A 56,978-nucleotide genomic window follows, 5' to 3' on the forward strand; every position below is an offset into this window, starting at 1 on the left:
AGTAAGCTCATAGCGTCGTGGGGCCATTGGGAAATCTCCTTCGCATGTCATCTTACTGAATAAGATAACACATTAGAAGTTTTCAGACACTACCTTGTTTCTCCCTTACTTATCTAATTTTCGATATTTATTTACTTGTTACCTGTTCTCAAATTTACTCTCTCCATCATTTTTGATTGGTCAAAAGGAGACACAACCTTATGTACAAACTGTTTGTAGGCGATCTACCTTTAGAATCAATTATCTAGTTGCTTGATGTATCTGGTCTATCCGTATGGTACTTTCATTGGTCGCTTCATCATGTAAATACGAGGGATGTAGAAGAGTTAATAGCTCATCCTTCGTATTTTTTTTCTATTTACAAAATAGATCGCCCTATATTCTCTATAGTTTGAAAAATCATATTTTCTCATATACAAACAAAGCCCCTGTGATAGTCCAATCTCATTTGAGACAGCTATTACAAGGGATTTACATTATTTAAAACAATTACTCTCTTTATTCGTCTGATTTTTTGGCTAATTGTTCTTTGTCAAATAGCCGACGAAATACTAAAGCCGAGACAGCGAATATAACACTAGCTACCGCTGAACCAGTAGTAATCATCTTCGACACATCGCTTACTGGAGAGTCGAATAATGGAGGGATTGAGAGGGTTAAAACGGCGCCAGATAAAGACAATCCTAAAACTGAGACCATCAAAATCTTAGCCAAAATCTTATTCATTAAATCACCTCACTCACTTCATGTTGAAACAAGCTACCGCTCCAGTGATACCCACCCCACTAATAACTGCAAATCCACCAATACACGCGGCACATACAGGGGCAGTAACTGGTGTCAGTGCTCCACACACAGTAGCACACGAAGCCACAATAAGAGTGGCCAGCGTACCACTAACACCGAGAGCTACGGTAAGACAAGCTACCAATTTTTTCATACCCATTGGTTGAATCCCAGAACCTGTCTTTTCTGCAAGCATTTGTTCATCCGTCTTATATGCAATCCCAGTGTCCGTGGAAGTAGTAGATACTCCATTCAAATACTTATTCACTTGGAAATTTCCGAGGAAATTCTTGGTTACTAACGATTCATTTGTCTGCAATACAGTATCATTCTGGAAGAATACCGTTACGTTACTAGTAAGGCTATAATCCCCATGCAAAGGAACTGTAACAAACGTAACTCCACCACCAATGTCGTACACCTTCGATTCTGCAAAAGCAAAAGCAGACAAAGGAGCTACTCTTTTAACTTCACCTTTCTCTATTGCGTTGTGTTGTATCAACCCATTGCTTAGCCTTATCCCCTGTAATCTTAACAATGCTTGGAGTACTGTTAGCTTGCGCAGTAACTCTTAGAGCTGGAGATAGAGTTAAACAAAACATAACCAAAGCTATCAATACTGGCATAAAAATTTTTTTCGCCTTCAACATAATAAATCCTCCTAGTATATATTCTGATCGTGCAAATTGATTCCCTTTTTTGAGCTATAGATGCTTGTTAATGCGTTAGAATGGATATCACCTCGGCTTCAATATATACTATATTTTTAAAATTATTTAACACATTTATAATATTACAATATATCAAATTTAACAGTCAATATAATTAACAAAACACGAAATATTTTATTTTACGAAAACTATTTATATTATTAGTAATTTTTTCTGTGGAAAAACTATTGGTTTTTCAAAAAGAGTCATGGAGCGTATCAGACCGTATGTAGTCCCTGTTTGTGTGGGAGGAAAAAATTGGAGATACGAACAATAAAATTTCTCCAATCTAATACAAAAGAAGTAGCTCTCCGATGAAGAGTCTACTTCTTTTGTATGAAGAGGATGAGTGCTAATGGATGCTTCGTTTCTTAAAGTTGCCGCCTTGGATATCATGAATATTTCCAACGGCGAGGAATGCTTGTGGATCAATATCTTCCACGATCGATTTCAGTTTTGCTTCTTCTAGACGAGTGATGATACAGAAGATCACTTTTTTATCTTCGCCTGTAAATGCCCCTTGACCGTTCAGATACGTAACGCCTCTTCCTAAGCGATTTAAGATTGCTTCGCCGAGTATTTCCGGATTATCACTAATAATCCAAATGGACTTGGTTTCATTGAAGCCTTCGATGGTGACATCAATTGCTTTAAAGGCAATAAAATAAGCCATCAATGAGTACATAGCCCGATCCCATGAGAAGACGAATCCAGCGCTTCCGAGGATAAATAGGTTGATAAACATCACGGTTTGGCCAACGGATAGGGGGATGCGTTTGTTAAATACAATCGCTAAAATCTCCGTTCCATCCAAAGAACCACCGTACCGAATCACTAACCCCACACCGATGCCTAAGATCATTCCACCAAATACAGCAGCGAGCAGGGGATCTTCGGTTAAAGGTCTTACAGGGTGGAGCAAAGTCGTACCAATCGACATGACAATGACCCCAAAAATGGAGGAGATGGTGAACGTTTTCCCTATTTGTTTGTAGCCGAGGAAAAAGAACGGAATGTTTAATATAAACAGAAAAATACCTAAATTAATACCAGATAAGTGCGATAACATGATGGAGATACCAACAACGCCACCATCAATTACTTGGTTGGGTACTAAAAAGATCTCTAGACCAACTGCTACTAAAACGGCACCTAAGAAAACTAGGATCCCGCGTTTTAATAAAGCTAAAGCAGATAGCTTTTTGTGATCTTTCGGAGCTGCCTCCGGAGTTGGTTGTGGTTGTTTTAATACAGCTTCCATCCATCTACCCCTCTCTAATCGGATTTGTGGGAGAGATCACCTTGTACAAGCTGAACTTTATCGATGAAAACTCTTCCGTCTTCAATCCCAAAAGTGATATAGTCACCTTCTTTTAATTCCAAGCACTCTCGAACTTCTTTGGGCACAGTGACCTGACCCTTCGAGCTAATGCGATATATATGCATAAGATCACCTTCAGGATTGGTTAAATTTTTACTTCTTTATTTCTTTACTTCCTTACTTTCATTATAACATAAAATAAAAAGGAGTCATTCTCGTTTTATACGTAGAATGACTCCTAAGTTTTTCCTTTTAAATTAACAATCGTATTCAAGTTAGATTCCACCTTTTTCTTTTCCGCTCCATACGTTAAATACGACTTCGAATACCGTCTTTAGTACTGTCATCCAGTTCATTCCTCTCACCTCCGTTTGTTTTTGTCTATATGTATACTGTAACGGATTCTCCTATTTCCTCCCATTTGTTTTCCTTTCACTTGCATTACTCTTTTGTAAGAGAAATATAGGCTGGATGAAAGATTGTTCATCAACGAATAATCTTACTAACGAGTAAGATTTCTACAAGCATATGTAAGGTAGCAGTCATTCAGATATGGTGAAACTCCACCTATACTTGAGACAACAAGCGAATCATGAACAGCAGAAAAGGAGTATGAAAATGAAAAAGATGATCTGGTTTTTAGTAGTTACGATTGCTTTTGTAGGTGTTGGATTTGGAGTGAAACGGTATATAGAAGGTCCTCCACAATCAGTAAATGGAATTTTGGTATCGGGTACGAAAGAGAATATCGATGCAGTAAAGAATTTGTACAAGTCTGAAACGAAGCAAACAGCTGATTATCAATATAAAGTAGTGAAGGTTGAAGAGAAAAAAGTTGATCCTAACAAGGGACAACCTTTTTATGTAGTCATTAGTAAATCGACTGCGAAAAAGTTCATAGAAAAAGGAATCATGAGAGAGCGACAAGATCCAGATAGCGGCATGATTGTTTCAGATCTATTACGCGAGCTGAAGGAATTATCCAGTGAGGACAATTTGCTGTTCAAGAGGGTGGCGACAGATCAAAATATCAAGCTAAATGATCAAATGGTACCCGTCAAACATATAAAACATCAGGCTTGGATTGGATATAAACCAGAGAATGTCATTATTTTAGGGGATGATCTTTACAACAAAGTACAAGCAAAAGAAATGGACATGTCACTCGTTCAGTTTTCAAAGGAGAAGTTTGACTACAAAAACAAGGAAGATGTTAAGAATCTATTAAAAGACATAGCAAAGGTTTATAAAAATGGTTATGTCTATGGTGTTGACAGTTTTAAAGATAGTCCGGATAAAGATGGTCTGGATATGATTGATTTTGTAGATGTGCCTAAATAGGTGATTCATTTCAATGGGGAGAGGATGAGAAGATGGAAATCGTTCGGTTGGAGCAAGTGATGAAAAAATACGGGGATGGGGATGCTGAAGTTACGGCATTAAAAGAGATTAATCTTTCCATTCATAAAGGTGAATTTGTCACGATAGTCGGGGCATCAGGATCTGGTAAGAGTACGTTGCTTCATATATTGGGCGGTCTCGATCGTCCTACCTCGGGTAAGGTGTTTATCGGAGAACAAAACATCTATGATTATAGCGATCAAGAACTTTCCATCTTTCGTAGAAGAAAAGTCGGCTTTATCTTCCAATTCTTTAATCTTGTTCCCGTATTAGACGTGCAGGAAAATATCGCTTTGCCTGCTTTACTGGATGAGCAACATGTAAATGACTCATATCTAGATGAACTAATTCGGCTCTTAGGATTAGAGGAGCGTCGAAACCACCTTCCCTCTGAATTATCGGGTGGACAACAACAGCGTGCCTCCATTGGCAGAGCACTAATGAATAAACCAAGTATCATTTTAGCCGATGAGCCAACCGGAAATTTGGATACCCAAAATACGAAAGAAGTGCTGGATTTACTGAAAATAACGGCCAAAAAATATAACCAAACCGTGATTTTAATTACCCATGATCCTGCTATCGCGGCGAATTCGGATCGCATTATTACGATGGAGGATGGGATGATTATTTCCGATCAATTATTGGTTCACCCATCGTCCTAGGTTGGGAGGGAGAAATGATTTGATTCGAAGTTATAAGAAGTTAAGCCAAAAATATATCAGAAGCTATTGGAAACGAACCAACTTAACGTTGTTAGGAATTGTGCTAGCAGTCGCTTTAATTACGACGATTGGATTATTTTTTAATGGTGCATATTACACACAAATTGAAAGTGCAAAGGATCAAGCGGGAGTCTCCTACCATGTGGATATATCTCACTATGATCAAGCGATCTTAGATAAAGTTAGCCATAACCCGAATGTCGCTTCTTATGGAACGATGTCCCAAGGAGAGGCCGTTCAAGTAGGAAAGGATTTTGTCTCGTATCGTTATGCAGATTCTCGTGCGTTAGAGTTACTGAAGCCGGGTTTGATGCAAGGAAAGATGCCTGCTAATTCACAGGAAGCGGCGATAGAGAGCTGGATTCTCTCCTCTATTCAACCCGATTTGAAATTAGGGGATGCCTTTTCCTTTAAAAAGAAAACATATAAATTAGTGGGAATCCTAGCTAACCAAGAATTTACCCAACAAGAGCGAAAGGGCACTTTATTAACGATGCAAGATCAGTTTAAAGTAGGTGAAGGAAATCTACTGATTGAACTGCACTCGAAATCGAATATCAGACAAGTCGTGAACCAACTTCAAAATCTAGCAGGCGAGGAAAATACGCAGGTTAATGAGACTCTCATTCAAGCCTTGCAACCAGATAAAGCTTTAATGGCCGTACCTGCAATTGCAATTGGAATTGTTATGATTTCAACGATTGTCGTGATCTATAATGCTTTTCAGATCAGTATTACGGAGCGTCTGAAACAGTTTGGATTACTTAGGAGTATAGGAGCGACTCAAAAACAGATTCGGAAGTTAGTATTGCGAGAGGCAACATTCTTTTCCATCATAGCGATCCCAATGGGGGTCTTCCTCAGCATCTGCTCTGTCGTTGTGATCAGATGGATATTGACTAGCCTAGGGCAAAATATGAAAATCGTCATTCCGATTGAAGGATGGATCATCGGACTTTGTTCACTTATCTCATTGTTGACGGTTTATCTTGCTAGTTTTTGGCCCGCCTTTTTGGCAGGAAGAATTTCACCGCTTCTCGCTATTAGTAGTAGGCAAGCGATTAAAAAAGAGACCATCAAACGAAATAAAAAAACCACGGTAAGGAATTTTTTCTCGGTTCCTTTAAGCATGGCGTTAAAAAATAGTAAGAGAAGCCCAGGTAGGTATTCGGTTACGATTTTATCTATCATTATTAGTAGCACTCTATTTATTACCTTTTCCTCACTGATGGGAATTGCTTTTCAGTCTAAACAGACGGAAATGTCCGCTTTAAGAATGGATGTAGCAGTAGAATCAAAGACTTATTCACCTATGGACATGGAACCCATATTACAGAAATTGAATCAAGTCAGTAACATAACAAAGATTTATAAGAAGTATAAGAAACAAACTTTTTATACAGAAATTCCGAGTGACAAGCAAATTGAATCATTACAAGGTGGTTCCTTGTATACGGAAGTGAATCATAAAGGAAAACGCATGGACATGATTCATTCATCGGTCAAGGCATATGATGATTTGTCATTACAAGAATTGAAGAAATCTGTGATTTCGGGTCAGATTGATGTGAACCAATTAAAGCGGGAAAAAGCAGTCATTTTAGTGGAACAGGCAGCTATTCGCAATACAAAAACACAGAAGCCTTATCTCGGACCTCTCAGTAAATATAAAGTGGGAGATTCCATCCGGGTACAAAAAACATCACAACAGGAAGAAGATCGTGATGAATTAATCTACGATGAAAAAAAGATGGAAACAGTAAAGATTGTGGCAATCGTCAAAGCTGATATATTGGATAAAGAACGATCTGAAACGTTCACCTTGATTAGCAGTGAGCAAGGAATGACTTCATTAGCAAAAGCGGCTGTCAAACCAATTGGTTTGGAAGTCGAGCTAAAAGATCAATCGAAAAATCTAGTAACCGTTACGAAAATGAAGGAAGCTCTATCAGGTGAAGGATTACAATCAGTTAAAGTGGTTGATAATATTGATCAAAATCAAAAGCAAGAAGCCTATATCGTAACGATCAAAGTACTGGTATACGGTTTTATCGCAGTTATCACCTTAATTGGGAGTGTAAATATCCTAAATACGGTTACCATCAGTGTCATGATGAGGAGAAAGGAGTTAGCTGCTCTAAAATCGATTGGTATGTCGCAACGAGATATGAAAAAGATGGTAACCTATGAAGGGCTTGTGTATGGCTTCTTTGGGGGACTTCAAGGAATCTTTTTCGGGTGCCTACTCACCTATATTATCCATATCGCTTTAGCAAATAAGGTAGAGATGGGTTGGACTATTCCTTATCAGGATTGCATGACTGTATTTGTCGCAGCGCTAGTTATCAGCTATTTATCCATCTTGGGACCACTGAGGAAAATTTCAAAAGATAATCTCATTGATGTGATTCGAGAAGAATAATGTTGGAGACATGGCTTGTTAGGAGAGCCATGTCTTTCTCACTCAAGTTTGAAATAGCGAGGGTAAAAATGGATAAAATTCTATTTGTGGAAGATGATGAATCTCTTGGGATGGCAATTGAATTTTCGCTAAAAAGTGAAGGGTTTGATGTAACACGAGTGACGACCGTAGCAGAATCGAAGCTTCAATTTCAAAATGAGACCTTTGATGTGGCGATTTTAGATATCGGACTTCCAGATGGCAATGGCTATGATCTGTGTACATATTTGAAATCACGAAGTAACATCCCGATTATTTTTTTGACTGCACTGGATGAAGAGGCAAATGTGGTGATGGGCTTAGAAATGGGTGGTGATGACTACGTTACGAAGCCATTTCGTTTACAAGAGTTATTATCTCGAGTGAGAGTACAATTGCGAAAAAAATCGACAACCACATCCGTAACAGAGCTAACATCTGGCAATGTAAAGGTGGAGGTGGAGTCAGCCAAGGTTTTTAAAAATGGGAACCTTGTGTCCTTAACGAATCTAGAGTACAAACTTTTGCTTACATTGATGTCAAATGCTAATAAAACGATACAAAGAGATGAAATACTAGAAAAGATTACGACGGATGACGAGATTTTTTTCGATGAAAATACGCTCTCTGTGTACATCAGGCGGTTGAGAAGCAAGATTGAGGATGATCCTAAAAAACCAGTTTGTATTGTGACCCAAAGGGGTCTGGGCTATCGTTGGGATCAAGATGTGATGGAGACTGTACGAAAGCATTCGTAGCTAGAAAGAGGGCAGAAATGAAAAATTCGGAGATGAAGACGAGTCTTGGTTTTCTAGCAGTGATCTTGCTCCTATTTGTCATATATCAAACGATGATGTTGCAATCATTTTATAATGATTTCAAACGTGATTACATCCATACGTGGAGTGGGGTTGCTGGGAAGCTTGTAGAGCAAAATCCAGAAAACGAAAGTGAAATTATGCACATTCTATCGGGGAAAACGAAGGACTTTAACCAATATATTGCTTCTGGAAAAGTCATATTAAATCAGTATGGAATATCAGAGGATGTATCTTTAGAGTTATTCCCCTATCTGAATCAGCATATTTCTTTCTATAACCAGTTTATTTTTTGGGGTTGCATACTCCTTTGTGTCACACTCCTTCTGGTTACTTTTATCCAATACAAGTCCTTTTTCGGTAAGATTAAGCAATTTATTAGGGCTGCTGATAAGATTGTGGAGGGGAATTATGAAGTAGTAATTAATGAAAATAGAGAAGGAGATTTGGCTAGATTAGCGGTTTCGTTTCAATCGATGAAAGAAGTAATTCGAAAAAATATGCATGATCTACTTGCGGAAAAAACATTTCTCGTCCAGACACTCCACGACCTCTCCCATCAACTAAAAACACCTCTTTCCACACTTATGGTTAATAACGACATTTTGTTAAATGGAAAATGTTCTCTTGAGCAATGCCAAATGTTTACTCAACGTAATCAAGTCCAACTTTCTAGAATGAATGACCTGATTCATAATGTACTAAAAGTAGCGAAAGTAGATGCCAGAGCGATCGCTTTTGATAAAGAGAGAATCAATCTGATCGAAACGATTTATGAAGCCATTGATATCTTGCAAAGTAAATGTCGTGAGAAAAACATCACAATCGACTTAGAAGCGGCGGACGAAATCGTTATTTCTCACGATCGAATTTGGATTCAGGAAGCACTTATCAATATTTTAAAAAACTCTATTGAACATTCTCATCCAGATAGTCAAATCTGTGTTCGGGTGAAAGATACCCCTATCCATACAGAGATTACGATTCAAGACTTTGGAGAAGGAATTGAGCGAGAAGATTTGCCTCATATATTTGATCGATTTTATAAAGCAAAGCATTCCAAAAAGCGTGATTCGATTGGGATCGGATTAGCCCTTTCTAAGTCGGTTATCGAAGCTCATGATGGGTTTATTCGAGTGGAGAGTCGGCGGTTTGAGTTTACTAGATTTACGATTACCTTTTTAAAGTATTGACCCTCGTGGATCGAGGGATTTTTTATGTGATCGTATGTAAAATATGTTTGAGATATAAAGCTACATGTACTTTAATATAAATGTAAAACATATTTTACATTCCAAGGATTGAGGTAGAGGGGATGAAAAACCGCATTCACGAGCTTCGAAAAGCTAGGCAGATTTCGCAGGAGGAATTAGCAAAACTATGTGGTGTGAGTAGACAAACGATTAATGCTATTGAAAATAACAAATATGATCCAAGCCTTGAATTGGTTTTTAGTCTTGCAACGAAGCTAGGGATCTTAGTGGACGAGTTATTTATTTATAACAAGGGGAGATAGAGATGGTGATGGCGTATGTTATTTTGTCTGTTGTTATGATGATAGCGAGTATCTTGATTTTTTGTCTGTCTAATGATATTCCAGTTAAAGGTGGAGCAGGACGAGCGGGATTTATGGGTGATGAGCGCCAGACACTCATACGACAAAAAGCGATTCTTTCGAGTTGGAGCGCTATGATGTTGTGTGGAGTGATTAAATATGTATACAGTCTCCCTATCATGCAGGCGACACATACTAAGTATTTCTTTAGTGATATATTATCTGACATTAACTTTGAGAAAGGCTTAGATGTAATTGTAATGGGTGCGATCGCTTATGTTATCAGCTATCAATTGTGGAAGAGAAAGCTGAGTTGATGTTTCTGCATAGAGAAGCCGACTTACACACTTAGCGTAGTGGAAAGTCGGTTTTTTATCCTTTCTTTTAGCTTCTTATTCGCAGAGATCAAGCTGAAGTAGGTCTCACAACGATTTCATTTACATCCACATCAGCTGGTTGATGGATGGCATCAGAGATGGATTGTGCGATGAAGCCCGGAGGCAATCCATGTAGAACACCGTGGATATTAACATCGATCATGCAATTTCATTCATCGATCTTCAGTGTCTCCAAAAGCGATACTGGCATCACACGGCTACATCGATACATCCAAATTTGATCAGAGCTAGGCGGATAATGGCTTGCATTTCGGCCCAGAGAATGAACCTTATATGGTTTTTCGGTTAAGTTATTCTTTGGAATATCTTCTAATGTCATATCCTAATACAAAGTAATCATATATGTATGATGAGTATTTTGTATTAGGAGGAGTGTCATGAATCGGCTGATTACCTTTATTATCGTGGGATTTTTTGCTCAGCTTGTAGATGGTGCGTTGGGGATGGCATATGGAGTGACGTCTAGCTCACTGTTATTGTTGTTTGGGATTGCTCCGGCTATCGCATCTGCTTCTGTGCATATGTCCGAAGTAGTGACAACGGCGGCTTCAGGGGTTTCCCATATTCGCTTTGGAAATGTGGATAAGAAAACAGTTCTTCGTTTGATCCTGCCGGGTTCGATTGGTGCGTTTGTGGGGGCATGTTTTTTAAGTAATCTACCTGGCGAATTGGTGAAACCGTATGTTGCGATGTTTTTATTTTTACTAGGGGCCTATGTTCTATTTCGGTTTTCATTTGTTCGTTTTAAGCAGAATATGAACCTGTCAAACCGAACTCCTAGTAAAAAACTACTCGTCCCCCTAGGGTTTATCGCCGGATTTGCAGATTCTACAGGTGGTGGTGGCTGGGGCCCGCTTGCTACGCCTGTCTTGATGGCGCGAACGGAACTGGAACCACGAAAAGTAGTAGGTTCCGTAGATACCAGCGAATTTGCCATAGCCTTCTCTGCTACATTAGGCTTTTTGATCTCACTCGGATGGGAGCAGTTTCACTGGGAGTGGGTGTTAGCCCTGATGATCGGAGGAGTCATAGCAGCTCCCATTGCCGCTTGGTTAGTACGACTCATCCCTGCCCCTATATTAGGAGTCCTAGTAGGTGGACTCATTATCATGACCAATCTAAAAACGTTATTCAGTGTTTTTAGCATCAGTTCATCTAATATTCAAAACTATACTTACTCGCTTTTTGGTGTGGTCTGGCTTGTTGCTGGGTTTTATACGATTCTGCGTTATCGGAAATATAGGAAACAAGTACTGGATGAAGAACAAAAAAGTCATCCAACAAATGGATGACTTTGTACAATGAAATCCGATCTTCTGTCGGAATCTACTATACAGACAAATCCTTCGTCCACAAGCTCATGTCCTCAAATTTGTCATGTATATTGCAATTTTTTGTTAGTCTACCCGTATACTCGTAGCCAAGTTGATGAAATGCCATATTCATTCCAAACGAAAGAGATCTTGCTAACGAGTATACGCAAAAAATACTTCTTTGTTTTAGCTCACTTTCAAGTGAAAGAATTAAATTCTTGATAAATCCATGCCGACGATGTTCTGATAATGTAGCGCAATCCGTTATCTCTGCATTGTTATAGGTCGTATTTAATTCTGCAGAAGCGGCACTTACAATTTGATCTTCGCTTTCAACCACATAAAAAATGGTGCCGTTTTCAATCGCATTTCGAACGTATGTTTCATCATTCATTGGAGTTGGATAAAATTGAAAAATAGTGTTGTACAAGTTTGCTAGTTGCTCCGCATCCTCTTCTATTGCTAAACGCATGTGATAGTTACTTGAAAACTCTTTGGGATCCGATGTCATGGGGTGGGTTTGCACTTTTTGTAGGATCTCATTTTCTTTTATCCAATGGTCACTGGTTCGCCTCTCAAGACTAAAATAAAGAGCTACGCTATATGCATCACTTCCGTTAAAGTATCCTTTAAAGATCCCTTCTAACATGTAACCTCTGGACACAAAAGATTGCCAGTCCTCACTTCTTGCTTTCACAAAAACCTTAGTAAAGTGGTATTGCTTGGCAATCTCTTCAATACGTTTCATGATTGAGAAAACATTTCCCCTGTAATCATCTACACGCAGTCGATCACCCGCTGGGTCAACATAAATTTGTACTGTAAAATCTAAGCCTGTCTCAACTCGATTTTCGACATGCATAGGTGTATCGATCATGACTCTCACTTCCTTCCTTTATTGGACAATATCTTTGTTCATCACATTACCCGCTTCCAACTTTTCTGCTAATGAAAATGCAGTATCTTGCCCAACGCTCCGAATGAGGCTAACAGGAATTCCAAATATGAACCGTATCCTATATTTTGGTTAATACACCTTTTCGGGGGCTTGGGCAAAAACTGCCGTGATGGAACCAAATCAAAAACTGAAAAAAGACCTGTTGTCTTCAGGTCACATGCTACTAACAATGCAAACACTTTTTAATAGCATGTGTTTACAGATATAATATTATATTCAGAAATATTATATCTTATTTCAATGTGGCAGTCAATATTTAGTTTACCTTTTATTCTTCACAACACTAAAACCTTTGTTCCCAACTAATTAAGCTTTCATTAAGAGACAATTGTAGAGTTCCTACCATTCTGATATACTCAACTGGAACAAATGTAAACTTAATATAAATAAATAGTTTACATTGGATTGGGAGGTAGGAGCATGTCACAGAGCTATCAAGAACTACTAGAGAAAAATGAGAAGTATCTTTGGAATCCATTCACACAAATGAAGGAATATTTACATGATAACCCAATCATTATCGAACGCGGCCAAGGCGTCAAGCTAATCGATGTACGAGGAAACGAATACTACGATGGAAATGCTTCCGTTTGGCTAAACGTGTTTGGTCATAACCGAAAAGAATTGAATGAAGCGATTCAGCAACAACTAGAGCAAATCGCTCACTCTACCTTATTAGGGATGGCGAATGTACCGTCTATTTTATTGGCAGAGCGACTGGTTCAGCTTGCTCCCCAGAGCTTACACAAAGTTTTTTACTCTGATAGCGGAGCAGAGGCAGTTGAAATTGGATTAAAGATGGCGTTTCTTTATTGGAAACATAGAGGGAGGCCTGAGAAGCAGACGTTTCTCAGTATGAAAAATGCATACCATGGTGATACCGTGGGAGCGGTTAGTGTCGGGGGAATTAGCATGTTTCATCAGGCCTTCGATCGATTACTGTTTCCAACTGAAAAAGTTTCGTATCCATATCCGTACCGTTTTCCTGGAACCGTGGAGGAATGTAGAGAAAGTTGTCTAGACGAACTAAAGCAGGTACTAGAAGAGAAATCAGAGCAGATTGCAGGACTCATTGTAGAGCCGATGGTGCAAGGGGCAAGCGGAATTATCGTGATGCCAGACGGTTTTCTTTCAGAAGTAGAAAGGCTATGTCGTAGGTACGATGTTCTCCTGTTAGTGGATGAAGTGGCTACTGGATTTGGCCGGACCGGGAAGATGTTTGCTTGTGAACATGAAGGGATTCAACCCGACATCATGATGGTCGGAAAGAAGCTGACCGGTGGCTATCTTCCTGTCGCAGCAACTCTTACTTCCGATGAAATCTATGATGCTTTTTATGGGGATCATGCGGAGGGAAAAACATTTTTCCATGGCCACTCTTATACAGGAAATCAATTAGGATGTTCGGTGGCGCTTGCGAATCTCGAACTTTATGAGCGTGAGAATGTAATCGAACACGTTCAGGAGGTAAGTAAGTCGTTAGCGGCTTGGTTAAAAGAGTTTGAACAGCTTTCTCATGTGGGGGATGTCCGGCAATTGGGATTGATCGTAGGAATTGAACTAGTGCGGGATAAGGAAAGAAAAGAGCCGTATGACTTTGAAGAGGCGATTGGGGTACGGGTTTGTAGACGAGCAAAGGAGCTAGGGCTACTCACTCGTCCGCTTGATGCAGTGATTACCTTAATCCCACCACTGATTACGACAAAGAAAGAGCTAAGAGAGATGCTGATGATTTTATATCAAGCTATTTCTGAGGTTACAGAAGGATGAGCAAAGGAATCTTTATTACGGCAACGGGGACAGGGATCGGAAAGACGGTGATCACAGCGGGTTTGGCGCTTGCATTACGAGATGTTGGCTTTGATGTAGGGATCCTAAAACCGGTACAAAGTGGACATGCCCTCGATTCTCCGGAAAGTGATGGGATGATTCTAAAAGAATTGGCTCAGATCACAGCTCCCATTGAAAAGATCGTTACCTATAGCTTTCCTGAACCAGTAGCACCCCAATTAGCGGCAGAGATCGCGGAGGTCGAGATAGACCGTATGCGAATTCTGCAACATGTCGAAGAGCTAAAAGCAAGGCATGATGTGGTATTGGTTGAAGGTGCTGGTGGACTAATGGTTCCAATACGACATGATTACAGTGTTGCAGACCTAGCGAAAGAGATCGGCTGGCCACTTCTGATTATAGCGCATCCGCTTCTCGGTACAGTGAATCATACCGTGCTAACGACCCTTGTTGCCAGACAGATGGGGCTACATCCGATGGGTGTCATCTTAAATGGTCTCCGAGAAACCGACGAAGATCCAAGTGTTGCACACAATTCCCGTTTTATTGAACAGATGGCCCAAATCCCTGTGCTAGGAACCGTTCCATGGCTAGGGGAGGATGTTACATCTCAGAATGTAAGACAAGCCATGATCCAGAATGTAAATATGACAGCATTGATCCAGTCTATTAATTAATTTTAGGAGGAACAAACATGTTAACGATAACATCTACACAGTGGGAACGATACGCAGATAAAGCACTACAAGGAGAAATTCTCACGATGGAAGAAGCATTATCCGTTTTAGATGCAGAAGATTCTCAGCTACTTCCCTTACTACAAGCCGCCTTTCGAGTTCGATATCATACCTTTGGTAGAAAAGTAAAATTGAACATGATTATTAATGCTAAGAGCGGTCTGTGTCCGGAGGATTGCGGCTACTGTTCTCAATCGATCGTTTCTAATGCACCGATTGAGAAATATACGATGATGAAAAGAGACGTACTAGTCGCAGGTGCTAAAGAAGCATTGGCTCGGAAAGCAGGAACCTATTGTATCGTAGCAAGCGGTCGTGGCCCTACCGAGCATGAGTTAGAAGAAGTGATTGAAGCAGTGAAGGAGATTAAACAAGAATTAAAGATGAAAGTGTGTGCTTGCTTGGGAATTTTGCGAAATGATCAAGCAGAGAGACTGAAAGAGGCAGGCGTTGATCGCTATAATCACAATTTGAATACAAGTAAGGATCACTTCTCGCAGATTACGACGACTCATAACTATGATCATCGGGTTCAAACGATCGAACAAGCGAAAACAGCTGGGATGTCTCCATGTTCGGGGTGTATCGTGGGGATGGGAGAGACTCGTGAGCAAGTGGTTCAGATTGCCTATGCTCTGAGGGAGCTTGATGCAGATTCGATTCCAGTCAATTTTCTTCATTCGATTAAAGGGACCCCGCTGGAAGATAAGAACGATTTAGATCCACGTTACTGTTTAAAGGTATTGGCTTTGATGAGGTTTATCAATCCGACTAAAGAAATTCGGGTTTCTGGAGGAAGAGAAGTAAATCTGCGCCACTTGCAACCGCTATCCCTCTATCCGGCGAATGCGATCTTTGTGGGGGACTATCTAACCACGGAAGGACAAGCTTCCCTCATCGATCATCAAATAATTGAAGATTTGGGATTTGAGATTGAAGAATGTGCGCTGTAAATCATTGGGATCATTGGATTGAAGAAGAGCTTAGGCGTATGGCAGAAAAGGATTTGACGCGTGAATTGAAAATGGTGACCGAATCTGCGCAACCCATATGTCGGCGTAGAGGAAAGTCGTTACTTAATCTATCTTCTAATAATTATCTAGGTCTTGCGGGACATCCTCAATTAACGGATGCGATGCGAGAAGCGATTGGACGGGGAGTGGGAGCAGGGTCGCCTTCTTCTCGACTAATCGTGGGGCATGAAGAAGAGACAGCTCTTTTGGAATCGGAATTAGCAAGTTGGCAGGAGTCTGAGGCGGCCTTAGTCTTTGGCAATGGATATTTGGCGAATCTAGGTGTTTTATCGGCGTTGCTGGGGCGTGATGATGCGGTGTTTAGTGATCGATTGAATCATGCCAGTATCGTGGATGGGATTCGATTGAGTGGGGCGACTCATTTTCGTTATCGCCATCGGGATCTGGGTCATTTGGAGAGCTATTTGAAAAAGGCAGACCAGAAAGGGATTAGACGAAAGTTAATTGTGACAGATGGGGTGTTTAGTATGGATGGAGATCTCGCACCGCTTCAAGAGCTTGTTTATCTTAAAGAACGATATGGTGCGGCTTTATTTGTGGACGAGGCTCATAGCGTGGGAGTGATCGGTGTACAGGGAAGAGGATGGGCCCACGAGCTAGAGATGGCGGATCAAGTGGATTTGCACATGGGGACCTTTAGCAAAGCGTTTGGCGTATATGGAGCGTATGTGGCTGGGAGAAGAGAGTGGATTCGCTATCTCATTCATACGGCTCGTAGTTTTATCTATACGACGGCGCTCCCTCCGGTGGTGATTTCGGCTATCCGTCGATCCTTGCAATTGGTGCGACAAGGGGACTTATTACGTCAATCTCTAGCGGGAAAGTGTCGCTATTTTCGAGAAGAGCTTTCCCGAGCTGGCTTCCAACTGACTGATTCTATGACGCCAATTATTCCGATTATGCTGGGGGAGAGTTCGAGTGCGGTGGAGTTTAGCCAGCGATTAGTCGAGTGCGGAATCCTGGCTGTGGCGATTCGGCCACCGACGGTTCCTAGCGGAGAAGCACGGATCCGATTCTCCTTGATGGCAAGTCATCGAGATGAGGATGTACGAGAAGCGATTCGTAGTATTGTACAAATTGGATATGAATGTAAGGTGATCGGATGAATAGAAAACAACAAGCCTTTTTATGGATCTCGGGCTGGTCGGTTCCGGAAAGGGTTTGGGAGCCTTTTTATGGGGAATGGTCTGATGTCAAGCATGTTGCGCTCTCTTTTTGTGATTGTGAACAGGTAGGGGAAATGATGGAGTTGGCGATCCAAACATTCGAGCAAATCGATGCGGATGAGGTTATTGTAGTGGGGTGGTCATTAGGGGCGATGGTTGCTTTGGAACTGGCTTTGCGCTTTCCTGAGCGGGTACGGAGCCTTTTTCTCATCGGTGGGGTGGCTGATTTTGTAAAGCAGAGTGATGATGACATAGGCTGGGATGAGCGTGTCCTGAGAAGGATGAAAAAGCAATTACGTTCGAATGAGCGGGAAGTGATTCGTTCATTTGATCGAAAAATGTTTTCGTTGCTGGAAGAAGAGGGTGGATGGGAGGAGAGGTGGCAGGAGGTGTTTCGTCAACATCTCCCTTCCCTCTCTTCTTTACAAGCGGGGCTTGATTTTCTACAACAATTTTCACTTCGCGATCGAGCGAAAGGGATTTCGATGCCTGTCTTTCTACTGACGGGATCAGAAGATGTAATCTGCCATGCGGAGGCAACCCGCCGTTTGGCAAAACAACTTCCTAGAGCGGATTGTACCATTTGGAACGAGAGTGGACATGCTTGTTTTTGGACACAGAAGGAGCGTTTTCAACAGTGGATAAAGGGGTGTTTAGATGGAGAGTATTCATAAAACCAGGGTAGCCAACCGTTTCAATCGCTCCGTTTTGACGTATGATCAACATGCAGGAGTTCAAAAGCAGATGGCTCATCAATTGATCAAGCTGCTTTCTTTGATGAGGAAGCCGGTGGAGAGAATCTGCGAAGTTGGCTGTGGGACTGGATATTTGACTAGTTTGCTTACCGATCATTATCCACATGCAGAGATCGTAGCGATCGACTTAGCACCGAAAATGATTGAAGTAGCAAAAATGAAGGTGACAAGTTCCCACGTTCATTGGATCGTAGGAGATGCAGAACAGCTGGAGCAGCTAGTATCTGGCCCCTTTGATCTCATTATCTCGAATGCAACCATTCAATGGTTAACAAATCCCAAGAGTACCATTCGCTCGTGGACAGAAGCGCTTCAGCCTACTGGATGGCTGGTTTCTTCTACTTTTGGACAAGACACTTTTCGAGAATTAGCGACTACATTTCAAAAAGTGGAAAGCGAACTTCATCTGGAACCGAGCCAACATCATTTGCGGATGCATTCATTAGAAGATTGGCAAAAGGTATGGAGAGAAGCAGAGTTGACACTACTAGAGGGGATAGAGGATTGGCAACGGATGTCGTACTCCAATTGTCGAGACTTTTTACAGAGTATTAAGGCGACTGGGGCCAATTATAGTGAAATGAAACCGTCATTATCTGTATATAGACAGCTACTTCCACGGGTGATGGATCAATATAATCAACTCTATCAAATGGGATCGGGCGTGTATGGGACTTATCATTTGTTGTATATAGTAGGGAAAAAGATAGGATGAAGCACTGAAAGTAGTAGAATGACTCATGTGAGCTATTGCACAATGAGTTTTTCTGGAATAATATAGAAGGAAAATGATAGAGTAGGCAGGCGAGGCAAATGAAACGTTTTTTGGTAGTTGGAGCAGTGGCAGTTAGTGTGATGAGTATGGCAATCGGATGTTCGAAATCAGATGAGCATGCTGGGCATAAAGAGATGGCGAATCAGCAAGCTGCTAGTACTTCTACAAATGATGTAACGAAAGATAATTGGCAAGTTCCAGAGTTTACATATACGGATCAGGATGGAAAGAAATTCGGAAGTCAGGATCTAAAGGGTAAAGTATATTTGAGTAATTTTATTTTTACTAGTTGCCCAGATGTTTGTCCTCCTATGACCGCAAATATGCGGAAAATCCAAGAGGATTTGAAGGCAGAGGGGTTAAATGTAGAGATTGTCTCGTTTAGTGTTGATCCTGAGACAGACAAGCCGGCTACGTTGAAGGCATTTGGAGAGAAGCATAAAAGTGATTTTTCCAACTGGCATTTCTTGACGGGCTATGCTTTGTCTGACATGGAGAAATTAGCGCGTGAGACTTTTAAGGGAACAGTAGAGAAGCAAGAGAGCCAGGTTCAAGGCGGTAAGCCTCTTTTCCAACATCCGGTTCAATTCTACTTGGTTGATGGGACGGGTAAAGTTCGCAAGTTTTATAATGGGATGAATCCGGATCAAGCGTTGATTAAAAAGGATGTAAAAGAAGTGTTGGGTAGTAAATAATTTTATATGGGGTAACTAAAAAGGCATGATGGAGAGCGGTGAATACTCTCCATCATGCCTTTTACCGATTTACTTGACTGGATTGAGATAGCTTTCGTTTATTCCAACCTATGATCAGCAAACCTATCGCCCAGTTGATAAGTAATAGAATAATAGCTTCCGCATAACTCACTCGCTGCATGGCAAGGGGCATGATGATGAGTAGGAAGCCGAGCAGGAATGCTAGGGTTCGAGTGATGGTAACCCAGCTGTGAACAGCTCGTCCGGGAGATACGGGATATAGCTTTACCCAGAGTGGATAGGTTTGCTGTGTGATTAATCTAGGCATCTGAAGGACGAAGAGACCGATGGCAAGCGGGGTAATCGTCCAAGATACCCACGGATAGGGAAGGCTGACGACGAAAAGGGTTGCCCAAATCCAAATCCGATAGAAACTAGCAAATAAGTCACTGCGCCTGATGAGGGTGCGCCAGTATAGATAGGTGAATGGCTCTTTTTGTGTGGTGAATCGCTTGATGAGGGCGATGAGCCAGGTTCTTTTTTTGATCGGTGGTTCAACCCCGCGCAATTCTACGAACCAACTAGCAAGTGATTGCCAGCGATGTCGAATGAGCGATTCTCTCTTTTGCCAGAGCATCCACGGCATTTGGCTGGTTTTGGTCGTTTTATATAGCCAAATAGAATGAACGATGGGAAGGAGTAGAGCGAGCAAGGTGTAGATTTGATAGGGATGGAGTGACCAAAATACGAGAAATGCGGTAACCCCCCAAAGGCAAGCCTGATCCAATACACGCGAATATCCTTGAAGCCTGCGATGGTCCTCCATGACCCGTACCCATAGGGTCCAGATTTGTAGAGCTAGTAACATTCCGATTGCCATCCACCACTCTGACGAAGTACCGATTCGAACTCGATATAGTGGATAAAGCAGGAAAAGAACAACGATAAGACGAACCATAGCCATACCTGCTGAGTATAGAAAGGCCGTTTTTCTCCAAGCGGGCATGGTGTGCTCGAGAGGAAGTAAAAAGACTAAGTCCGCTTTTTCGATCCACGGACGGAATTCTACGCTCGAGAGGATATAGGTAAGAATCCCCCATACCACCCAATCAAACGGAAAGGTTGCCGGTAGCTCAGTGAGTAAGGTTTGATACGCTATATAAAAACCAATTAGGAGAATGCCTAGAACTAGAGGTGTTCCGCCTCCACTCGCGATTAACGTAATAATTCGCGTGGCCTTCGTCCATGTTGTATGGATTCGCTGTTGTAGTAAAGATTTATTTTGTTTCATCGACGATCCCCTTTTACAACCGATAGAAAGAGTTCATGCAGGGTGGCATGTGGGCGCTCGGCTTGGCTTCGCATCTCCTGAATCGTACCCGATAGGGCAATGTTGCCTTGATGGATACAAACATATCGATCACAAAGTTTTTCAGCCATATCCAGGATGTGGGTAGAGATTAAGATGCCTGTTCCCTTCTCTTTACGTTGTTGTAATAGCATTGCTAATTCATCGATGGCGATAGGATCCAGACCCACGAAGGGCTCGTCCACGATTAAATACTTACACTCCGTGAGGAAGGTACAGAGAATCATAATTTTTTGTTGCATCCCTTTGGAAAAAGTATCAGGGAACCAATTACGTGCCCGTTCCATTTGAAACTGTTTTAAGAGTTGTTCCGCTCGTTTATGAAAGATTTCGTCTGATAATCCATAAGCAGAAGCGGTTAATTCAAGATGCTCCCATAATGTTAACTCTGGATAAAACAAAGGCATTTCCGGTATGTAGCCGATCTTCGATCTGAAATCCTCCGGTTGCTCCGACAGTGTGGATCCATCGATCGTGATCGAGCCACTATGTGCGTTTAGTAGACCTAGGATATGTTTCATAGTAGTACTCTTACCAGCCCCATTTAGCCCAATTAGGCCAACTGTTTCGCCAGGCTTCACTTGAAAAGAAAGGTTATGGATGACGGGGCTTGTACGCGAGTAACCACCCGTTATATTTTGAATGGCAAGCAAATCGTTCACCTCTTATTTATAGAAAATGCTTAACTTTATTGTACAGAAATCAGCTTCGTTGGTCGACCTCTAACCAGAAAGTAGGAACCAACATTGAATCTATGGCAATGGATCACATGCATCCTCGCATTTGGCCTTTTACCCAATATCACACACCTCTACTTAACCCGTAGGCAAAAGCAGAACCGACTACATAGTAGCTGGAAGAACGACCTACCTAATCAAGTCACATGGTGGATGAATGGAGTCTCGTTTGTATACGGGGCAACCCTTCTTTCTATCAATTCATCCTCTCATCACAATGAATGGTTCCTTCTGGCCGGGATTCTATGGATCATGGGCATGATTGTGTGGTCAGATCTATGGATGGGAATTATTCCGAATGTATGTGTGATTGTGATGTGCGGATTAGGGGTCGTAAACCAGATCCAGAGTGAGTCCTATCAAGAATATCTGCATACAGAGTGGTTGATTGGATTAGCAATTCTCTTCTTATTCATCGTTCTCGTCTTGCTTACCCGTTCCATGGGCTGGGGAGACATCAAGCTATTAACCGCTTTATTCATCTGGTTAGGCACATGGAACTGGATCATTCATCTATGGATCGCATGTGTGAGCGCATGTGGAGTCGTGTTGCTCCGAGCGCTTACAACCAAACAAATTGCTCGAAAACAAAAAATGCCCTTTGGTCCACATATTGTACTAGGGGCGATTATTGCTTGGATAGCAGGAGAAAGGCTGTGGACAAGTTATTTAGAATGGTTTCTCTCATTCTAGTAAAATTGTCTAGTAGCGTAGTTCTAGTTTGAGTATTTGTCCATATACTGTGATAGAAAGTTTCTGGGAGGGTCTATCATGGTGAAAATAAATGTAAAGCCCAAACGAGAAGAGTCTGTAGGCGATTCTCTGGATGATAACTTTGTAAAAGTCGTTACACATACCCCTTCGAACGGATCGACATTTGTGACCGTTGAACCGATCCAGAGCGAGGAAGAAGAGATCACTCCAGAAATAGAACCGGTGGAACCGACCTCGACCTCTCAAGGACGTACATTTCTAGATGCATTAAGTGCGTATCGCTTTCGAAAAGTTTTTTCGATTGAAGATGATCGAGAAGCAGAGATCATCGAATGGAGCTCCCCTCATACTCCATCTCGAAAACCGAACAAACGAAAGTTTAACTGGAAAAAAACATGGTTACAGATCGTGCTATCGATAGTAGGTGCAACGGTCTTAGGCTCCATTATGGGGATATCGGTCTTATCTCTGTTTTTTTCGGGGGATTCGCAAAAGCGCCCAACCAACTCCATTGATTCGCACCTAATACCACAAAATGATTCGAAACAAGAAACCCCTGTTCAAGGTGATCCCAACCATTTTCCAGAGTTGCCTGTTGTTTTGATGGAAACAGGAAGCTATGGTGACGCATCGGCCGCGCAAAAAGGAGTTTTTGAACTCCGAGCGAAGGGATTTGCTTCAGTACTATCGTTTACGAGTCCAGATCGCATCTTTGTAGGGATGACAATCGACGAGAAACAAGCAGGACAGTTGTCCAATTTCCTAAAGCAAAAAGGGGTTCCTGTCAGTTCTAAGAAGGTACAGTCGTCTCAGAAAGAAACCAAAAAACAGATTGATTCGAAGTTGCAGTCGTTTATCCAGCTAGGAAATGAAATGGTACAAGAGATGACGCCTTTAACCGTCTCGCAACTTACCAGTTCCAAAGAACCGCCTCCTTTTCCATTTAAAGCAGAGTATCTAGAAAAACATCGCAAGCTTCTCACCGATGGACAGGAGATCGCGAACTCTTTGCCACAAACATCGAAAAATTATTTATCTGAAATGATCCGAGGAATTGATCAATCGGTACAAGCAGCCGGGGAGGCACAGAAGAATCCGAATACGGCTTTACTTGGGATGATTCAAGAAGGGTTGATCCGTTATAGTACTTCATACCAGCAACTAATCGAATCATTTCAATAGTCAGTTTGGTTAGATTCTTGTTGAATAATGCCAAGTTTGCTAAACTAAAATTATCATAATTTTGACTGCACCTTTTTGAGGAGGGTGCTTTTTTGTACATATGAGGATTTCGGGACGAAAGAAGGCGCTTATGTGGAGATTGTTTTAGCATCTGGCTCACCCAGACGACGTGAATTATTAGCTCATTTAAAAGTGGATTTTCGTGTGCGGACGAGTGAGGTTAGTGAAGAGATAGATTCAACAGAACCAAGTGAAGTAGTCGAAATGTTATCGTTGCGAAAAGCAGTAAAAGTGGCTGAGGAAGAGAAAAATGCTTGGGTCATTGGTGCGGATACGATTGTAGTGCAAGGTGGACAGATTCTCGGAAAGCCAAGCGATCCGGCAGATGCGTTTGCTATGCTATCTAGCCTTCAAGGAACCCAGCATCAAGTATTTAGCGGGATTAGTATCATCGAAGTTCGTGATGGCGAGGTGAAGCGTTCTCTATCGAGACATGCTACCACACATGTATGGATGAACTCGCTATCCGATCAAAGGATTAAATGGTATATCGAGACAGGGGACCCGATGGACAAGGCTGGATCCTATGGGATTCAAGGATATGGGGCTAGTTTTATTGAAAAGATTGAGGGTTGCTATTTTAACGTAGTAGGGATGTCTCTATCCTTGCTGGCAGAGATGTTAGAAACCTGTTCTTGTCCACTGTTTGAGAAGTCATAGTCGGTATAATGTGTAATGCATCAAGATAAACATCCTAATCAATCTAATATGTTTGGGAGAGGATTCTAGTGGAATATAATGATTCTCAATTACTGATGAGAGATGTTCCAGCAGATGAGAGACCTCGAGAAAGAATGATTCAACTTGGTGCAGAACACTTATCGAATGCGGAATTAATTGCTTTACTTCTTCGAACAGGGAGTCGCGGGGAATCAGTGCTAGCCCTGGCCCAGCGTTTGCTTATTGGGACGAATGGACTTCGAAATCTACATGGATCTTCGCTACAAGAGTTAACGAAAATCCGAGGGATTGGGGAAGCGAAAGCGATTCAGATCTTGGCTGGGATCGAAATTGGAAAGCGTCTTGTTAAGCATAGACGAGAAGAGCTAGTATCCATTCAAAATCCAGAGACTGTGGCCGAGTATTTGATGGAGGATCTTCGCTATCTTCCACAAGAGCATTTTGTCTGTCTCTACCTGAATGTGAAGAATAAAATTATACATAAAAAAGATATTTTTATCGGAGGATTAAATTCTTCCATCGTACATCCTCGTGATATTTTTCGAGAGGGAATCAGGTATAATGCAGCTTCCATCATATGTGCTCACAATCATCCGAGCGGAGATCCTACTCCGAGTCCAGAAGATTTAATGGTTACACAGCGCCTCATCGAGGCCGGGGATTTAGTAGGGATTGAGGTCGTGGATCATATCATTATTGGCGATGGTCGTTTTTGTAGCTTACGAAATGAAGGCTTGATGTTTGAGCCGAGTTAAAACGGTTTTTGACAATAAGAAGGAAAATGATGGAATTTAGCGAAAAAATAGAGTTGAGGCGGGGTGACGTGAATGGGGAAAGTGATGAAGCCTTACGTAACGATCAAAGGAACCAAGGATGGCCTGTTATTTTATTTTGATGATTCATGTCCCTATTCGGAGATTTTAGAAGAGTTAACCCATAAATTGGAGCATAATCAAGCGCTTTGGGAGGGGCCAGATACGAAGATTCGAATTAAGTTGGGATCACGTCAAATTACAAATGAGGAAGAACAGTCATTGCGTGATATATTTGCCCAAAAGAAGAATCTGGTGATCTACGGTATTGAATCAGAAGGAAAGCCGCATCTAATTGAGTCTGAAATGGGGATTACGACTCTTTCGGGAACGGTTCGCTCTGGACAAGTTCTCACTCATATAGGAGATCTATTATTTCTAGGTGATGTAAATCCGGGTGGGAGTATTCAAGCCTCTGGGAGCATCTATGTCATGGGTGCGCTACGGGGTTTGGCTCATGCGGGGATGCAAGGGGATGAGAGGGCTATCATAGCTGCATCGGTCTTTAAGCCCACGCAGCTTCGTGTGGCAGATGTCATTTCTAGGCCACCAGATGAGTGGACGGAATTTGATAGCACGATGCGATTTGCTCATGTTGTCGATGGACAGATTTCGGTAGAACGTATGAACCATTTTTGTCAGATTCGCCCCGACCGAGAGTGGAAAGAGGTACAGAGAAGTTATCGATCGTTATAGAGGGGAAGGGGAGTCAAGTGGGAGAAAGCATTGTGGTTACTTCTGGTAAGGGTGGCGTAGGGAAGTCGACTACCACCGCAAATGTGGGTACAGCACTGGCACTAGCAGGGAAGAAAGTCGTGATGATTGATACGGATATCGGATTGCGCAATCTAGACGTTTTAATGGGTTTGGAAAACCGAATTGTATATGATATAGTTGACGTTATTGAGAAGAAATGTAGAGTGCAACAAGCACTGATAAAAGATAAACGTTGTGATGAATTATATCTATTGCCCGCTGCGCAGACGAAGGATAAGAGTGCACTTACATCGAACCATTTGCGTTGGTTGGTAAGTGAATTAAAAGAAGAGTTTGATTATGTCATCATTGATTGCCCGGCAGGGATTGAGTCAGGTTTTCAAAATGCCATTGCTGGGGCTGATCAAGCGATTGTAGTCACCACACCCGAAAATGCTTCCATTCGAGATGCGGACCGAGTGATCGGATTGCTCGAAAAAGAAGATATGCCTACTCCTAAGTTAGTGATTAATCGACTTAAGACCCAAATGGTAAAAGAGGGCGGGATGATGGCGATTGATGAAGTCGTCTCCGTTTTAGCGATTGATCTACTAGGAGTCGTCCCAGATGATGAACAAGTGATTCGAGCTGGCAACGATGGCGAGCCAATCGTTTGGGAACGTAACTGCTTATCCGGGAAAGCATATCGTAATATTTCAAAGCGAATTATGGGGGAAATGGTCCCACTACTCGTATTAGAACCGGATTCCGGTATCTTTATGAAAATGAAACGTTGGCTAGGGTTTGCGTGAGCAGACTATCAAGCCGCTTAGGAGGAAGAGGGGAAATACCTTTCTTCCCTTTGTTATTTCTATAGAAGGAATGATGCTAGATGAAGTTAAAAGGAAGTGCATGGATCGCTTGGATATTTTTACTCCCTTCACTGCTCACGATCGGGTTAGTGATCTTTTATCCTTTAGCAAAAGAGATTCGTTATAGTTTCACGGATCAGGGTCAGATTAGCTTTCAACATTATATAGAGCTATTTGGTTCTTTCTTTTCATCTAATTCTGTTTTTCGTGATGTCATGTTCCAGACCGTCGCGTGGACGGTTATCAATCTCTTTCTCCAATTTACGATTGGCCTCGTACTGGCCCTGCTCTTACATCGAATTCGGAAAGGGCGTACGATTTACCAAACTCTGCTGATGATTCCGTGGGTCGTTCCTTCTTTTGTCGGTGCCTATGCATGGTTATGGTTGGTTCACGATCGGTTTGGCTTTATGAATCAAGCCCTACATAAAGTAAGACTTCCGATTTTCCACTGGTTAGATGATGGTACGATTACGATGCTTCTCGTCATCATGGTAAATGTGTGGATCGGGGTTCCGTTTATGATGATCACGTTTCTAAGTGGACTCAGGAGCATCCCAACCTCTTTATATGAAGCGGCTCGAATCGAAGGTGCTTCTTCATGGCAACAACTTACGCATATCACGCTTCCCCTACTCCGCCCAGTAGCCGCCACTGCCACGGCGCTAGGGATGATTTGGACCTTTAATATGTTTAATGTGATCTATATCGTATCAAGTGGCGGACCCGCTAATTCAACAGAGACACTCATTACCTATACATATCAAGAAGCCTTTCAAAACGGTAATATAGGCGTGGCTTCTACTTATGGAGTCGTCATTCTTAGCTTCCTTATAGCGTTTACCTTGTACTATCAACGTGTGCTGAAAGCAAATCAGAACGAAGGGATGTACTATTAAAATGCGTAAATCAAATAAGTGGGTTCACATTTTACTAGGAATTGCTTCGTTCGTCTCCGTATTTCCCATTCTGTGGCTGTTACTAACGAGCTTTAAACCGGTATCTGAGATCTATAGTGACACGTTTCGCATATTGCCTAAAGCGTTTACGATTGAGAATTATGTAGATGTATTCACGAGGTCTGGTGGAGTGTTTTGGACGTGGTTTTTAAATAGTGTGATCATCTCGATTTTGACAACGGTAATTGGTTTGATCTTATCCACGACTGCCGCGTATGCGATTTCTCGCTTTCGGTTCCGAGGGCGTAAAGGGATTACGATGAGCTTCTTATTAACACAAATGTTTCCAGGAATTTTACTCATTGTTCCGCTTTACATCATGATTGATCAGCTAGGTTTACTCAATACATATGTGGGCGTGGTTTTCGCGTATTTGGCGATTACGGTTCCCTTTTGTGTGATGGTTTTGAAGAACTTTTTTGATGCGATTCCGATCGAAATAGAAGAAGCGGCGCGAATGGATGGCTGTTCTCAGCTGGGGATCTTTTGGCGAATGGTACTCCCACTCTCGCTACCAGGCTTAGCTATTACTGCATTTTATTCTTTCCTCACCACGTGGAATGAGTTTATCATTGCCGTAACGTTCCTGAAATCGCATGACATGTACACGTTACCCGTTGGCCTACATCATTTTGTAAACCAATTTAGCACACAGTATCACCTAATGGCTGCGGCGGCCATGATCATTACGGTCCCAACTCTACTGCTTTTCTTTTTCGCTCAGCGTTTGGTGTCAAATCGATATTTCTATAAAAAAGGGTGATCGTTTTCGTCTACGATCACCCTTTTTTCGATTACGAACTCTTTTTCGTACCCATCCATTTCGAAAGCTTATCTAGCATACGCTCAAAAAATTTGCGCATCTTCATCCCCTCCTTCTTTACCACAAGCATATGAGCTAAGGACAAGACATATGATTGTACAAACCAAATCCTTTGTAAGGAATGGAAAGGAGGATCAGATTTTGAAAGAATGGGGTGTACATAATAAATTACGCAGACAAGAACAAATTCGTCTGATCCGCCAAGGGTCACATAAGATACATTCACTTGAGTCAGATCAAATGGAAACTTCGAAAGATGGAAAGCCATTTGCATTGCTCACTACACAAGAAAGCGAATATCCGAGCTGGGTGGCTCCTCCTTTAGCAACGTCCCATTATGCGATGGGCGGGATTCAGCCATGGGGGAAAGCGCAATCATGGAATAAGAAAGAGAAAAAACGGAATAAGCCCGTGAAGTTTCTGGTTCAGATGGTGATAGCGGCTACCTTATTCCTCGGTACAACGCTTGCGATTCAACATCAAACAAAAGTAGGCCAAATGCTTACAAGTGGACTCCAGCAGCAGATGGATGTTTCCACTATTGCTAAATTTGTCGATCAGGTGGTAGGAGAGAATGCTACGGTGCTACCTGCCTTTGTGGGAACGTTCTTAGATCAAGCGAAACCAGATGGTAAGTCAAGTGCAGGCTGGCAAGTACCCAGTAAAGGGAAAGTATTTCTGCCCTATACAGCAGAGAGAAAAGGCATGGTATTACAATTAGTCCCGAATGAACAGGTCCATGTGGCAAGAGACGGTTGGGTTTCCTTTGTTGGGACAAAAGAAGGATTAGGTCAAACCGTTATCGTAGAGCATGAAGACGGGAGCGAGAGTTGGTATGGTTTTCTGGATCAGCCAGCTATCAAAGCAAAGGCAGCTATGAAAAAGGGAGACGTAATCGGCAAAGCGGAAGACAAACAAGGTCAATCATTCCTTTATTTCGCGATCCAGAAACAAAATACTTGGCTAGATCCCACGAAGGTGATTTCATTTGGCGCCCCGAACTAGTTCGCCATGGAAGGGGATGGAGATTCGAATTCATCCTCTTTTTTGGTTGGTGATCCTACTTTCCATTTGGACAGGTCACTGGATTGAAATCCTTACCCTCTTTGTCGTAATCGTGATCCATGAATTGGGCCACGTAACCGCCGCATGGTCATTCGGCTGGCGCATTCGTTCCATGGAAATCCTGCCCTTTGGTGGTGTTGCCAAGATGGATGAATGGGGGACTGTGCCTAATCGTGAGGAAATCGTCGTCTCGCTGGCAGGCCCGTTTCATCATGTATGGATGGTCCTAATCAGTGTTCTCTTTTATCAAGCAGGCTGGTGGACGAAGGAGTGGACATTGTACTTTATCGAGGGAAATTTATGGATCGCTGCTTTTAACCTTCTCCCCATCTACCCATTAGATGGAGGCAGAGTCCTTCAAGTATGGCTAACCTATCTTCTACCCTATCGAAACGCTGTTTCCGTTACCCTCTGGTGGAGTTTACTAGCGGCATCTATGCTCGTCATCCTTTCCTTTCTAATCCCAGGAAGCCTTGTTCACATCCCGCTATTTTCGATCTCTGTCTTTCTTCTCTATAGCAACGTGATCTCGTACAGACAAAGAGAATATCAATTTATTCGTTTCCTATTACACCGCTTGGAAAAAGGAATCGATCCGAAGTGGAGTACGGTTCAGATCAGGCACTCTGGTGGAGCGACTCTGCGGCAAATTGTGAAGTCTTGGTATAAGGAGAAAGAACACATCGTGGAAGTAGTAGATGAGGACGATAAATTATTAGGTGTGTTGACAGAGGAGCAGTTATTAAAAAGGTATTTTTCTAGTACGGTTGTGCAGAAGAAGCCGCCTCATCAGCGGATAAGTTAAGAAAGAAGATGGTAGATTTGACTTGTAGTCATTTTATTGACGGTCAGGGGGATAATGAGTGGAGGAGTACTCATTATCCTGAATTAGTAAAGGGCATATCAGAAACACATAAAGTGGAATTTACGTGTTTCGATAAATTAGATAGAGCTGTAAGACAAATGATGGTCTCGATGATAAAAGCGACCTATGACCCATTAATTGATCGGAAGAATTTGCCTAATAGGTCTATCGATCAGATAGTAGAAGTGGTAGAAAAGGATACAACCTGCTGTGCTTTATTAGTAAAGAAAAACACCCGTGAAATAGAAGTCGTTCAGATGATGACACCTCCACATATCGTGGACTCGAACCCTTTTATACGGTTGGGATCGATTGGATTTAGTCCCGAACTATTGGGTACAAAAAAACAGTTACCCCATGCAAAAATGCTCCACTCTGTGTTAATGGAACACTTAGCTTCGTTTCATCTATGGGCCAAGATACCGTTTGAAGACTCAAAACTAACTATTTTGACTACACAAAATGAATACCTACCTATATCTGATCCAATCCTAGCAAGGAAAATGCTTGAAGCAGTAGGCTATGTATCAGATATCAGTGTGCATGAAAGTGGCACTGTGTTGATTCAACATTCCTCAAAAAAATATGTTGAAAAGATGATGCTTCGTCAGCCTAATTCGTAACCTTGAATCCAAGTGCCCACGTTTTCGATAAATAAAGAGCCTTCTAATTTCTTGGCAGGCTCTTTGGGCATTTTTTATACACCCGCACTTTTAATATCAACCGAAAATATTAAAAAAGATAGCTTGCGTATTCGAAAAAATATATAGTGTAAAAATAGTAGTGTTGAATAAAAGAAGAACGAAACGGAGGGGTTTATGCCATGGCTACATTACCTGATTGTCCTAAGTGCTATTCAGTATATACGTATGAAGATCGGGATCTTTTTGTATGCCCTGAGTGTGCGCATGAGTGGAGCGAAGGAGCAGAAAGCCAAGATACAAGGATTTACAAAGATGCCCATGGAAATATTCTAGCTGACGGTGATACCATTACAGTCATAAAAGATTTAAAGGTAAAGGGAAGCTCGTCTGTTATCAAGATGGGAACCAGAGTAAAAAATATCCGTTTAGTGGATGAAGATCATGATATTGATTGTAAAATAGATGGTTTTGGAGCAATGAAATTAAAATCCGAATTCGTAAAAAAGATATGACAATAGGAGAACCATATTTTTCACTTAACGTAGTGAAAAATATGGTTCTTCGATTGTCCAAGGCTTTAATATATGAAATCCGTGTTTTCTTGTCCGAATCCCATTAAACATTTGACAAGAATATAATAATAACATATATTATAAGTGTACTTACAATATAGAAAGTAGTGGCTAATATGAAAAACACCGTAAATCGAGAAATCGCAGAGAACTTGCTAGCTGCATTGGGCAAACAAGACTGGAAACAACTTCAAAGTTTGATGTACCCTAACGTACAATGGACACTCCCTGGTACAGGAGCGATCTCCGGAACCGCAGTAGGTGTCGATGCGGTAATCGACCGCTTTCAGGCAATCGGGAATGGAAACGTGAGCACAAAGCTTCAGCATATCCTCGTCGGACAACACGGTTTAACGATTACCTTGCATAACACCGCCACTGCACTTGACGGACGAATCCTAGATGAGCATCTAGCTTCGGTCCTTACAGTTGAAGATGGGCTCATTATACAAATTGATACATATATCTCAGATGTACCGATGATGGAACAATTTTTTGCCAAGTAATATATGATCATACACATAAAATGCCCTTCCACATGATTGAAGCATGTGGAAGGGCATTTGTGTTGATGCTACTCCGATTCAGTATCAAGATAGGCATTTTCCTCCTTTAATGCAAGCCGTAGCAGTAATAATCGAAGATCTTCTTGCTGTTCTTCCAATGTGGAAAAAAAAGACCCATCTATGCTTTCTACAATGGGAACCGCTTCTTCCAGCAATCGCCTTCCTTGCAAAGTAAGAGAAACCACTTTTGATCTAGTATCAGTAAGGGAAGCGATTCGACTAATCAGATTTCCTTTTTCGAGGTTTTTTAGAATGGTTGATACAGTCATAACATCCATATCGGAATGTTTTGCGATCATGACCTGTGTAACTTCTCGATTAGATTTAGAAAGATAGCCCAAAGTAGTAAGGACAACAAATTGAGGATGTGTAAGATCTAACTTTTTTAACGCTTGCTTTATATCTCGATGCCATAAATGATAAACCTTGATAAATAGATAGCCTATAGATTGGTGAGCGTCTTCAAATTTGGAAGGGAAATGAATCATTTGGCTACTTCCTCCTATAATGTAAGTAAACTTATAATATAGGTTGTTATTATATACTTGTCAACCTCCTTAACCTGAAATTCAAGTAAGCATGTATCTGGTGGATCACTGACAAATGCAACCATGATTCGTAAATGCTTATGTTTTCCTTATGAAAATTTAGGGGATGAAGAAATGATTGGTTTAATAAATATTTACTTAAAATTGAAACACTAATGGAAGTGATTACTATGTCGTCGACAAAATTATGGAATCAAAATTTCTTGCTTTTATGGATAGGACAAGCCCAATCATTGTGTGGGAACATACTTTATACAGTAGCCCTCACCTATTTAGTTTTAGACTTAACCGGTACACCTAAGTATACAGCGATAACAATGGCAGCAGGCTTGATCCCATATGTGTTTAGTCCGCTAGTCGGTGTTATGATTGATCGGATTAATATAAAGCCGTATTTAGTTGTAGGTGATCTGATACGAGGCTTGTTAATGATTTTTATTTGTTATCTTCTATACATGGACCAACTTACGGTTTTTATCATAGTAGTATCAGCATTTATATCTGGATTAATAGGTGTTATTTATCGCCCTTCTTTTGGGGCACTTCTGCCTAAGTTAGTCCCTAAAGAAGATATTGCAAGAGCAAATGCTTTAAATTCACTTTCGGGGCAGATTGCTACTTTTGCTGGATTTGTTTTTGGGGGACTTTTAGTTGCGTATGTGGGAACCTTGTTTGCCATTTTAATTAACGGCATTTCTTTTCTCATTATGTCAGTGTTATTAAGCTTGATCCGGTTCCCGGAAGTAGCTAAAAATAGGATTCAAGCTTCTGTGATTCAAGATTTAAAAGAAGGTTTTCGTTATTTATTTTCTACCAGTTCTTTATGGAGGATTCCTTTTATCTTTTTTGCAATGGGTGTGAGTTATGCGGCCCTAGAGATGCTAATGCCAGTGAAATTAAAGAGTGTGAATTATGGAGCAGAAGGATTTGGAATTTTGTTTTCGGCTCTTTTAATAGGTTCCATATGTGTCAGTTCTTTCATTTCTAAGTCGGGCAAAAATCTGGATACGAGTTGGTATACACCGATTGGATTGATTGTGATGGGAGTTTCAATGGGAGGTTTAGCTTTTTCAACCAATTTCATTACCTCTTGTATTTTCGCTTTTATTTATGGTATGGGTTCCTCACTAGTGAGTATAAGTTCGATCACTTTTATTCAAACGAATGTAGCCGATCCATTCAGAGGGAGAATATTTGGCCTGTTTGGAGTGATTGAGCAAGCGTGTATGCCGATTGCCTTATTGATAATAGGTAAGAGTACTGACTTTTTAAGTACAGATTTTATCTTATATGCAGTGGCGTTTGGGATCGGTTGTATTGCTTTTTTATGTTGGAGTAGGAGAGGTGGACAAGCACATGTATGAATACAAAGTGATCAAGGTACCTTCGACTGCTGGCTCAGAAGATTATGAGTCAGTGATCAATCATATAGCGGAAGATGGCTGGCGTTTGACTCAGGTGTGTAGGAATCAAGCATTGGGAAGTGATCTGACAATCATGTTAATCTTTGAGAGACAAAAATAAAGACTAAGATAGAAAGAGGTGCCATCCACGTGGCATCTCTTTCTTTTCTATAGCTTAGACTTTTAGGATTGACTATTTTTCAGGTAGTCTGCGTACTCAACCTGAAACTCCCGTGATTGCTTAAAACTATTTGATATCGTTGAAAGAGCTCCAATAATATCTTCTTGTGAACTTTCTAGTATAGAGAATACTTGTGGTGGACGAGGAATCCTCAGTTGGGTGTGATCATGATATACCTTCGTTACAATGGTTCCGATCTTTTTATTTTCATTATTGGAGGTGAGTATACTCCACATCCACCGCTCTTGATCGGTATAATCTTCTGTATTTCCCCACTCACGAGATATGTGTAAGTTTCCTGGTAATCTAGTATCTGACTGTAATCCTGCTCCCTTTAGTTCCTTATTAATGGACAGGAATAGCAGATTCAAGTAGGATCCATATGCCATATCCCCAGCTTGTTTGTATGCATTCATTAACTGATCTTGATTCTTGTTAAATACAACTTGCCAATTTTGTTCGATGTACGTGTTGATATATTCTGCAACGATGTGTATATCAACGTTGCTGTTGTCTTGAAGATAATCATGAAGTGAATCGTATTGACTCATGCCATTGACTCCTTTTTTATCATTTTAGAACTACAATTCTATTTTATCTAAACGAATCAAAAATATCTGCCCTAACAAAAAAAGAGAAACTGAATAATCTAGTAAATGCAGCTCTATCTTTACTAATCGACTCTATTTAGAAGACATCGAGAAAAAACATGAGAAGGAAGAGATAGATCGATGACATGGACATATGGGAAGATTGTAACTTTGGATGAGTTAATCGAGTATATCGCCGAAAATGATGAGTCGAAACATCCAGAGATCCATATTCATCACACATGGAAACCCGATCATTCCAGCTTTAACGGAGCAAACTATATTACGTTGCAAAACGGAATGAGATCTGCGCATCTAGGGAGAGGGTTTATCACGATTGCACAACACGTATCCTTGTTTCCAGATGGAAAATTCGTTCTAGGTAGAGACATTAATCTCCCTCCAGCTAGTTCCACTGGCTACAATGATTCAGACTCAGATGGCACTCACCCATTTATGGTTGAAACAGTAGGGAATTTTGATGTGGGTCATGATCCTTTTCAACCTCCACAAAGCACTGCCTTGTTTCACTTGACTGCCTATTTTGTGAAGTATAGAGGTGCGAAAATCAAGTTTCATAACGAGATGAGCAGTAAAACGTGTCCGGGAAGCTCTATTAATAAACAATGGTTTGTCGGTGAAGTTCAAAAGATAGTGGGCGGAGGGAATGGGAGTAATCCACAAATCCCGGAACCAGGTTACACTGAAATCGCTTTTCCTGGTTATCCCATTAGAAAGGGAGCAAGAGGGCCTGTTGTGGGGCGTATTCAGCAGAAGGTTGGAGTAAAAGCGGATCAGATATTCGGTCCTACGACAGAGAAAGCTGTGAGAGCTTGGCAGAAAGCCCATGGATTAAGAGTGGATGGAGTGGTAGGGCCTGACACTTGGAAGTCGATGTTTAATAATAGTAATGTATATCCAGGAAAATTGATTCGAAGAGGCTCAAAGGGTGATGTAGTAAGGGCGATTCAGAAGAAATTAGGTGGATTGATTGTGGACGGTGTCTTTGGTGTCAAGACAGAGGTAGCGGTGAAGGCGTTTCAAAGGAAGAAAGGACTTGCAGTAGATGGGATAGTGGGACTGCAAACGTGGAATGTGTTGTTTAAATAGAAATAAGTATCGGAATAAAAAAGAAAGGGTATCTTGAAGCGAAAACTAGTGCCGCTTCAAGATACCCTATTTCTGTCTAGGAGTGATACAATCTCTTACATTCTATCTGGTTGTTAGCAATAGAACAAATAGCATCCCACTCTTGTTGGCTTAGTGGCTCCCAAATAGGCATCTCGTTGATTAACTCTAACAAATCTTGTAACGAATCCCCAACGAAATTAATATGTCCCATCTTTCTTCCTTCTTTGGCCCCGTTCTTCCCATACCAGTGCACTTTTGCACAAGGTGGTAACTTCGTCAACTCATTCAAAAAGGCCTCTTGATGTTCTACAAATAGATTTACCATAATTCCAGTGTTTTTTTGAACTAACTTACGAAGTGGAAGTCCTGTTACCGCACGTACGAACTGCTCAAACTGGCAAGGGTTCGTGGTATCCATGGTGATATGACCTGAATTGTGTGGCCTAGGTGCTAATTTGTTTACCCAAATGGTTCCATCTGCCAGCACAAACATCTTAATAGCAAGCACTCCAACAAATGGAAGTTGGCTAGCCAATTGATGCGCAATTTGCTCCGCTCTCATGCGAATTCCCTCTTTAATAGGGGCTGGAGAAATCGTCATGTGTAGAATTTGGTTCCGATGGATATTCATAGCAGGTGGATAAACCTCTATCTCCCCTGAAATACTTCGAGCTGCAATCACTGAAATTTCTTTTACATAAGGAACAAATTTCTCAACCAATATTCCCTTTTCGATCATTTCTTGCGGAGGAAGCGGATCGTCCGAGGTACGAACCACCCATCGGTTCTTTCCATCATGTCTACATGTAAGCACTTTCAATACACAAGGAAGTTGTAGTTCCTCAATTGCCTCAAGCATCTCTGTTTCCGATGTTACAACCTGATAGGGAGCAATCGGGATTTGTGCATCTTGTAATACTTTCCGCTCCTGCCCTCGATGTCTCGTCCAGTGGAGAAGAGTACTTCCTTGTGGTAAGGGCTTTTTGGTCTCAATCATTTGAACCATATCAGGATCTATATTTTCAAACTCATATACGACTAGATCAGACTTTTCCATAAGCTTTTCTATTGCCAACGGGGAATCATACGCTCCAACGATCTGTTCATCCGCTACTTGTCCTGCTGGAGAATCGTTAGCTGGGTCTAATACGATGAAGCGATATCCTAATCTACGTCCCTCTAGGACAATCATGCGGCTTAGATGGCCTCCGCCTAACACGCCGATCGTCTGTCCAGGAAAGACTACTAGAGAAGGATTACTTGATTGCCCACTCAGTTCTTGGCTTTCTTGATGCATCGTATATCATCCTTGCTGTTTATATTTTGCTAAATTAAATTTTGTAAAATAAATATACCATAAGCAATCGTTTTGTGTCAATAATATTTCGTATAACTGTATTTCATACAATTTAGTTTTTGGTTGTTATAAAAGTATATGGCTACCATGACTTAAAAATTTAGCAAGAAACCCTTCTGATTGTGTTCTCAGAAGGGTTTCTCTCCTAACGTGTGTTTTTCTTCTTAGGTACCGTGGGTCCTAATAGAGAGACATGTACTGCTCGCGTTCCCATTCGTGAACAGTAGTGCGGAATAAGTCCCATTCGATTTTCTTTGCTTCCACAAAGTGGTTTAGTACGTGCCCACCGAGTGCATTTGCGATAACCGTATTGTTTTGAATCGCTTGAATTGCTTCGTCTAAGTTTGCTGGTAGGCTTTCAATCCCTGCATCTCTACGCTCTTGCTCATCCATAACGTAGATGTTGCGGTCTGTTTGTGGAGGTGCTGCTAACTTGTTTTTAATGCCATCCAAACCAGCTGCTAGCATCGCAGCGAGTGCTAGGTAAGGGTTTGCTGATGGGTCTGGAGAACGAACCTCGATCCGAGTACCGAGACCACGAGAAGCAGGTACACGAACTAACGGGCTACGGTTTTTTGGAGACCAAGCTACATAGCAAGGCGCTTCATAACCAGGTACCAAACGCTTATAGGAGTTGACTAATGGATTAGTTACCGCTGTAAAAGCACGCGCATGCTTTAAGATTCCAGCTAGATAGTGAAGTGCTGTTTCAGATAGACCTAGCTCATTACTCTCATCATAGAAAGCATTTTCGTTTCCACGGAAGAGAGATTGATGACAATGCATACCCGAACCATTGACACCAAATAGTGGTTTCGGCATAAAGGTTGCATGCAAGCCATAATTACGTGCTACATTTTTTACTACCAATTTAAATGTTTGGATTTGGTCTGCTGCTTTGATAGCATCCGCATATTTGAAGTCGATTTCATGCTGTCCAGGTGCTACCTCGTGGTGGGAAGCTTCGATTTCAAAGCCCATTTGCTCAAGAGTAAGCACGATATCACGACGGCAGTTTTCGCCGAGATCAAGTGGCGCTAGGTCAAAGTAACCACCTTGGTCATTTAGATCAAGAGTTGGGTTCCCTTTGTCATCCGTTTTAAAGAGGAAAAACTCTGGCTCTGGCCCTACGTTAAAGGAAGTGAAACCAAGCTCTTTCGCTTCTGCCATTACTTTTTTTAGAATCCCACGTGGATCTCCTGCAAATGGAGTACCCTCTGGAGTGTAGATATCACAAGTAAGGGCACCTACCTTTGAATTTCCTGCTGTTACCCATGGATAAATGACCCATGTATCAAGATCCGGATATAGGTACATGTCGGATTCTTCAATGCGAACAAACCCTTCAATCGAAGATCCATCAAACATCATTTTATTATCAAGTGCTTTTTCCAACTGACTACGCGGAATCTCCACATTTTTAATCGTTCCAAGTAAATCGGTAAATTGAAGACGGATATATTGAACATTTAGTTCCTCGGCTTGTTTTAAAATATCTTCTTTCGTAAATTGTGTCATATCCAATCATTCTCCCTTTAAAGTAGTTAAGTTAGTTGCGGAAAAACCGCGATTTCCTTGGTGTCTGCATAAACTAATTACTTTTTCTATTTTCAATCAACGATTTAATTTCAAATAAGCGTTTTACATCGTTAAAGGAAAATAGGCATTGGTCCCCATTTGTACACTCAGGTTGGATTAAACCCTGTTGCTCTAAGTAACGAACTTGACGTGGCGTTAGAGCAGTCAACTTGGTTACAGTTCCAATTGGAAACAAAGGCATATTTCGCCGCATCTCATCATTCATGATAACGGCACCTCCCTTCTGTAGAAGGAGTTAGGTGATCCGATGACACTCATTCTATGACGTGTAATTATACATGTCAATGCATGTTAGAAAAGTTTACACAAAAACTTTTTATGTACAACCATCCCTACAATAAATATCAATAAATCGGTCAACTTCATTCTAGGAGATGAGTGAGTATACTTTTTATTTAAATACTCTTCTTTTACATAGAATTTAAATACATTGAGATTAAAAATATACAGATTTTATAAATATGCATAACAAATATAACCTTCCTAATTACGGAAAAGAACTTCTTTTTTATATATACCAAGGAATAGAATTATATTGTTTTATTTATATATATACTATGTTAGTATGATTTTATTCATAAATAGAAGGCGATGGGATCATGAAAAAAACGAATTCGCAAACATGGATTGGTATATTAATGGTTTTATCTGGAGGAGTATTATGGGGAGTGTCTGGAGCGGTTGTGCAGATGCTATTTGAGACTTATCACTTCGAACCTGGTTGGGTTGTAAATGTTCGCTTGTTTTTTTCAGGGGGGCTGCTGCTTCTCTTATACAAATTGACTCATAAAGAACAATCTATATTTTCTATATTCCGAGATCGAAGAAACATCATACGGGTTGTCGTCTTTTCTGTATGTGGCATGATTGGCGTGCAATATGCATTTTATGTTGCTATCAGTGAAGGGAATGCAGCTACAGCTACTCTACTTCAGTATTTAGGACCGATATTCATCGTGCTGTATGTTGCTTATCGGATGAAACGATTTCCGTTTATGAACGAATGGCTGGCACTAAGTTTAGCGATGGTAGGGATGTTTTTATTAGTTACAAATGGAAGTTTATCAGGTATTCAAACGAGTAAATCTACATTGATCTGGGGGCTTATTTCTGCTGTTGCGGCCGCTTTCAATGTGATTTATCCACAACGTTTGATAGAAAAGTGGGGTTCGATTCTTACTGTAGGTTGGGGAATGTTGATAGCAGGTATATGTATGACTCCTTTCCAGCAACCATGGAATGTAGGAGGTCAACAATTTACTTGGAAGTCTATTATCTTTTTATTGTTTGTCATTGTATTTGGGACGTTGTGTGCTTTTGTTTTATACTTAGAAAGTTTGCGATATCTTTCTCCTACACATACTGGAATGTTAGGGATGTCAGATCCATTATGCTCTATGATTGTAGCGGTGCTTTGGTTGCATCATCAGATAGGAGGATTTGAATTTCTGGGTGCAGCATGTGTTGTAGGTACTGTGATTGTGTTAAGTTATCTTCCGCGAAATGTTAAAAAAGATACAATGAAGAAGGATAAGATGATTTCAGTGTAGATCTATTTGATCAATGTAAGATGGTGGATGAGAAGGTAAGCAATCTTCTCATCCACCTATTTTTATGAACAAAAGCGTGAATTCTCTTAGGCATTCGATATCACGCATTTTTCTTCTTCCCTTCATTGTCTGTTGTATAGTTGAAGAATGATTCTTCTAACGAATCCTTTACGGTTTCGATCCTCTCATGCACTCCTCCTATACTACTCAAGTGGACTAGCTTCAACTATAGAGGTCGCTTACATCAACATTACTAATCTGTAAGTTGGATTACATAATAGTAAGCTCATTAAATTCCCTTAATCCAAGTAGTGAAAGATCGTACGAATATACTTAGAGCGAATCCATATAAAATAGAGAACTTGGATCACGCCGAAGATGGTAATGACTTGAAGGATTTTGTCAAATGGAGCCCATTCAACGTTTTTTTTGTTCAGGAAAACGAGAATCATATAAGCGTGAACAGAAGCGATTGCAAAGGGAGAGAAGAAGAAAATGGCTAATTGTCGGGTGATAATTCGCTTGATCTCTTTTCTTTTAAGACCGATCTTGGTTAAGTTTCGATACTTTTCCCTTTCTTCTTGAATGTTTGCAAACAAACGGAAGTAGAGGAAACTAATAGCCGCGATGAAGAAGACCATACTAATGAAGGAACCAATGAAGAAGAAGGTTTTATTTCGTACGAGCTCTCCTTGAAAATGATCAGCTGTAGTCATGACTCGTTGAGATTCTCCATTAAAACGCTTATTGATTTGCGCACTAAAATCTCCCAGACGAGTCCAGTTCGGAATCTGGTATTCGACAAGGGTATATGTTGGGTAGTTTGGTTTTACTTTACGATACAAATCATCACTGATTACATAATAAGTTTGTGCTACAAAGGGGAAATAGGGTGTATTATCTGTTCCAATTATGTTTAATTTTCTTTCTCCCACTTCCATTTCGTTTTTTTGAAATGTAGAAGGAGGGTTTACTCCCCAACCTCCCGATATCAGCTCTAGGGAATCGTTTCCTTCCAGAGAAATGGGTTCCCTACCGTGAAAGCGAGCTAATTGATTAAAGGTGGAGTTGGATAGGAGGGCTGTGGTGAGTTCTTCATTATATGGGTCTTCTATTTTATTTAAAGCAAGTAGAGGAACCTGGACTTTCCTATACTCATATCCATTTTTCTCAAGATACGTATCAATATAATGTATATTTTCTTTTAAATGTTTATCTTGAGGATACGATAAATAAGAGATTGGGACCAAAAACTCCTTCAGTATTTGCTCAGCTGTATATAGATAGCTTGTATACAGATTTGCTGTAAAGGCTAAGGAAATCGTGATTAGCACCGTGGACATAAATAAGTTTCGGACATTATGCTTTGCTTGATGAGCTAGGTTGGAGATCCAGAGCAAGTTTGTCTTATAAAAATAAAGACGCGAATTTCGTTTTAATAAAGTAATCCCTATCGTACTTATTTGAGAGAAGAGGAGATAGGTAACAGCTGTAAGAATAATAAGGGCTATTTTGAGATCGTATCCTGAGTACATGAGCCACTCTGTAAACGGTACTTCTTTCAATTCATTTTGGTTTTGGATCGCATACACTAATAATCCATACATAAGCAGAATAATGGTGATGCCACATATTGCTGATAGGAGAGATGCTTTGGATTGACGATTTTGTTTTCGATTTTTGGTTAATAGGGAGTAAATGGTTTGGGAGCGAACAAAAAATGGAGACAGGATGGATACAAAACAAATAAATTGATGAACGACATAAAGGTGAACCCGATCGGAATAGCAGATAAACTGAATTCTAAAGGGAATTGAAATATCATGGAGATGACGAAAAAGAAGTACTTTGCAAAAAGAAGCCCCAGTAGAATCCCAGAGGCGATTGAAATGAAGCCAATCAGGACATTTTCAAAAAACATCAATTTGATAAACTGCGAATCCGTGATGCCTAGTAGGCGGAGTAAACCAAACTCTCGCAATCGTCTATGGAGAAACGTTCCAAATGAGTACAATACAAATACAAATGAACATCCATATTGGAAAGGGAGGATGCTTGCTAATAAGTCAGTTAAATATTTGTTCATACTGGGATGAAAAAAAGCAACTGAAAAGATAAAAAAGACCATAACAGAAATGGTACTTGCCATAAAAAAAGCCAAATAGGAGGAGAGATTTCGTTGTACATTGCGTAAGGCAAACTGCTTAAAAGTCATATCTGGCTCCTCCTTTGACATCTATGTCGGTCTTATTGTTTCAATTTCTTCTATTTTTACACCATGGACGAGTTGATTCTATCGAACTCTATAACAGATTGATTACACATTTGTAATGTTGTTTTCGAACGTAGGAATTCGTCCTTCTAGCCAAAAGAAAAACGCTCAAATCCTATTATATTACTGGATTTGAGCGTTTTTCTTTTTCGATCAATTACGCGGCCTTTGATTGTACGACTGGTTTAGTCCGCATTTGTGTGATTAAAAACATACTATAACGAATGGCTACATACATAACCATGCCACTGGCTATGGTGGTTTCCATGATGCTGAACGCATGTCCTAATATGCCATGATAACCTACATATTTTAATGTATGGGTAAGGGCGGTTGCGCAAATAACGAGTGGAAATGTAAACGCGGCATAACTTGGATAAAATGACAAACGTAATAACTTCGGCAATTGCCATAGGACACTAACATATAAAGCTTGTGAAAGAATAAGGAGTGTCCAAACTAAGCCCAGTGATTTCGTGCTAAAATGCGCTAAATACGCCGCCAATAACAGCGATCCGGGTGCACATAAAATCGTAATAAGAGGGAGTGCCGGCAATTCTAAATCACGCATCACAAAAATACGAATGAGTACGAGCGGTAGTAAAATAAGATAGAACACCATCGATGCCCAAAATATGACAGTTGTGATCGATGATACCAGATTACCAGCAGTTAGCGGAATAATAGCCATCCCGATATATAGAATAAACCAACTTGGATAGATATGACGCATGGTCACCTTGCTTTGCATAACAAAGCGATAGATAAAGGTAATCATTAATACAAAGTGAACGATAACGGCTATTCCCCAAATCATTTTCCAAAGTACGCTTTGTTCCATAAAAAAGCTACAGAGTACCATTAGAGCCATCGTAAATGTGGGCGATACAGCCGCGATCATAGGATTTTTTAAGTCATCGAGTACTTGCTTGGGTGTGAAGAAAATTTTGCAAAGCATGCCTACTAAAAAGATGGATCCAAGTGCCATCATAATATAGGCAAGCCAGTTGGTATGAAAGCTAAGTTGTAGTTTTGCTACTGAAAATAACGCTAAGATCAGACCACTTATCGGAATCGGGATGTAGTGTAGTTTTTTCATCATTGAATATGTCTCCTCTAAGATTCCTTTATCATTACGATAGCGCCCTTATAGTAACTCATCCTTATCCGACTGTCTATGAAAAAAATCCCAGTGATAAAGCACTGGGATTTTAAGCGTTATAGATTAATTCTGTTCCGCCGACTCAAGCCGATCACGAGTGATGTGTGTCGCAGCGACCATGTTTTTCAATGAAGCCACGACTTCTTCCTTATTCCTTGTCTTCAAACCGCAATCAGGATTAATCCAGAATTGGGTTGGCTCAAGTACTTGTAAAGCTAGTTCGATCGTGCTGACGATTTCATCAACAGAAGGAATCCGTGGGCTGTGAATGTCGTATACACCAAGGCCGATTTCTTTGTTATAAGCATGGTTCCGGAACGAGTGCATTAATTCTCCATGACTGCGAGAAGCTTCAATTGAGATAACGTCTGCATCTAGGTCGCTAATGGAATCAATGAAGTCGTGGAACTCGCTGTAACACATATGAGTGTGGATTTGTGTAGTGTCTTGAACGGAAGAGGTTGCGAGACGGAATGATTTCACAGCCCAATCTAAATAGACGGACCATTCGGTTTTTTTGAGCGGAAAGCCTTCGCGTAGGGCGGGTTCGTCAACTTGGATCACACGAATCCCAGCGGACTCTAGTGCCTCTACTTCTTTTCGTAAGGCGAGCGCAATTTGATCGGACACTTGATTTCGGGAGAGATCGTCGCGTACAAATGACCAATTTAAGATGGTCACGGGGCCGGTGATCATTCCCTTTACAGGTTTCTCGGTAAGGGATTGAGCATACATACTTTCCTTTACGGTCATCGGCTCTAGAAATTCGACATCCCCATAAATAACAGGTGGTCGTACACAACGTGATCCGTATGATTGGACCCAACCATTTTGTGTAAAGGCGAATCCACCAAGTTTTTCACCAAAAAACTCGACCATGTCAGTCCGCTCAAACTCTCCATGGACCAAGACGTCTAAGCCGATTTCTTCTTGAATATCGATCCACGTTTTGACTTGATCGCGAATAAACTCATCATACTGCTCGGTCGATAACTCGCTTTTTCTCCACTTTTGTCTTGCTTGTCGAACGTCTGAGGTTTGTGGAAAGCTACCAATGGTTGTAGTAGGAAGTAACGGAAGTCCCAAGGATTTCTGTTGTTTCGTTTGTCTTTGTTCAAAAGCGGAGTGACGGGAGATATCTTTTGACTGTACACTTGCTACCGCTTCATGGACAGAGACACAGTTTCGGACTGGAGACTTTGCTAAACGATCTAGTGCTGCTTGGCTGTTTCGTAAGGAATCGGCAACCGCATTTTCTCCATCTTGCAATCCTTTTAATAAGCATAAAACCTCGTCTAGCTTTTCATCAGCAAACGCTAATGCGTCTTTCACAAGCGGATCTAGATTTTTCTCTTGAGTAAGAGCAACAGGGACGTGAAGTAAGCTACTAGAAGGCTGAAGCCATAGTCGATCTTTCGGCACAGCATCGGTAATCTTGTGTAGCAGTTGTATTTTGCTATCTAGATCGGAGCGCCAAATATTTCGTCCGTCGACGAGACCGACGCCGAGTACCTTGTCATCAGGAAATCCGGACTCTACAAGGGATTGAATGTTTTTTTCTAAGCCGTGTACAAAGTCTAATCCAATTCCTTGTACAGGGAGATCTTTTAATTCGGAGTAGCATTCGACCGAATCAAAATAGGTTTGTAACATGATGTTTAGCTCGGGAGCCGCCTCGTGAAGTTGAGTATAGATATATTTGACTGTTTCCATCTCTTCTGTCGTTACAGATGTAACTAGAATTGGCTCATCAAACTGGACCCACTCTACACCTTCTGCTGCTAACTCTTGCAAGATTTGTGCGTATAGCGGGACAAGTTGTAGAATGATGGCTGGCAATTGTGTCTCTGTATATCCTTTTGAAAGCTTGATAAACGTGTAAGGACCTACTACAACAGGCTTTCCTTTCACGCCCAGCTTTTCCTTTGCTTCTCGGTACGCAATAAGGGGCTTGTTTTCGGTTAAAGTAGGTGTGACATCCCCTAGCTCTGGAACAATGTAGTGATAGTTTGTGTTAAACCATTTCGTCATTTCGCACGCTACGGCCGCTTGACAACCACGAGCCATAGAGAAGTAAGTTTGAAGCGAAACCGCGCCGCCTGTATAAGAAAACCGCTCTGGTACAATCCCAAACATAACAGCGGTATCTAGCATGTGATCATACAATGTAAAATCGCCAACAGGGATGTAGTCAATCCCTTTGTCGATTTGCTTTTGAATGTGATGAAGACGAATTTGTTCCATCTGTTTTTTGAAATCGGCTTCTTCTACCTTTCCAGCCCAAAATGCTTCTAAAGCCTTTTTCCACTCCCGATTTTGGCCGATACGTGGGTATCCTAAGTTACTACTTTTCACTCTACTCATCTCGATCTCCCCCAAATAGCAATATTTTTACGTGCACGCAAAAACATCTCTAACGGTTAAACGTTAGAGATGCCTAGTGAGGGCAGAGTGCATAGAGTCTCCACCTAATAGTCATTCTAACACCTCCCTATCTCCCGTAGGTCTTGCAGTGTTGTCAAAACAGGCAGGTCTCCTGACTTAAGGATCTTCATCAGAGCACACCTTCCCAACCCTTCCGGATCAGTGGTGGTATTTTGTGCCTGACTCCCCTTTTACAGTGGCGGGACCGTGTCGGATTTACACCGAGCTTCCCTTTTCATCCTTGAACGTACATGATTCAAGGAACCTGTTTTCACTTATTCAATTGGTAAAATTGTATTAGAGATATTATGGATTATGCGAGCAGATGCGATATTATGTTGATTCAAGAATTATCAGTTTTTTATTAAATGAAACAGAAACGAACTCTTGAGAGATGGAAACATGGGGGAGGAAAATTATGTTCGTTAGAAAATTATTTGTTTCGTTGTTCTTATCGCTTGTTACGGTATTGATTATAACGAGTCCAGGAAGCTATTTTTATTCTCTTGATGCGTTCTTCTTTTTATCCCTGTATGTATACCCATTCTACTTTATCTATGCATTACCCGTATCATTACTGGCAGATTGGATAGCCAGTAAAATAGGGAAATGCTCGGGGATTGCGTCTTATGTCTTACATGCTATTGGAGGTGTTTTATCGGCATGCATATTAGGGGAATGGGGCTTTGCTATTACGGGGCTTATTTGTTCGCTTGCTTATGCATTCGTAAACCATCTGGCTTCATTAGATAGATTTAGCTCTTGGATTAAGAAAGGAACGATCATTTTGTTTGCTCTTAGTCTTGCCTTGTTCATCATTTCCTACGGTGTTTCTATGCAGTGATCTACAATGTAAGACCGTTTGACACCTAGGACCAGCTATGGTAAGATATCGCTTGTATGTTAAGCGTTCGATTTGTGTAACGCTAACGATACCGCGCAGGATCGGATTGTAAATAGGGAATCATCCCTTTCCGTACCTTGGCGAGTCCTGATAAAGAGGAGGGTAAACTATGTACGCTTTGATCGAAACTGGTGGTAAACAATATCGTGTGGAGAAAGACGGAGTTCTATTCATCGAGAAGTTGGAAGCAGCTGAAGGTGAAGTAGTAACTTTTGACAAAGTTCTTCTCGTTAACAAAAACGGTGAGACTGTTGTCGGTGCTCCACTCGTTGCAAATGTAAAAGTAACCGGTAAAGTTGTAAAACACGGTCGTGGTAAAAAAATCACGGTGTTCAAATACAAGCCGAAGAAAAACTACAAGAAAAAACAAGGCCATCGTCAGCCATTTACTAAAGTCGTAATCGAAAACATTGAAGCTTAATGATTCGAATACGGATTGAACGAGATAACCATGGCGGGGCTAAGCGAGTACTTGTAACCGGTCACGCTAACTTTGCAGAGCACGGATCTGATATTGTTTGTGCAGCCGTTTCAGGCATTGTGTATGGACAGGTAAATGCCATCGAGATCTTAACAGGTGTGAGGGTACATCAACCGCATGATGGTCGTGGAAGAGTAGATCTTCAGGTTCCAGAGGGACTTGCTCCTGAAGTGGAATGGAAGATTGACTTGCTTGTCGAAGCTATGGTGATTTCGCTCAAAGATATTGCTGATTCGTATCCACAATACGTAAGATGGATTAACAAATAACTCATAAGCGAAAAGAGGTGGAATACATGCTTAAACTAAATCTTCAAGCCTTCGCATCGAAAAAAGGAGTAGGTTCTACAAAGAACGGTCGTGATAGTAGATCCAAGCGCCTAGGTGTGAAACGTGCTGATGGTCAGTTCGTACTTGCTGGGAACATCTTGGTTCGCCAACGTGGTACAAAGATCTATCCAGGTCATAACGTTGGACGTGGTGGAGATGATACCTTGTTTGCAACAGCAAGCGGTGTTGTAAAGTTCGAGCGTTTGGGTCGTGACCGCAAACGTGTAAGCATTTATCCAACAGTTGAGCAAGAAGTAGTTGCTACTCAAGCTTAATGGTTCGGAATATCACCCTGGCCTAGAACGGTCAGGGTTTTTCATTGCCCTCGATTCTCGACAAAATCCTGTCATTCTTGCTATATTTCGATTTATTTGTACTGGATTGTGGCGAATATTGACAATTTAGAGTACAATTTTTTACATGTACGAGCTTTGAGAGATAGAGTAGTTGAGAGGAGACGGGCGATCTTGGTAGAGAGAATCAAAGAAATCATCGTGCCTTTTTTACCATTGGGTATAGTATTCATAAGTTGGACGATCGTAACTTGGGAGAGCTGGGTCGATTTAGTGTACCTTACCTTGGCGCTCTTAAGCTGGCTTTTGGGTGCTTTTATGATTCGGTATAAGCTCGAAACCAAGAGAGAGACGGCTCAAGCAGAAAAGCTTAAAAAAATTTTGAGTCGAATTCGCCATGATTGGGCAAATCATATACAGATGATGATCTTCTTTCTCCAGATGAAGAAAGAAGAAGAACATTATAGATATCTAAAAAAATTAGCAGAAGACGTGAATAAAGAGAAGCATATAGGCGTGTTTCAATCTCCTTTATTAGCGACCTTTCTTTTGACCATCGGGGTCGAACATACCAACTGGAAGTGGCATGTGGATATAAGTAAAGATATTCGCATTTCTCTACCCGAGGAAGAGGATCTGCTACAAATGATTAAAAGTGTAGCGGATTGGTTTGATCAGGTTGGACAAGGTAAGTATGATTGGGCGCAAATTCAGCTTACCTTATCGGAAGAGGAGCAAGTCGTATATGTCACATTTGAAGTATACGATTATGATCATAAGAAGATTGTGCTTCCTGTAACAGATGCTTGGGATCGTTTAGAAGAACGAGTTAGTAAATTAGGTGGAAAAATCTCCTTGTCTAGAAAAAAACAGAGAATGATTATCCAGCATATTTGGTGACACTGTACATAGGACGGTGAAGAACGTGTTTGTAGATCAGGTCAAGATTTATGTAAAAGGCGGAGATGGTGGTAGAGGGCAAGTTGCCTTTCGTCGTGAAAAATATGTTCCGAATGGTGGGCCAGCTGGTGGCGATGGGGGCAACGGTGGCGATATCATCTTCAGAGTAGATGAAGGTCTTCGTACATTGATGGATTTTCGTTACCAACGCCACTTTAAAGCCGAACCAGGCGAACCAGGACGTAGTAAGGCACAGCACGGAGCAAGTGCTGATGATAAAATTGTAAGAGTACCTCCTGGGACTGTGATAAGAGATGCCGAAACGGGAGAGCTGATTGCGGACTTAGTAGCTCATGGTCAAGAAGCGGTCATCGTAAGAGGTGGTCGTGGTGGAAAAGGAAATATGCGCTTTGCTACGCCAGTCAACCCCGCTCCTGCTATATCGGAAAATGGTGAACCAGGAGTAGAGCGTTGGATAGAATTAGAATTAAAGCTACTCGCTGATATTGGTCTAGTAGGCTATCCAAGTGTTGGGAAATCGACGATGCTTTCTGTTGTTTCTGCCGCTCGTCCGAAAATCGGGGCTTATCACTTTACCACGATTGCTCCTAATTTAGGAGTGGTTCAGGTAGAAGATGGTCGTAGCTTTGTGATGGCAGACCTCCCTGGCTTGATTGAAGGAGCTCATGAAGGGGTTGGACTCGGACACCAGTTCTTGCGTCATGTGGAGCGTACGAAAGTAATCATCCATGTGATCGATATGGCAGGCTCAGAAGGTAGAGATCCATACGAAGATTACCTGCAGATTAATAAAGAGTTGGTTCTATATAATCAGGATCTGGAGAAGCGTCCACAGATCATCGCGGCGAATAAGATGGATCTTCCAGATGCGGAGGAGCAGTTGGAGTTTTTCAAGGAGCAGATAGGTAAGGATGTAGCTATTTTCCCTATTTCTTCTGTGACAAGGAAGGGCTTGCGTGAGCTATTGTTTGCCGCTGCTAATCTTTTAGATAAAGTCGAAGAAGAGATTGCCAATCAACCTGAGGAAGTTCCAACTGGACCAGTGGGACGTAAACTTTATAAAGCCGAAGCACCAGAGGTTCCATTTACGATCCGCAAAGAGAATGAAGTATTTGTGGTAGAGGGAACGCAGATTGAAAAATTAATTCTAATGACAAACTTTAATTATCATGATGGATTGATGCGTTTTAGTAAAATTATGAAAGATATGGGTGTGGAAGCTGAGTTGCGGCAACGTGGCGCAGAGGAAGGAAGCACCATTCGAATCGGTGAAATGGAGTTCGAGTTTACGGAAAACCTGGACTACGTTGATTGATAAATGAGGAGATGGGCTATTTCAATTTGGGATAGTCCGTTTTTTCATTTCTAGATTTATGGCTACTGTAGACTGCTAATTCAAAAATAATCATATTTTCTGTTAATTATAGCGTTGATTTAGTGTAAAATAGATATATAGTGTGTGCCTGAATCTCCCTTCTATAGGAAACATATCAAACGAGTAGGCTGTTTCCTTCGTTCATTTGGTTCTTTGATCAAAGCTAGAGGTAGAGTTTATGGTTGAATGAATCAACTAAAAACTGAATAGTATGGTTATAGCGAGATTATTTGATAGGAGGGAGAGCGGATGAACGAGTTACCCCTTTTAATGGATTTTTATGATAAGAAAGCGGTCTCGATTGGCGATCAGGACAAAGGAGCGTTATCTCGAGGCGAAGGTGCTATCTATGAAGGAGTAACTCATTGGTTAATTGCACTTATTTGGTGTGAAAGAAAGCATGAACGAGGATGGAAGGTATCTGTTTATCCAACTTGCCCTGAGAAACCATTTTGGTACCTAAATCCTTTTTTTGAGACGGAGATTCTTCACCCGTTTGAGGTTGCGTTCAAAATATCACAAATTTTAGTGAGTCACTCAAAGCGTGATGTATTAACGAAGAAGTTATTTATCCAAGAGATGAGTCGTTTGTCTTGTATGCAACGAGCCTGATTCATCCACTCATACCCAATGCGTAAATTGGAGGTAGCCAAATGCTACATATCGTTGTTTGCATCAAGCAGGTTCCAGACAGTAGAGAGATCCGGATCGATCCAGTTACCAATACCTTAATTCGCCAAGGCGTCCCAAGTATTGTAAATTTCTATGATTTACACGGATTAGAGGAAGCGCTGCGGATTAAAGATGAACTAGGAGCACGCGTTACAGTGGTCACGATGGGACCTCCTCCTGCAGAAAAATCCCTCAAAGAATGTATCTCACTCGGAGCGGATGAAGCTGTATTGATCACAGATCGTAAATTTGCAGGAGCAGATACTCTTGCAACATCGTATGTGTTAGCAAAAACATTAGAAAAAGTAGCTGACGAGTGGGGAGCCATTGATATGGTGTTCTGTGGAAAGCAGACACTGGATGGGGATACAGGTCAGGTAGGACCAGGGATTGCGTGTCGTTTGGATTTAGAACAGCTTACTTATGTAGGAAAAGTGATCCATGTGGATCCAGAGAAACGCCGTGTTCGTGTGGAGCGTAAGTTAGAAGATGGAGTCGAAGTGGTTGAGACTTCTTTTCCCGTACTGATCACAGCGCTAAAAGAGTTAAATAAAGTTCGAAGGGCTCCTATGCCCGGGATGATTCGGGCGGCGAGATTTAAGCCTGTGGTCTGGACAACCAATGATTTTCCTGACATTGAAATCAGTAAGATTGGTTTAAAAGGTTCCCCTACTATTGTAAGTAAGACGTGGGTTCCGGAGGTTCGGAAAGTGAATGGAGAAAAAATTTCTGGTGAGGCTCTCGAGCAAATAGCAGAGCAACTGATGGAGAAGTTGTGGGGTAGTGAATTAGCTCAGAAACTAGGTTGGGCTTGAAGGAGGAGAAACGATGTCAACAGAGCAAAGCAATGAGCAGATGCCAGATTGGTCAGGGTATCGTGGTGTTCTCGTTTTTATAGAGCAACGTAGTGGAACTGCGAAGAAAGTATCTTGGCAGTTGCTTGGTGCTGGAAAAAAATTAGCAGATAAGTTGGAAGTTCCTTTAATGGCATTTGTCATTGGAGATCAAGTGGGTCATCTAGCAGATGAGGCAATTTATTATGGAGCAGATCGTGTCTTCCTCTGCCAAGGTCCTGAACTTCAGGATTATCGTACTAGGCCTTATAGCCGCATTACCCTAAAGTTGATCGAAGAGCATAAGCCTGAGATTTGCCTATTTGGCGCTACGGGAACAGGAAGAGATTTGGCGGGGGCGATCGCTACTCATCTTCCGACTGGATTAACCGCTGATACGACTGAATTGGATGTGGAGCCGCACCCATCCCGGCTACTACTAGCAAGTCGTCCGGCTTTTTCTGAGAAAATGATGGCTACGATTCTATGTAAACAATATCGCCCCCAGATGGCAACGGCTCGGGCGGGAGTTTTTCAAGCTCTACCTCGTGATCCGGAGCGTCAGGGGGAGATTATTCTCATTCCCAATCCGACAGCAGGAGAGCAGATCGCGACAGAAGTTGTGAACTTCATCGAGCAGACTGGGACGGTTAACTTAGAAGAAGCAGAGATTATCGTGTCAGGAGGCCGTGGGCTCGGAGGTGTCGAACCATTCCGTCTGCTGAAGGAACTGGCCGATGAGCTAGGTGGACAGGTTGGAGCGAGTCGTGCTTGTGTAGATGCAGGTTGGATTGCTCATGAACATCAGGTTGGCCAGACAGGATATACCGTGCGACCTAAGTTATACTTTGCGATTGGTATCTCCGGAGCGGTGCAACATACAGTAGGAATGGCTGGTTCCGATGTGATCATTGCGATTAACAAGGATGAAAATGCACCTATTTTTCAGTTTGCTCACTACGGCATCGTTGGGGATTTGTTTCAAATTGTTCCTGCGATCACCGCAGAAGTAAAAAAGAGAAAAGCGGCGAAAGAAGATCCCACTATGGCTTTTAAAGTCTAATCGGAGGAGTGATTGCAGATGAACGAAAAATTTGATGCGATTGTAGTGGGCGCAGGGCCAGGAGGTACAGCAGCAGCTCTCACGATGGCGAGGGCTGGGCTCAGTGTTGTGCTACTCGAACGTGGCGAATTCCCTGGGGCTAAAAATATTTTTGGCGGCGTTCTTTATCGGAAACAGGTTGAAGAGTTGGTTCCAGAATTTTGGAAAGAACGAAATTTCCCGATGGAGCGTAATATTATTGAGCAACGAATTTGGATGATGAGCAAAGAGTCGATGGTTACCTTTGGGCACCGAAATGAGGCGTATAAAGATCCGTATAATTGTTTCACCGGGTTGCGAGTTAAATTTGACCAATGGTTTGCCAATAAAGCAGTAGAGGCAGGGGCCCTGCCGATTTATCAAACGGTAGCGTTAGATGTGATTCGAGAAGGAAATCGAGTGGTCGGAGTGAAGACGGATCGTGATGATGGGGATTTATATGCGAATGTCGTCGTCATAGCAGATGGAGTAAATTCCTTACTAGGAAAAGCCTTAGGTGTCCATAGAGAGTGGAAAACAGATGAAGTCTCACTGGCCGTGAAAGAAATCATCGCGCTTCCGAGTGAGAAGATTCAAGATCGCTTTCAGGTTGAGGGCAATGAAGGTGTTACGATCGAGTTTATGGGCGAAACATCACTCGGGATGGCTGGAATGGGTTTCTTATACACCAACAAAGAAACCATTTCTCTGGGAGTCGGAGTGATGGTGGAGCATCTACGTGACAAGCGAATGAAACCTTATCAAATCTTGGAATCGGTCAAGCAACATCCGATGATTCGAAAGCTGATTCAAGGTGGGGAGACGTTAGAATACTCAGGTCACCTGATTCCAGAAGGTGGTTATTATTCTGTGCCCCCACTGTCGGGAGATGGTTGGTGTTTGGTGGGGGATGCTGCCCAATTGGTTAACTTTGTTCACCGGGAAGGGACTAACTTAGCCATGTCATCAGGTCGTTTGGCAGGAGAGGCCATTATTGCTGCTAAGACAAAAGAGGATTTCTCGGCTAGTAGTCTTCGTTTGTATGATGAGTCAGTCAAGGCATCATTCATCATGAAGGATTTGCAAAAATACAAAGGGATGCATCAGCTTTTAAAAGAGGAAGACCCCGAATTGTTGTTTAGCAGGCTACCGAAGGCACTAAATGATGCAGCGTATAATATGTTTTTAGTAGATGGAGTACCAAAAGCAGAGAAGCAGAAGTATGCGGTTCGGAGAGTGAAGGAAGCGGCTGGTGGGATGATGAATTTATTAAAATTAGGCTATAAGGGCTGGAGGTCGATGAACGGATGAGTCAAAATCTTTCGGATAAACTGTATACGATTCGTTTTAAGTGTGATGATGTTTCGCATCTGACGATCAAAGAGACAGATGTTTGTGTCGACTGCACGACGAAGGATTGCAACTTTTTCTGCCCGGCGGATGTGTATGACTGGGATCCTAGTCAGAAGATCACGACAGTTGCTTATGAGAACTGTATTGAATGTGGGACGTGTCGGATTGCTTGTCCAGCTTATAATATTGAGTGGGTGTATCCGCAGGGTGGATATGGGATGAGTTATAAGTTGGGATAGGGAGTTATTGATTACTGGTTGGGGACCAAGCTCTTGGGTGTTTTGGGGGCTTGGTTTATTTGGATTTGTTGAGTGGAGCAAGACCGGGGCGATGATCTGACCACAGCTCACTAACATCGCTGTGGTCAGATACATTGCCCTAGTCTGTTCCGATTATTGGGTGACCGAGGGTTTGCGTAATGGTAGATTACCGCAAAGATCATTGGAAGGCTTATTTCTTGCTTAATCCATGTTTCGCTATGATCTCGTCTAGCAAGTTTTTACACCCTTGTTGGACGAGATCGTAGGTTTCTTGGAAGTTGCCTGTGTACCAGGGATCTGGGACTCCTTCGTAGGTGGTGCCGGGAATGAAATGGATAAATGGGTATACGTGTGAATGGGTAGTTTGGGCGATTTTATGTAGGTTCTCTACGTTAGATGTGTCCATGCCGATGATCCATTGGAATTGATCGAAATCACCTTTTTTTACTTGGCGTGCGTGGATTCCTTGTGAAGAGATTCCATACTCTTTTAATTTTAACATCGTTCCTTGATGAGGTGGTTCTCCTATATGCCAGTCTCCAGTACCAGCAGAATCGATGTGGATTTCATGTTCGAGACCTTCTTCGATTACATAATGGCGAAACACAGCTTCCGCCATAGGGGAACGACAGATGTTTCCTAAGCAGACGAATAGTATAGATACCATAATTTATTGCTCCTTTGATGTGAAGGTAGTATGCTCTTATATTACCAAAAGTGATTGCTTAGAGCTAAGAGAAACGATACAATATGCGAGATAATCATTGTATTTGAATAAAGGTAATGATCTGGAAAATGGATGCCGGTATTTTTCGAAACTGTGTTGCTAACAAAACTTCAATAAAAGAGGTTGTTTTGTGTATAAGAGAGATGATGAAGAGCGCTTGGTATTGGTCCGCTATAATCAATTGCCTGAAGTGATCCAGAAGACATTGGAAGCAAAACGACTGGTGGAGACAGGTGAAGTTGAGACGGTTCAACAAGCAGTAGCCAAAGTCGGGCTGAGCCGTAGTTCCTACTATAAATATCGAGATTCTATCTTTCCATTTCAAAGTTTGAACCAAAGCAAGATGGTGACTCTGGTCTTTCTACTAAAAGACCAAGCGGGTGTTCTATCTCAGGTTCTAAGCTTCTTAGCGGGTATGGGAGTAAACATCCTTACCATCCACCAAACGATCCCTCTCCAAGGAGAAGCATCCGTTTCCATGTCAGTCGATTTAACTAGTTTGGTTTCCGATTTAGAGGATCTAGTAAATCGGCTTCGTGGAATGAAGGGTGTGCAACGGGTAACCGTGATTGGGGTGGAGTAGTGGCCTTGAGCCGGATTCCCCAGAGTCGACATTATTATGGGAGAAAATAGTTTCCTATGAGAGGAGACTATAGAAGCAATAAGTTAATGAAAGTAAAAAGGAGTCGGCAGAGTACCTACCGCTCCTTTTTACTTTAAAACGAAAGAATTAGTTCATTTTGTTTATCACGTTGATATAGCCGTCTACTTCATTAATCTTGTATTTTGTGTTATCGTATGAAATCACTTCATACTCTGGGCTTGCCATATATTTATAAGCTGCCATCTTTGCCTGAGCAGTGACGAAAAGCTTACCATTTTTGATAATGGAAGAGTTCACAGTGAAATGATACAACGCGCCTTCGGTGCCAAGTGATAAGTATACATATGTTTTCTTACCATGCTTCACCATGGTGATCGCCTTGTTTGTCACGTCCACTTGGCTCGAAACTTCTTGTGGTAAAGAAGATTGATTTTCTACTTGAAAAGAAGCATTTTCCCATTCACCTGGAATATTTTTTTCGATTCCAGCGGCTACAGTAGTAGTTGGAGCAACAAATCCTGTCCCCGCGATCATAGCACTACAAGCAATGATTCCTGCTACGAAACGTTTACTCTTCATTCCTAACATCCCCTTGTTCTGTTTCCTAATTTGCAAACAATCATATTGTAACACAAATACATTTTTTGTAAACATTTGTAATAAATTTTTTATATTTTGTTAATAATTTAATTATGAATATTACATCAATATAATACTTTGAATAAAAATGATTCTGATTGTTAGGGGGGAAGAGAGCAGTGGTATAGTTTATATGAAGGGAGCTGGTGAATATTTTGGCCAAAGAAATTGCTACGTTTACCTATGTATCTGTTGATTGGATCCACTCTCACCCAGATGAGCCATATAAATTTTTCTGTGAATTGGATTCTCAAAGATATGAAACAAGAAAACTAGTATTTTATAAAAATGAAG

At 41.4% G+C, this 56,978-nt stretch carries 63 protein-coding genes, 2 pseudogenes and 1 riboswitch (1 of these 66 running past the window's edge); of the genes and pseudogenes, 45 read left to right on the forward strand and 20 right to left on the reverse strand.

The features are described from left to right. Positions 1-498: 498 nt before the first annotated feature. The 5 genes from EDD57_RS06735 to EDD57_RS06755 form a co-directional block, all read right to left on the reverse strand. Positions 499-726 (reverse strand): hypothetical protein, encoded by a 228-nt coding sequence (locus EDD57_RS06735; RefSeq protein WP_131848697.1) that lies wholly within the window; start codon positions 724-726, stop codon positions 499-501. Positions 727-739: 13 nt separating this feature from the next. Further along, positions 740-1,237, reverse strand: a complete 498-nt coding sequence (locus tag EDD57_RS14620) for a hypothetical protein (protein WP_207896806.1) — start codon at positions 1,235-1,237, stop codon at positions 740-742. 19 nt (positions 1,238-1,256) lie between these two features. Further along, complete coding sequence (locus EDD57_RS06745) at positions 1,257-1,436, reverse strand: hypothetical protein (protein WP_131848698.1); 180 nt, start codon at positions 1,434-1,436, stop codon at positions 1,257-1,259. A gap of 412 nt (positions 1,437-1,848) precedes the next feature. Continuing rightward, on the reverse strand, positions 1,849-2,757 hold the full coding sequence (locus EDD57_RS06750; RefSeq protein WP_131848699.1) for a YitT family protein: 909 nt from the start codon (positions 2,755-2,757) through the stop codon (positions 1,849-1,851). Between the two features lie 14 nt (positions 2,758-2,771). Next, a complete protein-coding gene (locus EDD57_RS06755; protein ID WP_131848700.1) occupies positions 2,772-2,942 on the reverse strand; it encodes an AbrB/MazE/SpoVT family DNA-binding domain-containing protein in 171 nt (56 codons plus the stop codon). A gap of 493 nt (positions 2,943-3,435) precedes the next feature. On the opposite strand from EDD57_RS06755, the gene EDD57_RS06760 reads away from it, so the two are divergent. The 7 genes from EDD57_RS06760 (at position 3,436) to EDD57_RS06790 (ending at position 10,073) form a co-directional block, all read left to right on the forward strand. Next, positions 3,436-4,158, forward strand: a complete 723-nt coding sequence (locus EDD57_RS06760; RefSeq protein ID WP_131848701.1) for a lipoprotein BA_5634 family protein — start codon at positions 3,436-3,438, stop codon at positions 4,156-4,158. 32 nt (positions 4,159-4,190) lie between these two features. Further along, positions 4,191-4,883: an ABC transporter ATP-binding protein gene (locus EDD57_RS06765; protein WP_131848702.1), complete on the forward strand. Its 693-nt coding sequence runs from the start codon at positions 4,191-4,193 to the stop codon at positions 4,881-4,883. A gap of 19 nt (positions 4,884-4,902) precedes the next feature. Beyond that, positions 4,903-7,365 carry an ABC transporter permease gene (locus tag EDD57_RS06770; protein WP_131848703.1) on the forward strand — a complete coding sequence of 821 codons (2,463 nt, stop codon included), beginning with the start codon at positions 4,903-4,905 and terminating at the stop codon, positions 7,363-7,365. Positions 7,366-7,433: 68 nt separating this feature from the next. Further along, positions 7,434-8,141 (forward strand): response regulator transcription factor, encoded by a 708-nt coding sequence (locus tag EDD57_RS06775; protein ID WP_131848704.1) that lies wholly within the window; start codon positions 7,434-7,436, stop codon positions 8,139-8,141. A 17-nt stretch (positions 8,142-8,158) separates the two neighbouring features. Beyond that, entirely contained in the window at positions 8,159-9,394 is a 1,236-nt protein-coding gene (locus EDD57_RS06780) for a HAMP domain-containing sensor histidine kinase (protein WP_131848705.1), read from the forward strand. 122 nt (positions 9,395-9,516) lie between these two features. After that, positions 9,517-9,717, forward strand: coding sequence for a helix-turn-helix transcriptional regulator (locus tag EDD57_RS06785; protein ID WP_131848706.1), 201 nt, complete (start codon positions 9,517-9,519; stop codon positions 9,715-9,717). A 2-nt stretch (positions 9,718-9,719) separates the two neighbouring features. Beyond that, positions 9,720-10,073 carry a hypothetical protein gene (locus EDD57_RS06790; protein ID WP_165873695.1) on the forward strand — a complete coding sequence of 118 codons (354 nt, stop codon included), beginning with the start codon at positions 9,720-9,722 and terminating at the stop codon, positions 10,071-10,073. An 88-nt stretch (positions 10,074-10,161) separates the two neighbouring features. Here EDD57_RS06790 and EDD57_RS14940 read toward each other — a convergent pair. Further along, positions 10,162-10,260: pseudogene (locus EDD57_RS14940) on the reverse strand (oxidoreductase); the annotation flags it as partial. A gap of 271 nt (positions 10,261-10,531) precedes the next feature. Here EDD57_RS14940 and EDD57_RS06800 point away from each other — a divergent pair. Next, entirely contained in the window at positions 10,532-11,446 is a 915-nt protein-coding gene (locus tag EDD57_RS06800) for a sulfite exporter TauE/SafE family protein (protein ID WP_131848708.1), read from the forward strand. Positions 11,447-11,483: 37 nt separating this feature from the next. Here EDD57_RS06800 and ablB read toward each other — a convergent pair whose 3' ends face one another. Continuing rightward, entirely contained in the window at positions 11,484-12,344 is an 861-nt protein-coding gene (ablB, locus tag EDD57_RS06805) for a putative beta-lysine N-acetyltransferase (protein WP_131848709.1), read from the reverse strand. Between the two features lie 501 nt (positions 12,345-12,845). On the opposite strand from ablB, the gene bioA reads away from it, so the two are divergent. The 7 genes from bioA (at position 12,846) to EDD57_RS06840 (ending at position 19,378) form a co-directional block, all read left to right on the forward strand. Beyond that, positions 12,846-14,195 carry an adenosylmethionine--8-amino-7-oxononanoate transaminase gene (gene bioA / locus EDD57_RS06810; RefSeq protein WP_131848710.1) on the forward strand — a complete coding sequence of 450 codons (1,350 nt, stop codon included), beginning with the start codon at positions 12,846-12,848 and terminating at the stop codon, positions 14,193-14,195. After that, positions 14,192-14,893: a dethiobiotin synthase gene (gene bioD, locus EDD57_RS06815; protein WP_131848711.1), complete on the forward strand. Its 702-nt coding sequence runs from the start codon at positions 14,192-14,194 to the stop codon at positions 14,891-14,893. The genes bioA and bioD overlap by 4 nt, the downstream gene beginning before the upstream one ends. Positions 14,894-14,910: 17 nt before the next feature. Then, on the forward strand, positions 14,911-15,906 hold the full coding sequence (gene bioB, locus EDD57_RS06820) for a biotin synthase BioB (RefSeq protein ID WP_131848712.1): 996 nt from the start codon (positions 14,911-14,913) through the stop codon (positions 15,904-15,906). Then, positions 15,894-17,093, forward strand: coding sequence for an 8-amino-7-oxononanoate synthase (bioF, locus tag EDD57_RS06825; RefSeq protein ID WP_131848713.1), 1,200 nt, complete (start codon positions 15,894-15,896; stop codon positions 17,091-17,093). Before bioB ends, bioF begins: the two co-directional genes overlap by 13 nt. Further along, on the forward strand, positions 17,090-17,827 hold the full coding sequence (locus EDD57_RS06830; protein WP_131848714.1) for an alpha/beta fold hydrolase: 738 nt from the start codon (positions 17,090-17,092) through the stop codon (positions 17,825-17,827). Before bioF ends, EDD57_RS06830 begins: the two co-directional genes overlap by 4 nt. Further along, positions 17,811-18,623: a malonyl-ACP O-methyltransferase BioC gene (bioC, locus tag EDD57_RS06835; RefSeq protein ID WP_131848715.1), complete on the forward strand. Its 813-nt coding sequence runs from the start codon at positions 17,811-17,813 to the stop codon at positions 18,621-18,623. Before EDD57_RS06830 ends, bioC begins: the two co-directional genes overlap by 17 nt. A gap of 98 nt (positions 18,624-18,721) precedes the next feature. Next, positions 18,722-19,378: an SCO family protein gene (locus tag EDD57_RS06840; protein ID WP_131848716.1), complete on the forward strand. Its 657-nt coding sequence runs from the start codon at positions 18,722-18,724 to the stop codon at positions 19,376-19,378. A 61-nt stretch (positions 19,379-19,439) separates the two neighbouring features. Here EDD57_RS06840 and EDD57_RS06845 read toward each other — a convergent pair whose 3' ends face one another. After that, the gene (locus EDD57_RS06845) at positions 19,440-20,669 is read right to left on the reverse strand and encodes an ABC transporter permease (RefSeq protein ID WP_131848717.1); all 1,230 of its coding nucleotides are present in this window, start codon (positions 20,667-20,669) and stop codon (positions 19,440-19,442) included. Further along, positions 20,666-21,409 (reverse strand): ABC transporter ATP-binding protein, encoded by a 744-nt coding sequence (locus EDD57_RS06850; protein ID WP_131848718.1) that lies wholly within the window; start codon positions 21,407-21,409, stop codon positions 20,666-20,668. Before EDD57_RS06850 ends, EDD57_RS06845 begins: the two co-directional genes overlap by 4 nt. Positions 21,410-21,493: 84 nt before the next feature. On the opposite strand from EDD57_RS06850, the gene EDD57_RS06855 reads away from it, so the two are divergent. The 13 genes from EDD57_RS06855 (at position 21,494) to EDD57_RS06915 (ending at position 31,935) form a co-directional block, all read left to right on the forward strand. Beyond that, entirely contained in the window at positions 21,494-22,177 is a 684-nt protein-coding gene (locus EDD57_RS06855; protein ID WP_131848719.1) for a prepilin peptidase, read from the forward strand. Positions 22,178-22,255: 78 nt separating this feature from the next. Further along, positions 22,256-23,380: a hypothetical protein gene (locus EDD57_RS06860; RefSeq protein WP_131848720.1), complete on the forward strand. Its 1,125-nt coding sequence runs from the start codon at positions 22,256-22,258 to the stop codon at positions 23,378-23,380. 84 nt (positions 23,381-23,464) lie between these two features. Continuing rightward, positions 23,465-24,100, forward strand: a complete 636-nt coding sequence (locus EDD57_RS06865) for a Maf family protein (protein WP_131848721.1) — start codon at positions 23,465-23,467, stop codon at positions 24,098-24,100. A 95-nt stretch (positions 24,101-24,195) separates the two neighbouring features. After that, positions 24,196-24,876 carry a RadC family protein gene (gene radC, locus EDD57_RS06870; protein ID WP_131848760.1) on the forward strand — a complete coding sequence of 227 codons (681 nt, stop codon included), beginning with the start codon at positions 24,196-24,198 and terminating at the stop codon, positions 24,874-24,876. A 72-nt stretch (positions 24,877-24,948) separates the two neighbouring features. After that, the gene (minC, locus tag EDD57_RS06875) at positions 24,949-25,629 is read left to right on the forward strand and encodes a septum site-determining protein MinC (protein WP_243649471.1); all 681 of its coding nucleotides are present in this window, start codon (positions 24,949-24,951) and stop codon (positions 25,627-25,629) included. 17 nt (positions 25,630-25,646) lie between these two features. Further along, on the forward strand, positions 25,647-26,441 hold the full coding sequence (gene minD, locus EDD57_RS06880; protein ID WP_131848722.1) for a septum site-determining protein MinD: 795 nt from the start codon (positions 25,647-25,649) through the stop codon (positions 26,439-26,441). 80 nt (positions 26,442-26,521) lie between these two features. Next, positions 26,522-27,400, forward strand: coding sequence for a carbohydrate ABC transporter permease (locus EDD57_RS06885; protein WP_131848723.1), 879 nt, complete (start codon positions 26,522-26,524; stop codon positions 27,398-27,400). A gap of 1 nt (position 27,401) precedes the next feature. Beyond that, a complete protein-coding gene (locus EDD57_RS06890; RefSeq protein WP_131848724.1) occupies positions 27,402-28,223 on the forward strand; it encodes a carbohydrate ABC transporter permease in 822 nt (273 codons plus the stop codon). A 201-nt stretch (positions 28,224-28,424) separates the two neighbouring features. Continuing rightward, complete coding sequence (locus EDD57_RS06895) at positions 28,425-29,288, forward strand: M23 family metallopeptidase (protein ID WP_165873696.1); 864 nt, start codon at positions 28,425-28,427, stop codon at positions 29,286-29,288. Between the two features lie 16 nt (positions 29,289-29,304). Then, on the forward strand, positions 29,305-30,153 hold the full coding sequence (locus EDD57_RS06900; RefSeq protein ID WP_131848726.1) for a site-2 protease family protein: 849 nt from the start codon (positions 29,305-29,307) through the stop codon (positions 30,151-30,153). 170 nt (positions 30,154-30,323) lie between these two features. Next, a complete protein-coding gene (locus EDD57_RS06905; protein ID WP_131848727.1) occupies positions 30,324-30,836 on the forward strand; it encodes a hypothetical protein in 513 nt (170 codons plus the stop codon). Positions 30,837-31,036: 200 nt separating this feature from the next. Further along, on the forward strand, positions 31,037-31,369 hold the full coding sequence (locus EDD57_RS06910) for a zinc ribbon domain-containing protein YjdM (protein ID WP_131848728.1): 333 nt from the start codon (positions 31,037-31,039) through the stop codon (positions 31,367-31,369). Positions 31,370-31,545: 176 nt separating this feature from the next. Beyond that, on the forward strand, positions 31,546-31,935 hold the full coding sequence (locus EDD57_RS06915; protein WP_131848729.1) for a nuclear transport factor 2 family protein: 390 nt from the start codon (positions 31,546-31,548) through the stop codon (positions 31,933-31,935). Between the two features lie 68 nt (positions 31,936-32,003). Here EDD57_RS06915 and EDD57_RS06920 read toward each other — a convergent pair whose 3' ends face one another. Continuing rightward, entirely contained in the window at positions 32,004-32,483 is a 480-nt protein-coding gene (locus EDD57_RS06920) for a MarR family winged helix-turn-helix transcriptional regulator (RefSeq protein WP_131848730.1), read from the reverse strand. Positions 32,484-32,713: 230 nt separating this feature from the next. Here EDD57_RS06920 and EDD57_RS06925 point away from each other — a divergent pair, with 230 nt between their 5' ends. Together EDD57_RS06925 and EDD57_RS06930 are read left to right on the forward strand one after the other, a co-directional pair. Next, positions 32,714-33,907 (forward strand): MFS transporter, encoded by a 1,194-nt coding sequence (locus EDD57_RS06925; RefSeq protein ID WP_165873697.1) that lies wholly within the window; start codon positions 32,714-32,716, stop codon positions 33,905-33,907. Then, positions 33,900-34,067, forward strand: coding sequence for a DUF4177 domain-containing protein (locus EDD57_RS06930; protein ID WP_165873698.1), 168 nt, complete (start codon positions 33,900-33,902; stop codon positions 34,065-34,067). The genes EDD57_RS06925 and EDD57_RS06930 overlap by 8 nt, the downstream gene beginning before the upstream one ends. A gap of 62 nt (positions 34,068-34,129) precedes the next feature. On the opposite strand, the gene EDD57_RS06935 is transcribed toward EDD57_RS06930, so the two are convergent. Further along, the gene (locus EDD57_RS06935; RefSeq protein WP_131848733.1) at positions 34,130-34,678 is read right to left on the reverse strand and encodes a DUF6022 family protein; all 549 of its coding nucleotides are present in this window, start codon (positions 34,676-34,678) and stop codon (positions 34,130-34,132) included. Positions 34,679-34,858: 180 nt separating this feature from the next. Between EDD57_RS06935 and EDD57_RS06940 the strand changes: the two genes are divergently transcribed. Next, entirely contained in the window at positions 34,859-35,827 is a 969-nt protein-coding gene (locus tag EDD57_RS06940) for a peptidoglycan recognition protein family protein (protein WP_131848734.1), read from the forward strand. A 76-nt stretch (positions 35,828-35,903) separates the two neighbouring features. Here the strand turns inward: EDD57_RS06940 and purK are convergent, their stop codons facing one another. From purK to EDD57_RS06955, 3 genes and pseudogenes are all read right to left on the reverse strand, one after another. After that, positions 35,904-37,145 carry a 5-(carboxyamino)imidazole ribonucleotide synthase gene (purK, locus tag EDD57_RS06945; protein ID WP_131848735.1) on the reverse strand — a complete coding sequence of 414 codons (1,242 nt, stop codon included), beginning with the start codon at positions 37,143-37,145 and terminating at the stop codon, positions 35,904-35,906. Between the two features lie 240 nt (positions 37,146-37,385). Then, the gene (gene glnA, locus EDD57_RS06950; protein WP_131848736.1) at positions 37,386-38,723 is read right to left on the reverse strand and encodes a type I glutamate--ammonia ligase; all 1,338 of its coding nucleotides are present in this window, start codon (positions 38,721-38,723) and stop codon (positions 37,386-37,388) included. Positions 38,724-38,814: 91 nt separating this feature from the next. Further along, positions 38,815-39,009, reverse strand: a pseudogene (locus EDD57_RS06955) (MerR family transcriptional regulator); the annotation flags it as partial. A gap of 394 nt (positions 39,010-39,403) precedes the next feature. Here EDD57_RS06955 and EDD57_RS06960 point away from each other — a divergent pair. Further along, positions 39,404-40,354 (forward strand): DMT family transporter, encoded by a 951-nt coding sequence (locus EDD57_RS06960; protein ID WP_131848738.1) that lies wholly within the window; start codon positions 39,404-39,406, stop codon positions 40,352-40,354. A 299-nt stretch (positions 40,355-40,653) separates the two neighbouring features. Here the strand turns inward: EDD57_RS06960 and EDD57_RS06965 are convergent, their stop codons facing one another. From EDD57_RS06965 to metE, 4 genes are all read right to left on the reverse strand, one after another. Further along, the gene (locus EDD57_RS06965; protein ID WP_131848739.1) at positions 40,654-41,946 is read right to left on the reverse strand and encodes an ABC transporter permease family protein; all 1,293 of its coding nucleotides are present in this window, start codon (positions 41,944-41,946) and stop codon (positions 40,654-40,656) included. Between the two features lie 92 nt (positions 41,947-42,038). After that, a complete protein-coding gene (locus EDD57_RS06970; RefSeq protein ID WP_165873699.1) occupies positions 42,039-42,569 on the reverse strand; it encodes an FtsX-like permease family protein in 531 nt (176 codons plus the stop codon). Positions 42,570-42,783: 214 nt separating this feature from the next. Then, complete coding sequence (locus tag EDD57_RS06975) at positions 42,784-43,728, reverse strand: TDT family transporter (protein ID WP_131848741.1); 945 nt, start codon at positions 43,726-43,728, stop codon at positions 42,784-42,786. A gap of 123 nt (positions 43,729-43,851) precedes the next feature. Further along, the gene (gene metE, locus EDD57_RS06980; protein ID WP_131848742.1) at positions 43,852-46,152 is read right to left on the reverse strand and encodes a 5-methyltetrahydropteroyltriglutamate--homocysteine S-methyltransferase; all 2,301 of its coding nucleotides are present in this window, start codon (positions 46,150-46,152) and stop codon (positions 43,852-43,854) included. 145 nt (positions 46,153-46,297) lie between these two features. Beyond that, a riboswitch (cobalamin riboswitch) is annotated at positions 46,298-46,496 on the reverse strand. A 134-nt stretch (positions 46,497-46,630) separates the two neighbouring features. On the opposite strand from metE, the gene EDD57_RS06985 reads away from it, so the two are divergent. From EDD57_RS06985 to EDD57_RS07035, 11 genes are all read left to right on the forward strand, one after another. Further along, the gene (locus EDD57_RS06985) at positions 46,631-47,056 is read left to right on the forward strand and encodes a hypothetical protein (protein ID WP_131848743.1); all 426 of its coding nucleotides are present in this window, start codon (positions 46,631-46,633) and stop codon (positions 47,054-47,056) included. 169 nt (positions 47,057-47,225) lie between these two features. Next, complete coding sequence (gene rplU, locus EDD57_RS06990) at positions 47,226-47,537, forward strand: 50S ribosomal protein L21 (RefSeq protein ID WP_131848744.1); 312 nt, start codon at positions 47,226-47,228, stop codon at positions 47,535-47,537. Further along, positions 47,537-47,866, forward strand: a complete 330-nt coding sequence (locus tag EDD57_RS06995) for a ribosomal-processing cysteine protease Prp (protein ID WP_131848745.1) — start codon at positions 47,537-47,539, stop codon at positions 47,864-47,866. The genes rplU and EDD57_RS06995 overlap by 1 nt, the downstream gene beginning before the upstream one ends. Before the next feature lie 26 nt (positions 47,867-47,892). After that, complete coding sequence (rpmA, locus tag EDD57_RS07000) at positions 47,893-48,201, forward strand: 50S ribosomal protein L27 (RefSeq protein WP_131848746.1); 309 nt, start codon at positions 47,893-47,895, stop codon at positions 48,199-48,201. A 192-nt stretch (positions 48,202-48,393) separates the two neighbouring features. Further along, the gene (locus EDD57_RS07005) at positions 48,394-49,119 is read left to right on the forward strand and encodes a Spo0B domain-containing protein (RefSeq protein WP_131848747.1); all 726 of its coding nucleotides are present in this window, start codon (positions 48,394-48,396) and stop codon (positions 49,117-49,119) included. Between the two features lie 25 nt (positions 49,120-49,144). Then, on the forward strand, positions 49,145-50,455 hold the full coding sequence (gene obgE / locus EDD57_RS07010) for a GTPase ObgE (RefSeq protein ID WP_131848748.1): 1,311 nt from the start codon (positions 49,145-49,147) through the stop codon (positions 50,453-50,455). A 309-nt stretch (positions 50,456-50,764) separates the two neighbouring features. After that, positions 50,765-51,127, forward strand: coding sequence for a hypothetical protein (locus EDD57_RS07015; protein ID WP_131848749.1), 363 nt, complete (start codon positions 50,765-50,767; stop codon positions 51,125-51,127). Positions 51,128-51,168: 41 nt separating this feature from the next. After that, positions 51,169-52,002, forward strand: a complete 834-nt coding sequence (locus tag EDD57_RS07020; protein ID WP_131848750.1) for an electron transfer flavoprotein subunit beta/FixA family protein — start codon at positions 51,169-51,171, stop codon at positions 52,000-52,002. 13 nt (positions 52,003-52,015) lie between these two features. Then, a complete protein-coding gene (locus EDD57_RS07025) occupies positions 52,016-53,083 on the forward strand; it encodes an electron transfer flavoprotein subunit alpha/FixB family protein (RefSeq protein WP_131848751.1) in 1,068 nt (355 codons plus the stop codon). A gap of 18 nt (positions 53,084-53,101) precedes the next feature. Beyond that, on the forward strand, positions 53,102-54,412 hold the full coding sequence (locus EDD57_RS07030; protein WP_131848752.1) for an FAD-dependent oxidoreductase: 1,311 nt from the start codon (positions 53,102-53,104) through the stop codon (positions 54,410-54,412). Then, a complete protein-coding gene (locus EDD57_RS07035) occupies positions 54,409-54,693 on the forward strand; it encodes a ferredoxin family protein (RefSeq protein WP_072330529.1) in 285 nt (94 codons plus the stop codon). The genes EDD57_RS07030 and EDD57_RS07035 overlap by 4 nt, the downstream gene beginning before the upstream one ends. A gap of 211 nt (positions 54,694-54,904) precedes the next feature. Here EDD57_RS07035 and EDD57_RS07040 read toward each other — a convergent pair whose 3' ends face one another. Then, complete coding sequence (locus EDD57_RS07040; protein WP_131848753.1) at positions 54,905-55,381, reverse strand: low molecular weight protein-tyrosine-phosphatase; 477 nt, start codon at positions 55,379-55,381, stop codon at positions 54,905-54,907. A 190-nt stretch (positions 55,382-55,571) separates the two neighbouring features. Between EDD57_RS07040 and EDD57_RS07045 the strand changes: the two genes are divergently transcribed. Further along, positions 55,572-56,024, forward strand: coding sequence for an ACT domain-containing protein (locus tag EDD57_RS07045; RefSeq protein ID WP_131848754.1), 453 nt, complete (start codon positions 55,572-55,574; stop codon positions 56,022-56,024). 147 nt (positions 56,025-56,171) lie between these two features. Here the strand turns inward: EDD57_RS07045 and EDD57_RS07050 are convergent, their stop codons facing one another. After that, positions 56,172-56,624 (reverse strand): hypothetical protein, encoded by a 453-nt coding sequence (locus EDD57_RS07050; RefSeq protein ID WP_131848755.1) that lies wholly within the window; start codon positions 56,622-56,624, stop codon positions 56,172-56,174. A gap of 215 nt (positions 56,625-56,839) precedes the next feature. Here EDD57_RS07050 and EDD57_RS07055 point away from each other — a divergent pair, with 215 nt between their 5' ends. Further along, positions 56,840-56,978 carry the 5' end (the start) of a DUF6881 domain-containing protein gene (locus EDD57_RS07055; protein ID WP_131848756.1) on the forward strand. It continues 170 nt past the right edge of the window, so only the first 139 of its 309 coding nucleotides appear in the window; it begins with the start codon at positions 56,840-56,842; the stop codon falls past the right edge of the window.

The organism is Baia soyae (assembly GCF_004341445.1).
Taxonomy (GTDB): Bacteria; Bacillota; Bacilli; order Thermoactinomycetales; family Thermoactinomycetaceae; genus Baia; species Baia soyae.

Coding starts and splice junctions, on each gene's coding strand:
- EDD57_RS06800 (WP_131848708.1), top strand. CDS start 10,532: ATGAATCGGCTGATTACCTTTATTATCGTGGGATTTTTTGCTCAGCTT.
- EDD57_RS06750 (WP_131848699.1), bottom strand. CDS start 2,757: ATGGAAGCTGTATTAAAACAACCACAACCAACTCCGGAGGCAGCTCCG.
- EDD57_RS07015 (WP_131848749.1), top strand. CDS start 50,765: ATGAACGAGTTACCCCTTTTAATGGATTTTTATGATAAGAAAGCGGTC.
- EDD57_RS06860 (WP_131848720.1), top strand. CDS start 22,256: ATGGTGAAAATAAATGTAAAGCCCAAACGAGAAGAGTCTGTAGGCGAT.
- bioB (WP_131848712.1), top strand. CDS start 14,911: ATGTTAACGATAACATCTACACAGTGGGAACGATACGCAGATAAAGCA.
- EDD57_RS06755 (WP_131848700.1), bottom strand. CDS start 2,942: ATGCATATATATCGCATTAGCTCGAAGGGTCAGGTCACTGTGCCCAAA.
- EDD57_RS07035 (WP_072330529.1), top strand. CDS start 54,409: ATGAGTCAAAATCTTTCGGATAAACTGTATACGATTCGTTTTAAGTGT.
- purK (WP_131848735.1), bottom strand. CDS start 37,145: ATGCATCAAGAAAGCCAAGAACTGAGTGGGCAATCAAGTAATCCTTCT.
- minC (WP_243649471.1), top strand. CDS start 24,949: ATGGGGAAAGTGATGAAGCCTTACGTAACGATCAAAGGAACCAAGGAT.
- EDD57_RS07025 (WP_131848751.1), top strand. CDS start 52,016: ATGTCAACAGAGCAAAGCAATGAGCAGATGCCAGATTGGTCAGGGTAT.
- ablB (WP_131848709.1), bottom strand. CDS start 12,344: ATGATCGATACACCTATGCATGTCGAAAATCGAGTTGAGACAGGCTTA.
- EDD57_RS06930 (WP_165873698.1), top strand. CDS start 33,900: ATGTATGAATACAAAGTGATCAAGGTACCTTCGACTGCTGGCTCAGAA.
- radC (WP_131848760.1), top strand. CDS start 24,196: ATGAGAGATGTTCCAGCAGATGAGAGACCTCGAGAAAGAATGATTCAA.
- EDD57_RS06960 (WP_131848738.1), top strand. CDS start 39,404: ATGAAAAAAACGAATTCGCAAACATGGATTGGTATATTAATGGTTTTA.
- bioC (WP_131848715.1), top strand. CDS start 17,811: ATGGAGAGTATTCATAAAACCAGGGTAGCCAACCGTTTCAATCGCTCC.
- bioF (WP_131848713.1), top strand. CDS start 15,894: ATGTGCGCTGTAAATCATTGGGATCATTGGATTGAAGAAGAGCTTAGG.
- EDD57_RS07050 (WP_131848755.1), bottom strand. CDS start 56,624: ATGAAGAGTAAACGTTTCGTAGCAGGAATCATTGCTTGTAGTGCTATG.
- bioD (WP_131848711.1), top strand. CDS start 14,192: ATGAGCAAAGGAATCTTTATTACGGCAACGGGGACAGGGATCGGAAAG.
- EDD57_RS06735 (WP_131848697.1), bottom strand. CDS start 726: ATGAATAAGATTTTGGCTAAGATTTTGATGGTCTCAGTTTTAGGATTG.
- EDD57_RS06920 (WP_131848730.1), bottom strand. CDS start 32,483: ATGATTCATTTCCCTTCCAAATTTGAAGACGCTCACCAATCTATAGGC.
- EDD57_RS07020 (WP_131848750.1), top strand. CDS start 51,169: ATGCTACATATCGTTGTTTGCATCAAGCAGGTTCCAGACAGTAGAGAG.
- EDD57_RS06890 (WP_131848724.1), top strand. CDS start 27,402: ATGCGTAAATCAAATAAGTGGGTTCACATTTTACTAGGAATTGCTTCG.
- EDD57_RS06915 (WP_131848729.1), top strand. CDS start 31,546: ATGAAAAACACCGTAAATCGAGAAATCGCAGAGAACTTGCTAGCTGCA.
- EDD57_RS06910 (WP_131848728.1), top strand. CDS start 31,037: ATGGCTACATTACCTGATTGTCCTAAGTGCTATTCAGTATATACGTAT.
- bioA (WP_131848710.1), top strand. CDS start 12,846: ATGTCACAGAGCTATCAAGAACTACTAGAGAAAAATGAGAAGTATCTT.
- EDD57_RS07040 (WP_131848753.1), bottom strand. CDS start 55,381: ATGGTATCTATACTATTCGTCTGCTTAGGAAACATCTGTCGTTCCCCT.
- EDD57_RS06785 (WP_131848706.1), top strand. CDS start 9,517: ATGAAAAACCGCATTCACGAGCTTCGAAAAGCTAGGCAGATTTCGCAG.
- EDD57_RS06970 (WP_165873699.1), bottom strand. CDS start 42,569: ATGACTTTTAAGCAGTTTGCCTTACGCAATGTACAACGAAATCTCTCC.
- EDD57_RS06845 (WP_131848717.1), bottom strand. CDS start 20,669: ATGAAACAAAATAAATCTTTACTACAACAGCGAATCCATACAACATGG.
- EDD57_RS06790 (WP_165873695.1), top strand. CDS start 9,720: ATGGTGATGGCGTATGTTATTTTGTCTGTTGTTATGATGATAGCGAGT.
- rplU (WP_131848744.1), top strand. CDS start 47,226: ATGTACGCTTTGATCGAAACTGGTGGTAAACAATATCGTGTGGAGAAA.
- EDD57_RS06935 (WP_131848733.1), bottom strand. CDS start 34,678: ATGAGTCAATACGATTCACTTCATGATTATCTTCAAGACAACAGCAAC.
- EDD57_RS06975 (WP_131848741.1), bottom strand. CDS start 43,728: ATGATGAAAAAACTACACTACATCCCGATTCCGATAAGTGGTCTGATC.
- metE (WP_131848742.1), bottom strand. CDS start 46,152: ATGAGTAGAGTGAAAAGTAGTAACTTAGGATACCCACGTATCGGCCAA.
- EDD57_RS06780 (WP_131848705.1), top strand. CDS start 8,159: ATGAAAAATTCGGAGATGAAGACGAGTCTTGGTTTTCTAGCAGTGATC.
- EDD57_RS06985 (WP_131848743.1), top strand. CDS start 46,631: ATGTTCGTTAGAAAATTATTTGTTTCGTTGTTCTTATCGCTTGTTACG.
- rpmA (WP_131848746.1), top strand. CDS start 47,893: ATGCTTAAACTAAATCTTCAAGCCTTCGCATCGAAAAAAGGAGTAGGT.
- EDD57_RS06940 (WP_131848734.1), top strand. CDS start 34,859: ATGACATGGACATATGGGAAGATTGTAACTTTGGATGAGTTAATCGAG.
- EDD57_RS06760 (WP_131848701.1), top strand. CDS start 3,436: ATGAAAAAGATGATCTGGTTTTTAGTAGTTACGATTGCTTTTGTAGGT.
- EDD57_RS06765 (WP_131848702.1), top strand. CDS start 4,191: ATGGAAATCGTTCGGTTGGAGCAAGTGATGAAAAAATACGGGGATGGG.
- EDD57_RS06745 (WP_131848698.1), bottom strand. CDS start 1,436: ATGTTGAAGGCGAAAAAAATTTTTATGCCAGTATTGATAGCTTTGGTT.
- glnA (WP_131848736.1), bottom strand. CDS start 38,723: ATGACACAATTTACGAAAGAAGATATTTTAAAACAAGCCGAGGAACTA.
- EDD57_RS06905 (WP_131848727.1), top strand. CDS start 30,324: ATGATAAAAGCGACCTATGACCCATTAATTGATCGGAAGAATTTGCCT.
- EDD57_RS06830 (WP_131848714.1), top strand. CDS start 17,090: ATGAATAGAAAACAACAAGCCTTTTTATGGATCTCGGGCTGGTCGGTT.
- EDD57_RS06885 (WP_131848723.1), top strand. CDS start 26,522: ATGAAGTTAAAAGGAAGTGCATGGATCGCTTGGATATTTTTACTCCCT.
- EDD57_RS06775 (WP_131848704.1), top strand. CDS start 7,434: ATGGATAAAATTCTATTTGTGGAAGATGATGAATCTCTTGGGATGGCA.
- EDD57_RS06840 (WP_131848716.1), top strand. CDS start 18,722: ATGAAACGTTTTTTGGTAGTTGGAGCAGTGGCAGTTAGTGTGATGAGT.
- EDD57_RS06925 (WP_165873697.1), top strand. CDS start 32,714: ATGTCGTCGACAAAATTATGGAATCAAAATTTCTTGCTTTTATGGATA.
- EDD57_RS07030 (WP_131848752.1), top strand. CDS start 53,102: ATGAACGAAAAATTTGATGCGATTGTAGTGGGCGCAGGGCCAGGAGGT.
- EDD57_RS06900 (WP_131848726.1), top strand. CDS start 29,305: ATGGAGATTCGAATTCATCCTCTTTTTTGGTTGGTGATCCTACTTTCC.
- EDD57_RS06995 (WP_131848745.1), top strand. CDS start 47,537: ATGATTCGAATACGGATTGAACGAGATAACCATGGCGGGGCTAAGCGA.